The organism is Peteryoungia algae (assembly GCF_030369675.1).
Classification (GTDB): Bacteria; Pseudomonadota; Alphaproteobacteria; order Rhizobiales; family Rhizobiaceae; genus Allorhizobium; species Allorhizobium algae.
On the sequence record NZ_CP128477.1, the window covers coordinates 111,391 to 163,902 of the forward strand.

Sequence of the window (52,512 nt, forward strand, 5' to 3'; positions counted from 1 at the left end):
TTTTTTTGCGTCAGCCGCGTTGCGGAGGTACGGCTTGCTGGACACGGGGGAGGTGGCCAGAGGAGGATGCGGAAGTCTCCATGATTTCTGAGCCTTGCTCGGCCGTCAGCGCGTATCTGCCGCAGCAAAATGCGCCATCTGATCGGCATGGGCCTGGATGAAGGCGGGTCTTGCTGTGGCCCGGGCAACATAGGCCTGGCAGGCGGGATAATCTAAAAGGCCGCCGAGCCGCCCGACGAGCCGCAGCACATCCGCCATGGCGATATCGGCGACGGAAAACGAACCGGCAAGCCAGTCGCCGCTCGACAGCACCGCCTCCATGCGCGAGATCCGCGCGGACAGAAAGCCGACCAGGGCTTGCGGAATGCCGCCTTCCGGCTTGGAGAAGGTCAGGATCGACCAGGGCAGGCTGGCCGCCTCGACGGAATTGAGGGCTGCGAACAGCCATTCCGTCACTTTGGCCCGTCCAGCCGGGTCGCCCGGCATCAACAGCTCGCTCCGGCTGCCCAGATGCAGCAGGATCGCGCCGGTTTCGAAGATGGAGAGTTCGCCATCGGTCAACCAGGGAACCTGCGCGAAGGGCTGGTGCGCGAGATGGTCCGCCTCGCGCTGGCGAAAGGATGTGCTGGCCACCTGATAGGGCAGGCCGGCTTCTTCCAGTGCCCAGCGTATCCTGAGGTCGCGCACATAGCCGCGCGGCAATTCCGGCACCCAGTCATACGTCGTCAGCGTGATATTCGTCATGGCGTTCCTTCGTTGCCTCTTCCGTGCGGTGGAAAAAAGCCCGCGGGCGCGACCGGATGATGGCCAGCCGCCGGGTGTGGTGGAGCTGGATCAGCCGCTCACCTCCGTCAGCCCCTGGCGCAGCACATGCGCGTCGCTCGTCATCGTCGCTTCGATGGCGGCATGCACGTCTTTCCAGATCGGGACGGCGTCTGAAAGCGCCAGACTACCCTCGGGCGTCAGCCGCAACCGCTTGCCGCGCCGGTCCTTCGGGTCAGGCTCGATGGACACCCAGCCGCGCGCCGATAGCGGCTTCAGGGCGGCCGTCAGCGTGGTCCGGTCCATGGCCAGAAGTCTGGCAACAGGGCCCATCGGCGGCGGTTCCGGCCGGTTCAGCGCCATCATCAACGAGAACTGTTGGTTTGTCAGTCCGACAGGCTTCAGCGCCAGATCGAAGCGGCGTCCAAGCGCTCGGGCTGCGCGCTGGGCATGCAGGCAAAGGCAGGTGTCTTTGATGTGAATGGTGGTGGAATAGGGAATCAGTGGCCCGTTTGACATGGAATAAATATGTTGATATCAACCTATATGTCAAGAGGAGGACGGCAAGATGGACTGTCAGGTTGTTTCGCGGGAGGAATGGCTCGAAGCCCGCAAGGCCCTGCTCGCGAAGGAGAAGGAACTCACCCGCCATCGCGATCGCGTCAACGCGGAGCGCCGCGCCTTGCCCTGGGTGCGTATCGACGAGGACTACCGCTTCCAGACGCCGAAGGGGGAGGTGCTGCTCGCCGATCTCTTCGAGGGGCGCAGCCAGTTGATGATCTATCACTTCATGTTCGGCCCCGACTGGGAGGCCGGCTGCCCCGGTTGCTCCTTCTTCGGCGACCATATCGATGGCATGCTGCCGCACCTGAACAACCACGACGTCACCTTCGTCTGTGTCTCGCGCGCCCCGCTCGACAAGATCGAGGCCTACAAGCGCCGGATGAACTGGATCTTTCCCTGGGTGTCCTCCTTCGGCAGTCAGTTCAACTACGATTTCCACGTCTCCTTCACGCCCGAGCAGCTCGCCTCGGACACGGTCAGGTACAATTTTCGCGACACGCCGCGCGAGCAGGCGCATGATGAACTGCCCGGCCTCTCGGCCTTTTACAGGAACGAGAAGGGCGAGATCTTCCATACCTATTCGCAATATGCCCGTGGAGGCGAAGAGGCTCTCGGGACCTTGATGATCCTGGATCATGCACCGCTCGGTCGCAACGAGACCGGCACGCTGAGTTTCGTGAAGCGCAAGGACGAATATGCCGCAAAGCCGGTAGAAAAGGCCGGCTCCTGCCATTGAGGGAGACTGCATGATGGAATTCCCGAAGCCTACCGAACATCACCGTTTGCTCGAGCGCCTCGTTGGTGATTGGCTCTATGTCACCTCGACCGGCCACCCGGATTACGATCCCGATGATCCAGCCAAGTGCTGGACTGAAACCTTCCGCTCCGTCGGCGGCCTCTGGATGGTGGGCGAAGGTGAGGGCGGCATGCCGGATGGCAGTCGCGCCACGATGATCATCACCCTTGGCTACGACCCGCGGCTGGGTCACTATGTCGGCAGCTGGGTCGGGTCGATGATGGACAAGTTCTGGGTCTACAAGGGCTGGATCGAGGATGACGGCCAGACGCTCGTGCTCGAGGCGGAAGGCCCGAGCATGCAGGACCCCGAGCGCACCGAGCTTTATCGGGATGTCATCCACTTCATCGATGATGATACCAGAACCTTCTCCGGCAGCGTGCGTCAGCCGGACGGGACTTTCAAGACCTTCATGACCAGCCAGGCAAAACGCGCCGGCTGAAGGCCGGCCACAAGGAGAGAGGGACTGCGCATGCATGGCACATTCATCTGGCACGAACTGATGACACCTGACCCCGCCGCGGCGAAAGCCTTCTATGGTCCGCTGCTCGGCTGGGAGCCGACCGACATGCCAATGGAAGGCTTCACATACACATCGTTTGCCCTCCCCGGATTTCCCTCTGGTGTCGCCGGCATGATGGCGTTGACCGAGGAAATGAAAGGGCAGGGCATCCCGCCCAACTGGACCGGCTATATCGCCGTCGATGACGTCGATAAAACGGCTGCGGACTATCAAAGGGAAGGTGGCGTGATCTGCCGTCCCCCGGAAGATATCCCCGGCGTCGGCCGCTTCGCCGTCGTTGCTGATCCGCAAGGTGCCGTCGTCTGCATCATGACCCCGATGATGGAAGACAGGAGCACCGGCACCTGGCCCACCCCCGGCAGCACCGGCACCGTCGGCTGGAACGAGCTCATGGCTGGCGACTGGGAAAAGGTCTGGGACTTCTACGCCGCCCGATTCGGCTGGGAAAAAGACATGGCCGTCGACATGGATGCCATGGGCATCTACCAGACCTTCAAGCTCGGTGATCGCGGCATTGGCGGCATGATGACCAAGCGCCCCGAAATGCCCATGGCCTATTGGGGATACTATTTCATCGTGCCCGGGATCGATTCGGCGGTCGAGAAGGTCAAGTCGCTTGGCGGCAAGATCCTGATGGGTCCCCATCAGGTTCCCGGCGGCTCATGGATCGCCGCCTGTCAGGATCCGCAGGGCGCTTACTTCAACCTGACGTCAGCCACGAAATGACGCGCAAAGGCCGGAGTGGCATATTGCCCTCCGGCCTTTGTCGAATTCTGCTGTAAGGGTCCGCATGCGCTGGCCTCAGCCGCGCTTCACGGCCTTTTTCACCGCGCGCTTTTTCGGTGCGGGCGCGTTTTCGGCCTCGACGGCTTCGCGCTGCATGCGCAGCGCCTTCAACGCCTCGGTCTTGCGTTCGCGCGCAGTGGCTTCCGCTGCGATCAATGAACGCGCGACGCTGTCGGTGGTCGCGGCCTTGTCCTGCGGCGAAACCTTCTCAGGCTTGAAAAACGTATCTTTGGTAGCGTTCATCTCGGAGTCCTTCCTGCAGCCTGGCTGCCTGTCTCGGCATGGGGGTGAGGTCCGGCGGCCCTGGCCCGAGGAAATGGTCCGATGACCGTGGCCGGTCACCGAAGCCGGTGACCGAGGAAAGGCCGGTGGCCTTCCTCCTGGTCGGACATCCGCGCGCCCGAGGGCGCACGGAGGGGGTCGGATCAGCGTGCGCCGCGAACGGCAGCCTTCTTCGGAGCCGGAAGCAGGCCTTCGCGCTGCATCTTCTTGCGCGCCAGCTTGCGCTGGCGGCGAATGGCTTCAGCCTTTTCGCGCACGCGCTTTTCCGACGGCTTTTCGAAGGCGCTGCGAGCCTTCATTTCGCGAAACAGGCCTTCGCGCTGCATCTTCTTCTTCAGCACGCGGAGCGCCTGGTCGACATTGTTGTCACGAACGAGAACTTGCACGGTCGTTTCCTTTCCGGGCGTCGAGCCCGATTGATCTGGTGTTGCGAAAAAGGGGATACTGCAGGCTAACGCGCCACGCCCCGGCGAAGATCCCGAAAAATCGGGTTTGGCCCATCGCATACAGGAGTTGCGTCAGGCGAACAATAAAAAAGGCCGGGCGAAACCCGACCTTTTGTCGCCACTCAGCCCCGCTGCGGTACGTCCGTGGTCAGCGGGGCGAGCGACAAATCTTTAAGCGGCGCGCAGGTTGTCGGCCGAGCTCTTGCCCGAACGCTTGTCCTGAACGATGTCGTAGCCGATCTTCTGGCCTTCGACGAGATCGCGCATGCCGGCGCGCTGAACGGCAGAGATGTGGACAAACACGTCGGCAGAGCCTTCATCCGGCTGAATGAAGCCAAAACCCTTGGTGCTGTTGAACCACTTTACGGTACCTGTGTTCATAACGATTTCCTTTCAATCGTTGGGCGTGCCGCCGAGACATTCGACGGCTGGTATATCGACGTTGAAGGAAATCTGGCGTGCGCCGGGGCGCGTAGACAAAGTCGCTCGCAATCTTCGATGGCGGCAATATAGTGGGTGCGAGCCTCGCTGACAAGCAAAAATGGCCATTTGCGCCGGGGCTGTGGCAATTGCGACTGTATGGAGCCCCAAGTGCCCGACAAATCGGGATTCTGGCAAAGGGCGCTGTCAGCGTCGGCAAGGCGCCTTATCCGCACTCCTGCGCGAAAATCCTGAAACCCGGCTGCGGATCAGCCACGGGCGGGTCCACACAAAAACAGTACGACGATTCTCTCAGCGACCTTGCTGGGAGTTGCATCATCCGGTCACCCTTGCCGTCAGGGCAGACTGTCGGCGCAACGGATCTCTCTCATCAACGGGCATGTCCGATGAACACGGTTCTCGCCGCAACGGCCATTCTCCTGATCTCCGCCACGGCACCGCTTGCCGGCAGCTTCACCTTTCCGGCCGGTCAACCCGCCGCGACAGTGGAGATTCCGGATGACTGGCAGCCGACCGTGACCGACGACGGGATCGAGGGCAATTCGCCCGACGCCGGCACCTATATCTCCTTCGACATCGCAGGCAATGAGGACATGGAACAGGTCATGACCGATGTCTTCGCCTTCCTGGAGGAGAATGGGGTGACGGCGGATCCGGGCGCCCAGAAGGAAACCGAGGATGAACTGGACGGCATGCCCTTCCAGACCATCGAATGGAAAGGCATGGACAAGGACGGTCCCGTTTCGATCGGCGTCGGCATCGTCGCGCTCTCGGCAGACGGGGATCGCCATCATCTCCTACTGGGCCTCGACCGAGACCGAGGAGGAGAACCTGCTTGAAGTCGGCAAGATCCTCGCCACGCTCAAGCCGGCAAAATAAGGTCGGCCGACACCGATCGCGATGTGACGGAAAACTGCGCCCCGTGCCGGACCGGGCCGGGGCGGATCGTGACGGGCTCTGGGCCGGGTTGCGGCCCGGCGAAATGCCGCAGTCGGTTTCGTTTCCGAGTTCCATAGCGACAAGCCGGCGGCGATCTGCTAGGAGAGCGCACCCGTTCCTGGAGTGACGGGCGATCTCTAAGCCACGAAAGCCAGCCGACCATGACCATTGCTGCGGGCCTCTCCTTCGGATGCCCCGTGTCGCGCGCCCCGATTTTGGGCGCATCCAGCCCCTCCGCCGCCTTTCCCGATCATGCAAACCTTTCGGAGGCCGGCCTGTGAGCGCTGCATTCGATTACCGCGAAGATCAGACCCCCAAGGACGAGACGCCCGATGCCAAGGCCTGGCTGAAGATCGTCAATGCCTATCGCAAGCCGAACCTGACGCGTTCGAGCGTCGAGCTCGCCGTCACCCTCGTTCCTTTCCTGGCTCTCTGGGCCGGTGCCTGGGCGAGCTTCCAGTTTGCCTTCTGGCCGGGTCTCGTCCTGGTCGTTCCGGCCGCCGCATTCCTGCTGCGCCTTTTCATCATCCAGCATGACTGCGGCCACGGCGCCTTCTTCGCCCGCCGCTCGGTCGACGACTGGACCGGCCGTCTGCTGGGTGTGCTGACCTATACGCCGTACGACTACTGGCGCCGCGCGCATGCCGAACACCATGCGACCGCCGGCAATCTCGATGAACGCGGCGTCGGTGACATCACCACGCTGACCGTTGCCGAATACCGCGCGCTCTCGCCGCTCGGCCGCCTCGGCTATCGCCTCTACCGCAATCCGATCGTCCTCTTCGGCATCGGTCCGATCTGGGTTTTCCTGCTCAAGCAGCGTCTGCCTTTCGGCATGATGAAGGATGGCGCTCTGCCTTGGGTTTCGACCATGGCCACCAATGCCGGCATGGTCGCAATGGCCGCGCTGATGATCTGGATCGCTGGCCTCGATACCTTCCTCGTCGTGCATCTGCCGATCGTGCTGCTCGCCGGCGCACTCGGCATCTGGCTCTTCTATGTCCAGCACCAGTTTGAAGACACCCACTGGTCGAACTCGCCGGAATGGCAGTTCCAGCATGCGGCCCTTCACGGCGCCTCGCATTACGACCTGCCCTGGGGCCTGCGCTGGCTGACCGGCCATATCGGCGTGCACCATGTGCATCACCTGTCGAGCAAGATCCCCTTCTACCGTCTGCCCGAAGTCCTGCGCGACCATCCGGAGCTGAAGACCATCAGCCGCATCACGCTGAAGGAAAGCTTCGCCTGCGTGAAACTCGTTCTCTGGGACGAGGCCTGTGGCCGGCTGGTATCGTTTCGGGAAGCGCGACGGATGGCGGTGGCCTGAGGCCGCGCCTCTCCTTGCGGTCCACGATCAGTTGATGCCCGTCGCTCCGCAAGCGGCGGGCGTCTTGTTTTGTGGGGGCAGCGCCGCCGAATCAGCTCTTCGCACCCGTCTCCCACCCGGCGACCCAGAGCTTGCGCAGCCGGTCCCCTTCACGGCGGAAGTGGTTCCCCGTCGCCCGACAGGCGCTGATCCGGTCGGCACGGAAATTGCGGAGCGCGCCGCGCAACTCGCACCAGCCGACGATGACTTCAGCCTCGGCATAATGGATCACTGCGATCGGCCGGATGCGCCGCGTCGTCGCCTGTCGCTGTTCGTTGGTATAGTCGATCTCCAGCTTTTCCTCATCGCGGATGGCACGGCGGATCATCGAGAAATCAATCGCATCGGGCGCCTCGGCCACCCGTCCCCAGGCATAGAGCGAGCGCGACACGATCGCCTCCTTGAGCGGCCCGGGAACCGCCGCCGCGATCTTGTCGAGCACCCGGACTGACGCTTCGCGCAGTTCCTTGTCCGCCGTGCGTCGGGTCAAGGCCATGCCGAGCACGATCGCCTCGGTCTCTTCTGCGGTAAACATCAGCGGCGGCAGGTGGAAACCGGGCCTCAGAATGTAACCGACGCCGCGTTCACCCTCGATCGGAACGCGCATCGCCTGGAGTGCCGCGATGTCGCGGTAGATCGACCGCTGCGTCACCTCCAGCTTTTCTGCGATCTGTTGCGCCGTTATCGGGTGGGCAGCAAGCCTCAAGGTCTGGATGATCTCGAACAGCCGGGACGCCTTGCGCATGGGTCAGACCTCAACTCAACTGACACAGCTTTGTCAGTAGCCTTTGTCTAAAGCATCCCCAACACATTGAAAACAAGCGGTTCCGACCGGGCTGTCTGCGCAACTGAGGAGATCCTACTGACATGACCTATGCCGAAAACCTCTGGCTCTTCTCCCTCTTGCTCGCCGGCATCATCGTCGTCCCCGGCATGGACATGATCTTCGTCATCGCCAATGGACTGACGGGTGGTCGTCGCGCAGGCATTGCCGCGACGTCGGGCATCATGCTCGGCGGCGCCTTCCACACGCTCTTCGGCACGATCGCCGTTGCGGCGCTCTCGACGTTCGTGCCCCAGCTTGCCGGCCCCATGCTGGTGGCGGGCTCCGCCTACATGATCTGGATCGGCTACACGCTGGCGAAAAGCGCCATCGTCATCGACGGCATCGAGGCGTCGAGGCTGTACCGAACGGCGCGCATCTTCACCCAGGGCCTCATCACCTGCCTGCTCAATCCGAAAGCCTGGCTCTTCATTCTCGCCGTCTATCCGCAATTCATGCGCCCCGAATACGGCGCCTTCTGGCGCCAGGCGCTCGTCATGGGTGCGCTCACCCTGCTCTTGCAGGCGCTGGTCTATGGCGGGCTCGCCTTTGCTGCGGCGAGGGGCCGGGAGGCGCTGGTCTCGAAGCCCGCGATCACCATCTGGATTGGCCGCGCCGCCGGCTGGCTGCTGATGGCAGTGGCGGTGCTGGTGTTGATCGAGGGGTGGCGCAGCTGGTGAGATGAGGTGGAAAGGGGCGGGGCCTAAAGCCCCACGGCCTTCCGCAAAGCCTCGTTCATCCGTGACTGCCACCCGTCGCCACTCGCCTTGAACCGGTCGATGACCTCCTGGTCGAGCCGGATGCTGATCGCCTTTTTCGGCGTCTCGGCCTTGGGGCGCCCCAGCTTGCGGTCGATCGAGGCGGCAAGATCGGGAAAGACCTCGCGGAAGGGGCGGAGTTCTTTCAGTTCCTCGTCGGTCAGTTCCGGATTGTCCGGATCCGACGCAATCATTGCCTGGATCTCGGCCTCTTCCGCATCTGTCAGCGGACGGGCCGAGGAGAATTTGTTCTTCATGGCTCGCTCCTTTCCTTCCGGCTGGCTGGTCGCATGGAGATGATCGAGATCGCTTCATGTCCTATCGGCAGAAAGACGACCGCGATGATGATCCGGCCCTGAAGCTCACCGATTGCGATCGCCCGACCGGTCTTTGCCGTCCGGATCTATGCGTTCAGAAAGAACGACATGTCGAGATCCGCGAAGTCCAGCCGGTGCTTCGCCAGATTCTGCTGCCGCTTCGGTTCATCCCAGACGATCGCCATATTTTATGTATATACGGAAATTCCGCAAGCCGGCATCCTGCGTTTTTAGGGGAATCCGCTCAGCCCCTTGCTGGCAACAGGATCACCGCCGCCCCGGCGAGGCAGATCGCAGCGCCGGTCAGATCGAATCGATCAGGCCGCTGTCCTTCAATCACCCAGAGCCAGCTCAACGACGCCGCGATATAGACCCCGCCATAGGCAGCATAGGCCCGACCCGCCGCATCCGATGGCACCAGCGTCAAAAGCCAGGCAAAGAGGGCGAGCGAGGCAAGCCCCGGCACGAGCCAGAGGGGCGAGCGGTCGAGCTTGAGCCAGGCCCAGAAGGCAAAACATCCGGCAATTTCGGCAAGTGCGGCAAGGGAATAGATCAGCAGGGTCATGGCGCCGATCTTCTCATGTCACGCAGGGCGGCGAAAGGGCGGGGACGTCGTCAGCCCGATCGACCCTGCAGGTTCAGGACGTGACAGACCCGCGGCAAGAGGTCCGCCTCTTTCGGGAAACAGACGAAGAAGCCCTGCACGCTGTCGAAGCCGAGCTGTACGGCACTTTCCATCTGGTCCTCGTTTTCCACGCCGGCAGCCGTCACGATCATGCCGAGATCGTGGCAGAGGGCGATGACATGGCGCACGATCGCCTTGTCGACGGGACTGGTGAGCGCGCTGCGCATCAGCGAATGGTCGATCTTCAGGCGCTGGAAGCTGTGATTGCGCAGTGCCGAAAGCCCGGCATGGGTGGCGCCGAAATTGTCCATCGCAAGCGCAAAGCCGCAATAATGCAGCGCCTCGAGCGCCAGACTGACCGGCTTGGCAAGCGGGCCGTAAAAGGCAGGCTCGGCAACCTCGATCTCCAGCATGTCCGGCGTCAGGCCGAAGTCCTGCACCATGTCGGTCAGGCGCAGGGCAAAATCCCCCGCACACAGGTCGAAGGCCGTGGCATTGACGCTGATCCGACCGAAATCATGCCCCTCGGCCCTCCAGCGCGCCGCCTGGCGCAGCGTGGTCGAAAGCACGAAGTCGCGGATCGACAGCGACAGCATCGGATCGTGGAAGACGGAGCGGAAATCCTGCGCGGCCGCCAGCCGGTCAGGCCCCAGACGCCAACGCAGCAAGGTCTCGACGCTGTCCACTTCGCGCTGATCGACGGAATAGGTAGGTTGATAGGTGAGTTCGAAGCGACCGCGTTCAAGCGCGCGCTTTGCATTGTTGACCAGAACGATTTGATCCAGAGTGCTGTCCAAACTCGACCCCATGAACCCACAGGGCCATTGCCCGTGAATTGTATCAACACACATCATATATCAGGCTTAGTTGCTCGGAGGTGAACAAAAACGCGGCGGAAACGGCGAGCTTTTGTCACTCAGTTCTTGTCGCCTGCGGAAAAAAGCAAGCGTCGGCAGAGCGGTGAGGCATCTGGAAACGATAGATCTCGCGCGTCCTCTCAGGGCACCAGCGTTTGCGCGATCTTGAAGCGTTTCGTGGTCTCGCCCGCCTTGTCCCCCGGTTTTTCGAAATGAAACACGAAGGTTTGCACGGCCTCCAGCAGGCTGGTTGTTGCCATGAAACGTTGCCGGTGTGGTTTCTGATGCGGCTTGCCGATCTCGGCCAGCATGATGGCAATGTTGCGCTTCGGGTCCTTCAGTTCCGCTTCGGGAAAGCCGGTGCCCACCCCACCATTCTGGTTGAGCTGGAAGAGCCCGAAGCTGCGTTCGCCGTTCAGATTTTCCGCGGCGGGGTTCAGGCCCGATTCGGCGATTGCATTGGCAATGGCCGCGATCTGCTGGATCGCGCCGAAACCCGCCGCTGCGAATCCCTCCGCGATCAGGCTTGCGATCGCCCTGCGCGAGGCAGGGACATGGGGGGAGTTCAGGTTGATGCCTGTGGCGGGCAGGGCAGGGCCGAAGTGCTCATCGAGCTTGGCGATCATCTTGTCCACCTCCTCGCGAACCGGTCCGCGGCTCGCCGCGAGCGCGGCCTCGAGGTGGTCTCCGACCAGGCCCAGCGAAGTCTTGCCATCGCGCGACAGAAGCGGCTTGTCGCGGCCATCCAGATTGGCGGCATCGATCTTTTCGGAGGCTGCCTTGCGCCGCGCCACATCGAGGATATCTGCGAGACCGGTTGCCGGTGTCGCAATGGCAAGTGCAGCGGCCTCTGTTCCCAGAACCTGGGCCAGCAGAAGTTCCGCCATGCTGGGCTGCCGCGAGAGCGTGTCGGCCAGCGCCCGCTGTCGGGTCGAGGCCATCGCTGCGAAGACCATCATCTGCGCGCGCCAGCGCGTGATATGGTCTGACGAATATTCGATCTTCCATTCGGGCTGGACCGCATTGAGCGACCATTCCTGTCTGGAAAATCCGATAGGGCCGAAACGTGAGCCGTCATCGGTCGCCCAGCCGGTGACATTGCTCCGAAGCTGGGCCACGGCCATCAGATAGAAGGCGTTGATGTCGAAAACGCCGGCCAGATCGACGCATTCCCAGGCGACCTCCTCGCGGCTGAGGGGACCGAGAGAATCAGACGCCTTGTCGATGGCGCCGTCAGTGGTCCAGCCCTCCTGGCCGGTTTCCTTCACCCTGATCTTCGTCCAGGGCAATGTGCTGTCGTCCAGCACCTCGACCACCGTGCCATGTTTGAGCGCGGTTTCGGTCGGTGCACCGCCGGCCGTCTCCCGGAGTGTCCGATCTGCAATCATGATGGCCATGGCATGTCCTCCTGATGACATTTCTGCTGCGGATCGATCGTCGGTGCGGTCAGGTTCAGGGCCGGGGTGAAGGGTCTCGCAATTCCCCGGCCCGCTATCAGCGAGACTGTTCTCCCGCGTCGAAAGCATCCCTGACGCCACGTTGCGCGCAGGTTTTCCCGGCGGCGAGGTCCGCCTCCTCGGTCAGCATCTCGACTTCGGCACTGTTGATGCCAGTCGCCTCCGTATCTGGCCGCAAGACGTTGCGGCCCAATAGAAACTGCCGGATCGCCTGATCCGTGGCAGGTCCCGGCTGCCCGTCGCTCGGCACGCAGACAAGCGCCTGGATGCGCTTCAGTCTTTCGGTGGAAATCAGCGCGCTGAACCGGGGCACGTCGCGGCGCGGGCCCTGCGGCGGCAGGGGTGTCGTGGCGCTTGCCGGCTCCTGAAGGGCTGCGGCGACCTCGGGATCGCGCTCGCTTCCGACCTTGACGCCGACACTGCTGGCGCCCGGGGCGCTCACCGGCACGGCGGTTGCCGCTCCGACATGCTCCACGAGCGAGGCCTCGATGGTCGCCGGCAGGCAGAGGTCGAGATAGCCGCGAACATATCCATAGGCAGACGCCGGTCCGTTGATCCCCGACTTCTGCTGTGCCGCCCCTTCGCGATAGGCACGCGACAGCTTGGCCACGAAGGACTTCGTCGTCGCTGGCGGCAGTTGGTAGAGATAGGTGCCGCTGACAATGTCGGTGAGGCTGGAGGCGAGCCCGAAGGCCTGCGCAACCACCGCCATGGAAAGCTGGGAGGCCTTGGTTGCAAAGAGAATGGCATTTGTCGTCTGCCCGCCGACCGAAAGCGTCGACCGGATTGCGTCCTTGCGCCTGTTCAACTTGAAGAGACGATCGAAATAGGCCGAGCAGGCATCGTCGACATAGTTGAAGCCGGCGAGCGTCACGTCATACCATCCCGCCTCCACATTTCCGTACCCGGCATCCCGGCGAAGCCCGTCCAGCACGGTTGAGCGGTTGCTGCTGGCCGCCTCGACGCTCGGGCCCTGCAGGACAGGCGCGATCCCGTCAGCCAGATCCACAGCACCATTGCATCCGCCGAGACAGAGCGGAATCAGTGCAAAAGTGAAGCGTGCGCGCGGTCGCGTGACCGCTCGAGAATGAGCCATCATGTCCCCCAGACGCTGGCGTCAGCCCGCATCCATCTGCGTTTGTCTGAATGACAACCGCCACCGGAAGTGGAGGATACATGAAGTTACACGCAAGTAAATACTGCGTGCATTTGTTGCGATTATGTAATCAAGGGTTGCATGCGCTTGCGCGGCCACGCAAAGGCAAAAACGGGTGTTATCTTCAGAGCTTACCGCTTCAGGCTGCCGAGAATCCCGCGCACCAGCGCCCGCCCGACGGATGACGCGACGGAGCGGGCCGCGCTCTTCATCGCAGCCTCGATGACGCTCTCGCGCTGATAGCCGGAGCGGCGCTTGGTCGTCGTGCGGCCGGAGGATGTCTCCGTCGGCTCGTCGCCGAAACCGGGAAGCGTCCAGCGACCGGCAGCGCTGTCTCCGCCTGCTGCCTTCTCCTCCGCCGCCTGGCGCGCCGCCTCGGCATCGGCGGCCTTCTTCGCCCGCGCCATCAGGATCTCGTAAGCCGATTCCGAATCGAGATCGACGTCGTACTGCCCGGCGACCGGCGAGAGGTTCATCACCTTTTGACGTGTTGCATCGTCGATCGGCCCGACCTTGCCGGAAGGCGGACGGATCAGCGTGCGCTCGACCATGGAGGGAATGCCCTTGGCTTCGAGTGTGGAGACAAGCGCCTCGCCGATGCCGAGCTGGGAGATCGCATCGGCACAGTCGAAGGCCGGATTGGGCCGGAACGTGTCTGCCGCCGTCTTCACCGCCTTCTGCTCACGCGGCGTATAGGCACGCAGTGCATGCTGCACCCGGTTGCCAAGCTGGGCGAGCACGGTTTCGGGCACGTCGAGTGGGTTCTGCGTAACGAAGTAGACGCCGACGCCCTTCGAGCGGATCAGGCGCACAACCTGCTCGACCCGCTCGAGCAGCACTTTCGGCGCATCATTGAAGAGAAGATGAGCCTCGTCGAAGAAGAAGACCAGCTTCGGCTTGTCGAGATCGCCCACTTCGGGCAGTTCCTCGAACAGTTCCGAGAGCAGCCAGAGCAGGAAGGTCGCGTAAAGTCGCGGATTCATCATCAGCTTGTCGGCAGCCAGGATGGAAATCGCACCGCGCCCGTCATTCGTCGTGCGCATGATGTCGGTGACCTTGAGCGCCGGTTCACCGAAGAAATTCTCCGCCCCCTGCTGTTCGAGGATCAGCAAGCCCCGCTGCAGCGTGGCGATCGATGCCTTGGAGATGAGGCCGAACTGGCTGGACAATTCCGTCGCATGCTCGGCCATATAGGTCAGAAGCGCCTGCAGATCCTTGAGATCCATCAGCGGCAGCCCGCCTTCGTCGGCGATCTTGAAAGCGATGTTGAGCGCGCCTTCCTGGGCCTCCGAGGCATTCATCAGGCGCGACAGAAGCAGCGGCCCCATCTCGGCCACGGTGGTGCGCACCCGGTGGCCTTTCTCGCCGTAGAGATCCCAGAAGATGACGGGGAATTCGGCTGGCGCAAAATCAGTGAAACCGATCTGCTCCGCGCGCTGGGTGATCCAGTCCTTCGGTTCGCCCATGGCGGCAATGCCGGAGAGGTCGCCCTTGATGTCGGAGGCGAAGACCGGCACGCCGGCCTCGGAGAAGCTTTCCGCCAGCACCTGCAGCGTCACAGTCTTGCCGGTGCCGGTGGCCCCGGTCACGATCCCATGGCGGTTGCCGTATTTCAAAGCCAGATATTCGGCCTTGTTCAGGCTGTCGTCCGGATTGCGGCTGGTGCCGAGATAGAGCGAACCTTCTTGCAGCATGCGGACGTGTCTCCCATTCGTCATCAGGACTTCAGTTTTCTCTTATAGGTGCAGTATCGGACATCGACAACGGTCGGATGTCCCGCCATGATGCAGGGGACCCGCTTCCGGATGGTCAGGCGGTCGCCCCTTCGGTCCCGGCAAATTTCACCGGCCCGAGCCGACAGGCGCTTGAGTTCGGAAACGACTTCCGTTACGTTGACGTCAACGTCAAAAAAATGCCTCAGGAGGACTTCGAGAATGAGCGAAATCGTCACCCGCATCGCCGACAGCGTCGGCATTTCCCCGGACAAGGCCGAAACGGCGCTGGGCATGATGCTCGGTTTCCTGCAGCGCGAAGCCGCTGACGGCCCGGTCGCCAAGATGATCGAAGCGATCCCCGGCGCCGCTGAACTGGTTGCCAAGCACAATGGCGAAGGTTCCGGCGGCGGCGGTCTGCTCGGTGGCCTGATGAGCGCCATCGGCGGCGGCGGCGTCATGGGTCTCGGCCAGCAGCTGATGTCTCAAGGGCTCGGCATGGGCGAGATCTCCACCCTCGCCAAGGAAACCATGTCGGTTGCCCGCGAATATGCCGGTGCTGACGTGGTCGACGAGGTGGTCGCCTCCGTTCCGGGCCTCAGCCAGTTCGTCTGAGCCATCAGTCGTTGCAAAAGCAAATCAACCGTCGGATGCAGATCCGGCGGTTTTTTTATTGGCTCGCGGATCGGATTTATTGTTCCATTCCTGGAACATGAGAATGGGCTTGCATGGCATGGGCATCTGCACTGCCAGTCACCGGTCTGTACCATCCCAGAATTGGGGTGGCGCTGTATCGCAGGGCCTGTGAGCCATCGTGAATTCAATCAAATATTGTTTTCAGCGAAAAAAATTCGCGCATTGCGTTTGTTATTTGCGGCGAGACCATGCTGTCATTTAGCAGTCGTTAACATGAAGCGGGTTTGATTGATGCATGTATTCAAGGCGAGGGGCCAACATGCTGTCGAACTACCTGAACGCGAACAAGCTTGCCGATGACATGAGAGCCCTTTCCAAAGCGCAGGCGATGATCTCGTTCGCGCCGGACGGCACGATCCTCGAGGCAAACGAGAACTTCCTGAAGACCCTCGGCTACCGCCTTGAGGAGATCGTCGGAAAGCACCACCGCATCTTTTGCGACGAAGAACTCCGCCAGTCGCCAGATTATCAGCGGTTCTGGCCAGATCTCGCTGCGGGTCGTTTCCAGAGCGGCCAGTTCCGCCGCCAGAGCAAGGCCGGCGACGATGTCTGGATCGAGGCGACCTACAATCCGGTCTTTCATGGGGGCCGCGTGGTGCGAATCCTGAAGATCGCCTCCGACATCACCGCGAGCAAGATCGCCGCCTTGCATGACGGCAATCGCCTGCGGGCAATCGACCAGTCGCAGGCCATCATCGAGTTCGAGGTCGACGGTGCCGTCGTGCAGGCAAACGACAACTTCCTGAAGGCCATGGGCTATGACCAGGCCGAGATCATCGGCAAGCACCACCGCATGTTCTGCGATCCCGCCTATGTCGACACTCCAGATTACGCTCGTTTCTGGGAGCGCCTGCGCGCCGGCGAATTCATCGCCTCCAATTTCGTCCGTTACGGCAAGGGTGGCCGCGAGGTGTGGATCCAGGCTGCCTATACGCCGGTCTTCAATTCGCGCGGCAAGGTCTACAAGGTGATCAAGGTGGCCACCGACATCAGCCCGCGCATGCGCGCCGTCAAGATCATCGGCCAGGCCATCAAGCGCCTTGCCGATGGCGATCTCACCGTCCGCCTCACCGAATCGCTTGATCCGGTGCTGGAGAACACGCGCCATGACGTCAACACAGCCGCCGAAGCGCTTGATCAGACCATGACCGGCATCGTGCGGGCGGCCCAGACCCTGTCTGAAAATGCCGCCGTCATCAGTGAGGTCTCCAACAGCATCGCTTCCAACGGCGAACGTCAGGCAGCGACGGTCGAAGAGACGGCAGCCGCTCTCGAAGAGATCAACCGCACGGTCAAGGACACGACGACCCGCACACTCGATACCACCCGCCTTGTCGGCGAGACCCGCGCCAATGCCGAGGCCTCCGGCACGATCGTCACACAGGCGACCACGGCCATGGGCGAAATCGCCGGCTCATCGCGCGAGATTGAAAATATCATCGGCGTCATCGACGAGATCGCTTTCCAGACAAATCTGCTGGCGCTCAATGCAGGCGTCGAGGCGGCAAGGGCGGGAGAGGCGGGCAAGGGTTTTGCCGTTGTTGCCCAGGAGGTGCGTGAACTCGCCCAGCGCTCGGCCAGCGCCGCCAAGGATATCAAGGGTCTCATCGCCAAGTCCGCGGATGCTGTCCGCCATGGCGTCGCCCTCGTCGACAAGACGGGCCATGCGCTCGTGTCGATCGTCGATCAGGTTCAGGAAATCGACGGCAACGTCGATGCGATCTCGGTCGCGGCTCGCGATCAGGCTCAGGGTATCGGCGAAATCAACGGCTCGATCAGCATGCTCGACAAGGTGACGCAACAGAGTGCGGCGACCGTGGAAGAGGCGAGCGCTGCCGCCAACTCCCTCGCCGACGGCGCAAGAGACCTCTACGGCCTCGTCTCCCGTTTCCAGACCTCGGCACTGAAACCCGGTCAGATGCAGAACGCAGTGGGCCGGGCGGCCTGAGGGGGGCGAAAGGGATCGCCCTTTCACATCACCTCATGCGGCGTGGCGATAGCCACCCGTGACGGGGCGATGCGGAAATCCTTCGGCAGCATGCGGTGATGTGCCATCACCATCTGGCAGGCGCTGCGGGCATCCTGGCGCAGGTCGTGGTGGATGACGAAGGTCAGTTGTCCGCCTGCCAGCAGGGTGCGGTTTTCGGCATCGAGATCGTGGGCGGCAAAGACGTCGATCTTGCGATTCTCCTGCGCAAACGCTCTGAGGATCGCCCGGTTGCCGCCGCCGATCGAATAGACGGCGCGGATCTCGGGCTCGGCTGCGAGCGCCGCCTTCACCTGTTGCTCGGTCGTGCGATCGACGCCGAAGCCTTCCGAAACGGTGACGGCTCCCAGATGCGGTGCATCCCGCTGCAGTGCATCGCAAAAGCCGCGCTCCCGCTCCTCTTCTCCTGCAAACCGGGCACTCGACAGCGTCAGCAGCACCTTGCCCCCGGCTGGCCCCGCCATGCGCGCCAGCAGATAGGCGACCGTTGCCCCGGCCACCCGGTTGTCCATGCCGACATAGCCCAGGCGCACCGGCGCCGGCAGGTCGGTCACCAGCGTCACGACGGGAATGCCGCTTTGCATCAGCCCGCCCGCCATGTCGGCGACCGCCGGCGTCGAGGGCACTTTCAGCACCACGCCATGACTGCCGCGTCGGCGGATGCGCGCCAGGATCGCCAGAAGGTCGCGCTCCGCGAACGTATCGGCCACATGGAAGCGGGCCGACAGCGAGGCTGGCCGCAGGGCCGGCAGTTCCGCCTCGAAGGCGGCACGCACGGCATTGGAAAAGCGCTGCGGCGTTTCCATGACAACGTCGATGACGAGCCGCCGCCCGGCGATGCGCGCCTGCGCATATTGCCGCTCGAGCTCGGCAATCGCCGCCTCGATGCGAAGCCCCGTCGCCTTGGCCACATGCGAGCGCCCATGCAGCGCCCGATCGACGGTGGCGAGGCTGAGACCGGACTGCAGGGCGATCTCCTTGAGCGGGAAGGGTGGGCGCATGGTCAGAACCTTGAGGTGTTTTTGAGGTCTTTACCAGCTCATGTCTCGCGCGCGTCTTGTCTATGGTCAAGTCGGGAAAAGGATTTCGGGAGGAAGTCATGGATGTCAGGATTTTGAGCAGCCGCAGACGCCAGAAGGTCTGGCTCGACACCCAGGCCGGAGACATCGAGCCGTTTCGCGCGCTCGTCGCGCAGGAAACCAATCCGGCAGATTGGCCTTTCGCCATGGGGGTGGAAAAGAATGTCCTGATCTACGACTGGGACACGGTGAACAGGCTGGCCCGCAATCCCGACAGCCGCCGCGAGTTGATGGCGGAATGGGTCGAAGCCTTCTCGACCGGACCCGGGGTGATCGTCATCAGGGCGGCCATTGCCGATCATTCTGTGATCGATCGCGCCACCGAGGTCTTCAACGAGATCGTCCAGGCGGAGAAGGAAGCGGGCAAGGCCGCCGCAGACCATTTCGCCAAGCCCGGCGCCAATGACCGCATCTGGAACGCGCTGCAGAAACACGCGCTCGCCGACCCCGACAATTTCGCCCGTTACTATGCATCGGATGCGATCGCCATGGCATCGGAAGCCTGGCTCGGTCGCGGCTACCAGATGACGGCGCAGATGAACCGGGTCAATCCCGGCGGCAAGGCGCAGGTGCCGCATCGCGACTACCATCTCGGCTTCATGTCGCCGGAGCAGATGCAGGCCTATCCGGGCCACATCCACGCCATTTCGCCGGTGCTCACCCTGCAGGGTGCGGTCGCCCATTGCGACATGCCGGTCGAAAGCGGCCCGACGCTCTTTCTGCCCTATTCGCAGAGCTTCTTTGAAGGCTACCTCGCCTTCGGCCGGCCGGAATTCCAGGCCGTCTTTGCTGAACGGCATGTCCAGCTGCCGCTGTCCAAGGGCGACGCGGTCTTCTTCAATCCGGCGCTCATGCATGGCGCCGGCAACAATGTCTCCACCGATATCTGGCGCATGGCGAACCTCTTGCAGGTCTCCTCCGCCTTCGGTCGCGCCATGGAGACTGTCGATCGCGACGCCATGTGCAGGGCCGTCTATCCGGCGCTTCTGTCAGCCCGAAAATCAGGTTCGCTCAACCCGGACGAGATCACCAATGCCATTGCGGCGACGGCAGAGGGATATGCCTTTCCGACCAATCTCGACAGTGATCCCCCGGTGGGCGGGCTTGCCCCGAAGACGCAGAACACCATGATGACGGAAGCGCTGCAGGCGGGCATGGAACCGGATGCCTTCGCAGCGCTCGTCGAGACAGAGGCTGCCAAGCGCAGGGCATGAGGAAGACAATGGGAAGACTGGACAACAAGATCGCCGTCGTCACCGGCGGCACGCAGGGGCTCGGCGCGGAAGTCGCCCGCCTCTTCGCAGAGCGCGGCGCGAGTGGCCTCGTCATCTGCGGCCGCAGCCGCGACAAGGGCGAGGCAAAGGCGCGTGACATCACCGACCGCTATGGCATCCCGGTGCATTTCGTCGCCGCCGATCTGGGCAATGTCGCGGATTGCCGCCGGGTCATTGCCGCCGCCGACGAAACCTTCGGCCGCATCGATGCGCTGGTCAATGTCGCCGCCATCACCGATCGCGGCACCATTCTCGACACCGATGAGGCGCTGTTCGATCGCATGTTCGCCATCAACACCCGCGCGCCCTTCTTCCTCATCCAGGATGCGGTCAAGCTGATGCTGCGTGATGGCATCGAGGGCACGATCGTCAACATCTCCTCCATGTCTGCAATGGCCGGCCAGCCCTTCATCGCCGCCTATTGCGCCTCCAAGGGCGCGCTCGACACGCTGACCCGCAATGTCGCCTTCGGCCTGCTGAAGAACCGCATCCGCTGCAACGCGCTCAACATCGGCTGGATGGCGAGCGACGGCGAAGACCGCATCCAGCGCGAATTTCACGGCGCGTCCTCGGACTGGCTGGAAAAGGCCGCCGCCCGCCAGCCTTTCGGACGGCTGGTCGACCCGGCCGAAGTTGCCCGTGCCTGTGCCTATCTGTCGTCGCAGGAGAGCGGCCTGATGACCGGCGCCACGATCAATTTCGACCAGTCGGTCTGGGGCGCCTACGAGGACAGCCCGCATCCGAAGGAGAAGATGACGCTCTGAGGAGAGGCGAGGGAGGTCGGGGCACCCCCGACCCGGCCTCCCTCAAAGGCTGAAGCGGATTTCGTAGCGTGTCCCGTCACTCGTCTCGCGGGTCATCTCGCCGTCTATCTGGCGAACGAACGCATCGACCAGTCCGGTGCCGGAACGGCGCGTCGTCTCCGCTTCCATGCCGATCCCGTCATCTTCGACAGTCAGGCGCGCCGCACCATCGCCTGTCTCTTCGAGCACGAGGCGAATAATGCCTGTCTCCCGGCCGGCAAAGGCGTGTTTCACAGCATTTGTCACCAGTTCGAGCGCGGCAAGCGTCAGCGGCGATGCCCGGTCGGCAGACACCACGATGCCATCCGGCAGCACGGTCTGCAGCGTGATTGCCCGATCCTCCGGCACAAGCGTCGCCGGGTCGAGCGCCCGGCGCAACAGGTCGCCCAGATCGATCGTCTCGCCATGGTTCGAGCGGTAGAGCAAATCATGCACCTCCGCGAGCGCCCGTACCCGCAACTGCAGGTCCTGCGCATCGATGCTGCCGCGCCGTGCCTGAATATTGATGAGGCTCGTCACCAGGGCGAGATTGTTCTTCACCCGGTGGTTCATCTCGCGCACCAGTTCGGCCCGCTGCTGCGCCAGGTTCTCCGCCTCCGTCAGTTTCAGAGCCTGCCGGTCGGTCGCCCGTTGCGCCAGCATGCTGCGCCGCGCGAGAGACGTGGCGGCGAGTGTGAACGCCCCCATGGCGACCATCAGCAGCCAGACGGGCATGGCGCTCCACACCGTGGCAGTAAAGATGGATCGCGTGGGAACGCCGAAATTGGCGGTAAGCGGCATGTGCTCCAACCGGCTGTAGGCATAGATCCGGCGGATCCCGTCCGATACGGCGAGAGCCTCGTAGACCCCTTCAGGTGCGACGGCCATGTTCTGCCGGGCAGGCGTGTCGGGCGGAAGAAGGATCGGCTCGCCGGGAACCTGACGCACCATGAGCTTGCCGTCGTCGCGGATCAGCGAGGCCGCCTCATCGACATGGGCCGCCACCGAACGCAGGAAGCTGCGGCTGGTCTCGGTGGCCACCGATGAGACGATCATGCCGCGAAAATCATTGGTGATGAAGGGACTGGCCACGATCATGGCGTCTTCGCCGCCCGGCTCCAGCCGGATGCGGTCGATGAAGAGCCGGCTGCCATTCCGGATCGCCTGCACGTAGTCAAGCGTGACGACGACGCCAGAATCGACGGGGAACATGCGGCTGGAGGCGACCACCTGTCCCTCGTCGCTGATCACCACGAGGCCGAAATTGTCCTGCTGGCGAGCATCGATGCCGGCAAGGAAACTGTGAAAGGCCTGTGATCGGATGAAATCCGCCGGCTCGCCCGAAACCCGGCTGCGCGCCGCGCCATGTTTGACGATCTCCGTCCCGATCAGCCTCTGGGAATATTGCCGGACCAAAGCAACAGTGTCGACCGCATGGTCGATCGCGATGGCCTTCTGTTCCTGAAAGGCGATGCCGCCCCAGATCAGGCAGCCGACGGCCGGCAGAACGACACTGCCGAGCTGGATGGTCCGAAACCAGCGCAAGACCATGTCGGGCCCCCAGATCGTCACGCCAGACACCTCTCCTGCGAAAAGACTTCAATTCCTGTGTCGCTTTTAGAGCATGCGAGGTTCCGTGATGCAACCGGGGGAACGATCCATGCGCCGCACCGTTGAAAAGGTGAATGGCAATGGCAAGGAGACGCTTGATGACGGACGAAACGACCAACCACCGCGAGAACGGCCAGCGCAAGCTCGGCAATCCGGCAGAGGCTTCGGACCATCGCGAAGCCCGCGAACCCGGCGGTAATGCCGACCGGATGCACGAGACTACTGCCGGCGAGCCCGGCGGCAACGGCGGTGGAAGAGAACGGCTGGACGACAGGCTCGGCGCCGGCCCGGACGCGGCACGCCACGACGCCCTTCGCGAGGCAGGCCGCCTCGGTGCGCCGGATGCCTTTCTTGTCGAACAGGACATGGAAGACGCTGGGGAGCGTCAGGGTGACGACGGCCTGGATGGCCGACCGTCTCCGCTCGCCAATGCCGACAACCCGCAGCGCTGAGCGCGCAACCGGTCGGGCCGAAACGGAGCTGAAAGGATAATGGGATGGACTGGCAGAGCATGCTGTTCCAGGGTTGGCCTGGCATCATTCGCACACTTCTCGTCGGAACGCTTGCCTATGTGACGCTGGTTTTCTTCCTGCGCATTTCCGGCAAGCGCACCCTGTCCAAGCTCAATGCCTTTGACCTTGTCGTCACCGTCGCGCTCGGATCAACGCTCTCTGCGATCCTCTTGCAGGAATCGATTGCGCTTGCGGAAGGTGCCGCCGCCCTCGGACTGCTGATCCTGCTGCAATATCTCGTCACCTTTGCCTCGGTGCGCTCCGGCCGGCTCGCAAGGGCCGTCCGTTCCGAGCCAACGCTTCTTGCAAGGAGTGGCAGTTTCTGTGACGCCGCCATGATCAGCCAGCGCGTGACCGAGGATGAGGTCATGAGCGCCGTGCGCGCCAATGGCAGCGCGGAACTCAGTGGCGTTGCGGCCGTGATACTCGAAAGTGACGGCACGCTCAGCATCGTGAAGGGGTGAAATCCTGGCGGAGCGAAGGCACGCGCCGCGCGCATCAGTCCGCATCGTCTTTCTTGTCCGCCCTCTCGTTTGCCCGATGCAGTGATTGTGGACTGGGCACACCCTGCCACGGCCAGCGCCCCGAAATTTCCACCTCCAGGGAGAGGCTGAGGAAGGTGCGGATCACCACGATCACCGCCAGCACAAGCACCGAATCGAGGCTCGGCTCCACCGCAACCGTGTTGATGATGTCGCCGGCCACCATCAGCTCGAGGCCGAGCAGGATGGCCCGCCCCATGCCGGCCCGCAAGTTGCTATAGGCATCGAGCGTGCCGGGCGCCTTCAGATAGGCAATTCCAGCGATCGCGATCCCGATCACGATGACCGCCACGCCGACGGCTTCGATCGCGCGGGTGATCACATGCATGATGGTGACAAAGTCCATTGCGCCTCTTCCTCTTCAAAACTGGAACGTCCGGCACGGCATTCGGTTGCAGGTTCCGGTCCGCATGCCCGGCACCTTTCGGCCGCTCGCGCGTTGAATGCAAGAATACTGCCGACAATTCGAAAGGCCACCAGGCGACAGGGAGACCGACATGCAGAACTTCGATCTGAGCACCATGACCAAGGATGAGCTGGACCAGCTGATCGCCGACGCGACCAGCGAACGCGGGCGCCGCGAGGCCCCGGAGGAAGACACGACCGGCGCCGGCGGCGTGTCTGGACAGGACGTGAACGATCCTGATCATGGCGCCATCACCACGCCGACCCCGCATGCCGTTCGCGAACAGGGGCCGACCGGCCTCAAGCCGGGCGCACGCGTGGAAGGCACGACGGTGAAGGATGCCGATGAAGTCGACACGCCGTCTTCCGGCGGCATCGAGGATGCCGCACGCCGCGTCGTCTGACATCTCCTCTACCGATGCCGGCCCCAGGGGCCGTCCGGCCGCCATGCATCGAAACGGATGCATGGCGGCCTTTTTTTGATCTGGCAATCCGCAATGAGAGTGGCCGGGCATGCCCGTCTGGCCGACATGGTCAAGGGATGATTGCCAGACAGGTCGCGCCGGGATAGTGCTCGCCGGTGATCACCGCTCTTGCCACCTATCTCGCGCTTTTTCTCGCGGCCTTCCTGGCCGCGACCATCGTCCCGGCCCAGTCGGAAGCCGTGCTCGTCGGTCTGATCCTTGCCGACGACCGGCCGGTGCTTCCTTTGCTGCTTGTCGCGACGGCAGGCAATGTCCTGGGCTCCGTGGTCAACTGGCTGCTCGGCCGCTTCATCGAGCATTTCCGCGACCGCCCTTGGTTTCCGGTGTCCCGGCCAAGGCTCGCCCAAGCCGAGACCTGGTATCGCCGCTTCGGCATCTGGTCGCTGCTTTTGTCCTGGGTGCCGATCATCGGCGATCCGCTGACGGTCGTTGCCGGCATATTGCGCACGCCCTTCCTGATATTCCTCGCGCTCGTTACGCTCGCCAAGGCCGGGCGTTACATCGTGCTCGCGGCGGCTACATTGCAGGTTGCGGGATAATACAATCCTGGCCTGCGTATCTGCCGGATAGAATCCGCTAAAATTCTAATGGATGTGTTGACGGGATCATCAGGCGTGCCTGCGATGCTCCAAAATGACGTCCTGCTCTACAATGCTTGCCCGCCGAGTCCGGAGGAAAACCATGCAGATCTCCAATCTTGCCGCCCTGGCAACTCTCACCCTTGCACTGTCGACGGCACCCCTTGTGCCTTTCTCCGATAGTATCGGGGGCGCGACAACGGCCTTTGCCAAGGATAAGGGCGGTGGCGGAAATGGTGGTGGCAACGGCGGCGGGAACGGTGGTGGCAAGAGCGGCGACAGCGGCGCCGGCAAGGACCGTGGCTCCAATGGTCGAGAAGCCAAGTCTGCAGACCGCGGCCGCGCCAGTGCGGCTTCCAAAGACAAGGGCGTGAAGGGCAATTTTCTGACGGAGACTTTCGCTGCCATTACTGGAAAGGCACAGAAGCCTGGCAAGACGCAGCTATCCGAAAAGCGAGCTAAGGCTCCAAGCCGCAAATCGACCGTAGTTCAGCCGACCGAGCCCGTCACCACGCTCGCGTCTGTACCCAAGGTGAAGCCTGAAGTCCGACCCGCCAACGCCGACCTCGCCGGCCTGAATTCGCTCAACCGCAATTACCGCGCCTACCTGAACTCCGCAGACCCGCGCATGGCGGCGATCCGCGACTACGCGGTCGCTTATGCGACCTACGAGCTTGCAAGCGGCATCGACACGCTTCCCACGGATCAGACATTGGGAGACGACGCATTGCGCGCGGCGCTTGAGGCTGCAGCAAAGCCCGGCACGTCCATTGATGATAGCACGCTCGACTGGGCCAAGGATCTGCTCGGTGTCGGACCGGCGATTGGCAAGATCGATGAGATCAGGGAGGAACTCGCGGCTGCAGAGCCGGTCGAACCGCCCGTCGATCCCGTGACGGATCCAGTAACAGATCCGACGACAGAGGTAGTTGAAGAGCCGGCACCATCGGAACAACCTGTCGATGAAGCGACACTTCTGCCGCCTGACGCAACGGCGGCAGCTATAGCCACGCCATAAGGCAGATAAGATCCCGAGACGGTCAGCGGGAGGTCAGGCGGTGATCTTCACCCCGGCTGCCAGTGCTGCCGAAATCAGCGCCTTGCGGCCGTCTTCTTCCTTCGCCTTGCCCTGGGCCACGGCGCCGAGTACCAGCAGCGCCTTGTCCAGCGCCTCGCTCTCTTCCTCCGGCCAATCCTCGATCAGCGCCCAGGACGCGCCGAGCGAGCAGTCGACGACCACATCCTCGCCCTCTTCGCCGATCCCGTGCAGGATCACGGGTTTGCTCCAGGTCTGCGTCATGCTCTTGCGTCTTTCTCTCGTGCTCTACGGCGCATCGGCGCCTGTTCGTGGCAGCCTCTATAACGGCGAGATCCGCATTGCGCCATGGTCGGGGCGCCATTCGCAATGATCGGCAGATGGCGCTGCCATCGGATCTCAGTCCGCGTCCTCCACCAGGCCTGCCAGTGAGGAAAACACCAGGTCCGGCGGGTGATCCACGTACTCGTCCGGCGCGCCGGACCGGTTGATCCAGTGGCAGGCAAAGCCGAAGGCCTTGGCGCCGGCAATGTCCCAGCGGTTGGAGGACTGGAAGGCGATGTCGGGTGCGGCGATCCGGTAGGTGGAGGTGACCAGCGCATAGGCCGCCGGCGCTGTCTTGTAGATCTTCAGCGCATCCACCGAGAAAATGTTGTCGATCAGGCCGCCAATGCCGGCTGCGGCCACGGCCTCGTCGAGCATGCGGGGCGTGCCGTTGGAGAGGATCGCGATCTTCGCCCCTCGCTCACGAAGCGTGGTCAGGACACCGGGCACTTCAGGAAAGCAGTCGAGCCGCCTGTAGGCATCGAGGAGATCGTCCCTGAGACGACGATCCACCGCCGGATACCGGGCGAAACAGAAATCGAGCGCGTCTTGTGTGAGTGCGGAGAAATCCCGGTACTGCCCGATCAGACTTGTTACCCAGGTATATTCGAGCTGCTTCACCCGCCAGAGATCGGAAAAGGCTGCCGCATCCGGCCCGATCGCCGCCGCATGCCGGCGCACGGCGGCATGCACGTCGAACAGCGTGCCATAGGCGTCGAAGACATAGGCCTTGGGGCGGGCCTTGCTCACGCCGGCGTCGTTTGATGCGGTCACTGTCATGGATGCTCCTCCTTGCAGGAGGGTAGGGCGCCGGCCGAAGGTGATCAAGTCGCCCTGACTTGCCGGTTGGTCTCAGCTCCGCCGGGCCGCCAGGCGGCCCCGGTCATGCTCGACCATATCGAAGCCGCGTTGTGTCAACCGGAACTGGCGTTTCTGGAATTCGCCACGGATCTCGATCAGCCCCTGTTCCTCAGCCTCGCCCAGGGTCTTCAGGCTCGTGCCCTTCGGCGGTGTCTGCCAGTCCCGGCCTTGGGCCGCATGCAGCAATACCATGATCTTGATCATCGGGGTCTTTCTCCGGACAATGCCGATCTCAGCCTTGCCAGCCTCAGGCTCTGCCGCAGATCGGATGGCGCTGGCACAGTGGATGGCCACCGGCACGCCGAATATTGAACTGGATGCTGCTATGCCTGAGCTTTTGCCTAGCGTCGATCCAAAAATGGAAGATCAGGCACCGGCAAACGCCGGGAAAGCCAACCATAGCCTGTCGGGTTCCGGGTTGAGGCCCCCAGAGGGTTCTTCAGCGCCGCACTGATTCGCGACTGCCAGCCCGGCCCCTCCGCACGCAAGACGTCAATCACCGACCGACGGGCTGCGTCACTCGCCCAGATCCTGATCGATCTCAGTCAGCGCCCGGTCGACATGCCCCTCGAAGACCAGTGTCTCCTCCTCGGTGATGATCAGGATCTCCGGCGCGCCCCGCACCCGCACATGCTGCGATTGCGCCAGCCCCTCGTCGAGACCGCGGGTCAGAAGATCCATGAAGCGTGTGCCGGGTCCGGTGATCGCGATCGGCATGGTCTCCTCCGCGAGGCTCAGCATCCGCGCAAGTCCCTGGCCGAGCGCCAGACCCGCCTGGCGGAAGGCATATTCGGAGGCGCGATGCCCCTGACGGGCGCGACTGGCGATTTTTTCCATCTCCAGAAGCGGCACGAATTTCGCCGGGATCGTGTCCGGTGGCACTTCGAAGGCCATGCGCAGGATGCCGTAAAAGCCGGCCGAGGCCTCGATGCAGCCGATCGCGCCGCAGCGACAGAGCTTGCCGTCACTGGCATGCAGCATATGGCCGAAATTCGGGGCCCGGATCTCGAGATCGCCATGCTGGTCGCGATAGGCGATGCCGAGCCCGATCGAGTGGCCGAGCGACAGTGTGGCGAGCGAAGCGAGAGGCGTCCCGCGGGTCTTCTCCAGGCGCAGTGCCAGCGCATGGGTCACGAGCAGGCTCTCGTTGAAAAGCTGGATACGGCTGCCGCCGAACTCGGTGAGTGCCGTTTCGAAGTCGAGCTCTTCATAGCCGAAGACGGGCGACCAGAGCAGCTTTGCACCCTCGCGGTCGACCAGTCCCTTGCTGGAAATGGAGATCGTCGAGATGGCCGAAGAGGGCAGGCGCGAGCGCTGGATCAGCCGGGCGATCGCGGCGCGAAACCCCTCGAGAAAACGCCCCGGCGATTCCAGTCCCTGTTCACGGGCCTCCTCGATTCGGTCGATCATCGTGCCGCGATAATCGGCGAGTGAATATTGAACGGCATGCGAGGAAATGCGCACGGCGATCACATGGGCGGCGTCCCGTCGCCGGGCGAAAAGCGCGCGCGGTCGACCGCGCTGTCCGGCATTGGCGACCTCGCGCCGTTCCAGCAATCCGTTCTTTTCGAGATGGGTGGTAATGGCGGAAACCGTTGCCGACGAAAGCCCCGTCGCGGCCGAAAGATCGGTATGCGCAAGCGGCCCCTCGCGTCGGAGCACCTTCAGCACAAGCCCGTTGTTCTGGTGGCGCACGGCTTCCGTGCTCGCCCTCGGACTGGCTGTCATGATGGGCTTGCCGCGCGCTCTTGTCTGATCCACCGCATGCTCCTCCCAAGCATTTGGTCACTGTCTTTGCAAGCCTCCGCCAGGCCATGTTGACAGCGTGGGAATCTTCTGCCAGTTATTTTCTCGACTGTCGAGAAAAACCATTGGACGGGGGTCCATGGGGTAAGGGCAGTTTCGCAGCGGGTCGTAGGTTGGGAGGTCTTCCGACGGTCCGCTTTCACCTTGGGAGGTTTAAAATGAAATCCGTATTGAAGCTGATGGCAGCGACTGCCGTCATCGTGAGCCTGCATTCCGTTGCCAATGCAGAAGGCCTGACCGTAGGCGTCTCCTGGTCGAACTTCCAGGAAGAGCGTTGGAAGACGGATGAAGCCGCGATCAAGGCAGCGCTTGAAGCCGCCGGCAACAAGTACATCTCTGCCGACGCCCAGACGTCCGCCGCCAAGCAGCTGACCGATGTCGAAAGCCTGATCGCACAGGGCGCAAACGCTCTGATCGTTCTCGCCCAGGATTCGGAAGCCATCGGCCCGGCCATCGAAAAGGCCACCGCTGAAGGTATCCCGGTCGTCGGTTACGACCGCCTGATCGAGAACCCGGACGCCTACTACATCACCTTCGACAACAAGGAAGTGGGCCGCATGCAGGCTCGCGAAGTGTTCAAGGCGAAGCCGGAAGGCAATTACGTCTTCATCAAGGGCGCCTCGACCGACCCGAACTCCGACTTCCTCTATTCGGGCCAGATCGAAGTCCTGAAGGAAGCCATCGACTCCGGCAAGATCAAGAATGTCGGCGAAGCCTACACGGACGGCTGGAAGCCGGAAGCTGCTCAGAAGAACATGGAGCAGTTCCTGACCGCCAACAACAACGCGGTTGACGCCGTTGTTTCGTCCAACGACGGCATGGCCGGCGGTGTGGTTGCGGCTCTGGAAGCCCAGGGTCTCGCTGGCGCCGTACCGGTCTCCGGTCAGGACGGCGACAAGGCCGCTCTGAACCGCGTCGCACTCGGCACCCAGACCGTGTCTGTCTGGAAGGACAGCCGCGAACTCGGCAAGAAGGCTGCTGAAATCGCCAACGAACTTGCTGCCGGCAAGTCGATGGACGAAGTTGAAGGCACCGTGAAGTTCGCCGGCGGCCCGAAGGGCGTCGAAATGAACTCCTACTTCATCGCTCCGCTGCCGATCACCAAGGACAACCTCGCCACCGTCATCGACGCTGGCTGGATCTCCAAGGAAGAGGCCTGCCAGGGCGTTGCCGCCGGTTCTGTTGCAGCCTGCAACTGATCGACCGTGACTGACCACAGAGCTTGAGCCGGGACGCCGCAGCCATTGCGCTGCGGCGTTTCGACTGGTCGGACGCATCACGGCGAGGGCCGGCAACACGGCTTTAAGGGGCCGCCTGTCGCAGGCTTCACCACAGAATGAGATGTCCCGATCCGCAAGGCGGGTACGAATCCCGCAGGCCTGCGCAAGACGCGCGACCTTCGCAAGCCGACAAACGACTGGGGAGAATAATTCGTATGGCGGATAACAGCCTTGCCACACCCGCGCACGGAGCCCGGGCATCCAATGTTTCAGCGCTGAAGCGCTTCTTCCAGGCCACCGAGATCGACACGCGCCTGCTCGGCATGGTGATCGCGTTGGGGCTCATCTGGGTCGGCTTCGACATCCTGTCGAACGGCCTTTTCCTGACCTCGCGCAACCTGTGGAACCTCTCGGTTCAGGCCGCCTCGGTTTCGGTCATGGCAACGGGCATGGTGCTGGTCATCGTTACCCGCAACATCGACCTGTCCGTCGGCTCGATCCTCGGTTTTGTCGGCATGATCATGGCGGTGCTTCAGGCCCGCATCCTGCCGCCGATCATCGGCTTCGAACATCCGATGATGTGGATCATCGCCCTGTCGGCCGGCATTCTCGCCGGCGCCGCGATCGGCGCGCTGCATGGCGCCATCATTGCCTTCCTCGGCGTACCCGCCTTCATCGTCACGCTCGGCGGCCTGCTCGTCTGGCGCGGGGCTGCCTGGATGGTCACGTCAGGTGCAACGGTTGCCCCGATGGACACCACCTACCGCCTGATGGGCGGTGGTGCGGATGGTTCGATCGGCGTCACCGCAAGCTGGATCGTCGGCCTCGTCGCCTGCCTGCTGATCGTGCTGTCCATTCTCAACACCCGCCGGCAGCGTCGCCGCTTCGGTTTCCCTCTGCGCCCGGTCTGGGCGGAATATTTCCTCGCCATCTCCGGCTGCATTGCCGTGCTCGGCGCCGTCTGGGTGGCCAACAGCTACTACATGCCGGTCAATCTGGCCCGCAGATATGCCGAGGCCAATGGCATCGCCTGGCCCGAAGGTGGTCTGCAGATCGGCCTGGGCATTGCCGTGCCGGTCCTGATCGCCATCGGCATTGCCATGGTCATGGCCTTCATCACCAACCGCACGCGCTTCGGCCGCTACGTCTTCGCGATCGGTGGCAATCCGGAAGCCGCCGAACTCGCCGGCATCAAGGTCAAGTGGGTCATCGTCAAGATGTTCGCGCTGATGGGCGCCCTCTGCGCCATCGCCGCCGCCATCTCGACCGCCCGCCTCAATGCCGCGACCAATGCGCAGGGCACGCTCGACGAACTCTACACCATCGCGGCAGCCGTTATCGGCGGCACGTCGCTTGCCGGTGGCGTCGGCACCATCGCCGGCGCCATGCTTGGCGCCATCGTCATGCAATCACTGAATTCGGGCATGGTTCTGCTCGGTCTCGACACACCGCTCCAGAGCATCGTCATCGGTATCGTGCTCGTCGTTGCGGTCTGGCTCGACACCGTCTACCGCTCGCGTGCGAAGTAAGGGGAGCTGAACTCATGTCGGAAAAACGTACCCCCCTCGTGGAAATGCGTAACGTTTCCATCGCCTTCGGCGGCATCCATGCCGTTGATGACGCCTCCATCGACCTCTTCCCCGGCGAAGTCGTGGCCCTGCTCGGCCACAATGGTGCCGGCAAGTCGACCCTGATCAAGATACTCTCCGGCGCCTACAAGCGCGACAACGGCGATATCCTGGTCCGTGGCGATTTCGCCGACATCAACAATCCGCGCGACGCCAAGCGATACGGGATCGAGACGATCTACCAGACGCTTGCCGTCGCCGATAACGTCGATGCCGCCGCCAACCTCTATCTCGGCCGCGAGTTGCGCACCCCCTGGGGCACGCTTGATGACGTCGCGATGGAAGCGAAGGCCCGTGAAGTCATGGGGCGCTTGAACCCCAACTTCCAGCGCTTCAAGGAGCCGGTAAAGGCGCTTTCCGGTGGTCAGCGCCAGTCGGTGGCGATCGCGCGTGCGATCCTCTTCGATGCCCAGATCCTGATCATGGACGAACCGACGGCAGCACTGGGTCCGCAGGAAACCGCCCAGGTCGGTGACCTCATCACGCAGCTGAAGAAGGACGGCATCGGCATCTTCCTGATCAGCCACGACATCCACGATGTCTTCGACCTCGCAGACCGCGTCTTCGTCATGAAGAACGGTCGCGTTGTGGGCCATGCCCGCACCGAAGATGTCACCAAGGACGAAGTGCTCGGCATGATCATCCTCGGCAAGTGCCCTCCGGGAGCCGTGCCAGGACCGGGCGCCATGCAGACGGCGTGATGGTCGAAGCGAGATGAACGACAGGCGAGGGGGCGAAAGCCCCCTCGTTTGCGTTTGGGGCCCTGCAACGGCTCTGAGGTCAGGTTGCGCGTGACGCTGTTCACCGCCGTGATGCACGCCCCTTCGCGCGCCCATGGAACAATCCTCGCGCCTTGCGCCTTTCGCCATCATACGCCGCATCGGGGCCCGGCACGGGCCGCTCGCGGCCCGTCCTGATGCCCGGAGGCGCCTGATGTCCTACACCCGTTTCGCCGCTATGATCGCAACCTCCACTGTCGTGATGTTTGTGCTGATGTATCTCAACACCTATGCGCTGGATCATGTCACCTACAGCCAGACACGCACCTGGATGGCGCTGCTGATGGGCGCGGTCATGGCGATGGTCATGATGGGCTTCATGGCCTCTATGTATCCGAACGGCCGCACCAACGCCTTTATCATCGCCGCCAGCGTCGTCGTCTTCGCCGGCTCTCTCTGGCTGGTCCGCAGCCAGGAGACGGTCGGCGACGTCAGCTACATGAAGGCGATGATCCCGCATCACTCGATTGCCATCATGACCAGCGAACGCGCCCATATCCAGGATCCGCGCGTGCGCAAGCTGGCCGATGAAATCATTGAGGCACAGGTGCGGGAAATTGCGGAAATGAAGAGCCTGATCGCTGACCTTGAGGCCAATCCGCCACCGCAAGACGCTCCAGATCTCGCGCCGTCTGTCCCAGCCGTCCCGGAGCAGCCGTGAGCGAGCGTCCGATAACCTTCAGCCCGTTGTGATCAGCGCCCCGATCGTGCCACCGACAAGCAGCACGATCCCGATCAGAAACGTAAGCGCGGAACCCGGTCCACGCGTCTTTGCATCGGTATAATATTCTGCGGCATAAAGTGCCCGTGCCGCAGTCCAGCCGAGCCCAAGCAGCCCGGCCAGCATGTCGGAGACGTAAAAGCCGAAAATCCACAGCGAGGGCAGGAAGAGCACCATCTGCTCGACGGTGTTCTGCTGGACGCGAAAGACCCGCTCGAAATCGGTATTGCCCGTCGTCTTCGGCGCCTCGACGCCGAATTTCTTGCGGGCCTGTCCGACCTTCAGAAGGAACCAGCAATAGGTGAGGAGGGCGGCGAACGTGGCGAGGATGGTGAAGCGCATGATTGCCCCGGCTACAGGAATTCGGCGGTAACCATTGATTGGTAGGCGCCGTGTCATGATTAGGCAAGCAAGGAAGGTTACGGTTGCAGTGCGTTTGTGAAGAGCGGACCGCTTGTGAGAGCGGACCATTTCCGCCATCATCCCGGGCATTGCTTCAGAACCTGAAGCTGCCGCAATTGAGAAACGACGAAGAGACGAGATGAGTACCGAGCACTTCAAGTTTGGCCGCGCCTACGACCTTCCGGAACTGGTCGCCGACGGGATCATCCATGGCGTCGGGGTTGTCTTTGCGCTGGTCGGTGCCACAGCACTCATCTTCTACGCCACCGTCTATTCCGACTATGCCAATATTGCCGCGAGCTGGATCTACGGGCTTGGCCTGATCATCTCGCTCGGCGTTTCCTTCACCTATAATATGTGGCCGCATTCGCGCGTGAAGTGGATCCTGCGCCGCTTCGATCACTCGGCGATCTTCATCCTGATTGCCTCCACCTACACCCCCTTCCTCGTCCAGGGCGCCGACCGCCCGATGATCCTGGCGCTCCTGATCGGCATCTGGATCACGGCGTTTACCGGCATCTGGCTCAAATTCCGCTTCCCCGGCCGCTACGATCGCCTCGCCATCCTGCTTTATCTCGGCATGGGCTGGAGCGGCGCACTCGCCATGGGTCCGATCTCCGAGATCATCCCCGGTGTGACGCTGACCCTGATCATCGTCGGCGGCTGCATCTATTCCGCCGGCGTCGTCTTCCACGTCTGGGAACGCCTGCGCTTCCAGAACGCCATCTGGCACGCCTTCGTCGTCACCGCGGCAATCGTGCATTATTCGGCAGTGTTTACGGCGATCAGCCTGGGCTAGGCACGCTCATCGTTTTCCCGGTCGTCATGTCAGCCGTCATGTCAGGGCGCGTCCAGAGTGCCTTCCACGACCGGCGACAAGCCAGGTTTTCCCACTCTCGTGTCATCTCTGCATGCGCAGCGGATGCTCTCAACAGACCCGAGCCTGACGACAGCGTTCTCAGATCCCTGTCACCGAGTCCTGTTTTTCGATCTGCTTTGCCACTTGACTGGCGCCGAGGCGAAAGCCCGCCAGCGTCACCGGAAAACTGAGCGCCAGCGAAACACCCGCCAGCACCAGTGCCGCCGTGACAGGCGTCATGTCCATCTGGCCGGCAAGCATCTGCAGCTCTGCCCAGGAAAAACCGTTGACGAACACCACGCCAACAAGGATCAGCGAACCGAGCAGCACGGCGACGAGGCAGAGCAGCGCGGAAAGCCTGAGGCTCGATCCCCAGCTTGGTCGCGCCCTCAGTCTCTGTGCCACGAAGCTCCCGGCAGTCGAGCCGCCGGCCATCAGCACCGCCACATTGCCGGCCGACGACAGGCTGTCGCCCCAGCCATAGGCGTCAAGCACCAGAACCAGCAGATAAACGAGGATTTGCGCGCCGATCAGGACGAGAACATAGCGGGTGAGGAGGCCGGGAAGAAGAGAGGTCATGGCGCGAGATTTCCTGCGGTGATGGTCTTGCCTTTGCGCCCTTGATGCCCGATGTCTCGCCTCGGCGAAGTATCAGCCGTCACATCATCGTCTCGCGCGGCGCATAGTCCGCTGCAAACTGCAAAAGTCCCGAACATGACCCTGCTCCCCATTCTCCGCGAGGCGACCGAAGCCGATCTGCCCGCGATCCTCGCCATCTACAATCACGCGGTAGCCGAAACCACTGCGATCTGGAACGAGACCCTGGTCGATCTCGACAACCGTCGCGCCTGGTTCGAACTGCGCCGAACGCGCGGTTTCCCGATCCTGGTCGCGGAAATCGACGGTCGCATCGCCGGCTATGCCTCCTACGGCGACTGGCGGCCCTTTGACGGCTTCCGCCAGTCGGTCGAACATTCGGTGTATGTCGAGAAGGACCATTATGGACGCGGCCTCGGCAAGGCACTGATGGCGGCCCTGATCGAACGTGCGACACAGGGTGGCATCCACGTCATGGTCGCCGCCATCGAGGCCGGCAATACCGGCTCCATCGCCCTCCACAAAAGCCTCGGCTTCCGCCTCGTCGGCACCCACCACGAGGTTGGCCAGAAATTCGGCCGCTGGCTGGATCTGACGATGATGGAGCTGAAGCTGGGGGCGTGACGCCTGTTCCCCTCGCGGGCCGCCACCTCCCCTGCGAGGAGGTGGCTGCGATGTGCGGGTGAAACGTTTTGCCTTAGAGCAGCGCCAGCAAGGCCTTTGCCGCGTCTTCCGACGATGCCGGGTTCTGGCCGGTGACCAGCTTGCCGTCGGTCACCACATGCACGCTCCAGTCGGCGCCCTTTTCGTAAAGCCCGCCGCGTTCCTGCAGCATGTCCTCGACCAGGAAGGGCACGACATCCGTCAGGCCGACTGCCTCTTCTTCCGAATTGGTGAAGCCGGTCACCTTGCGGCCGGAAACGAGCGGCTTGCCGTCCTTGCCCTTCACATGGCGCAGAACGGCCGGCGCATGGCAGACCGTGGCGACCGGCCGGTCCTTGGCCGCGAAGGCCTCGATCAGGGCGATGCTGTCCTTGTCTTCCGCCAGATCCCAGAGCGGCCCGTGGCCACCGGGATAGAAGACGGCGTCGAAATCGGCGGGATCGATGTGCGAGAGCGGCGTGGTCGAGGCAAGCAGCTGCTGTGCCGTCTGGTCCGACTTGAACCGGCCGGTCGCCTCTGTCTGCGCATCCGGCTCGTCGCTCTTCGGATCGAGCGGCGGCTGGCCACCCTTTGGCGAAGCGAGCGTGACATCAGCGCCTGCGTCCTTCAGGACGTAATAGGGAGCTGCAAATTCCTCCAGCCAGAAGCCGGTTTTCTTGCCGGTATCGCCAAGCTGGTCGTGGGAGGTAAGAACCATCAGGATTTTCATAGCTGTCATTCCTTGTCGTTTGAAATTCTCGGGGAAACCAAGTGTGGGCCATGTTGCGACCACGCCCCATCCTGAGGCGTCGTCGCCAGGCGAGTGGCTCGAAGCCTCAGCCTCGCGCCAGATCAGTCGTCAGGCCCGACGCGGATGACCCGCTTGCCGAAAGCCTCGCCGCGCAGCAGTCCGATGAAGGCGCGCGGTGCCTCTTCCAGCCCGTCGATCATCTCTTCGCGATACTGGATCTTGCCGGCTTCCACCCAGCCGCCCATCTCCTTGGCGAAATCGGGATAGAGATGGCCGAAATCGTCGAAGACGATGAAGCCGCGCACGGTGATACGCTTCTTGAGGAACATGCCCATCAGCCAACCGAGCCGGTCCGGGCCTTCAGGCAGGCCGGTCGCGTTGTACTGCGCAATCAGTCCACAAAGGGGAATGCGCGCGCCGGTGTTGAGAAGCGGGGCGACCGCGTCGAACACGGCACCGCCGACATTCTCGAAATAGATGTCGATACCCTTGGGCGTCGCGCGTTTGAGGTCTTCGGCGAAGCCGTCGGCCTTGTAGTCAATGCAGGCGTCGAAACCGAGCGTGTCGACCGCATGGGCGCATTTCTCGCGCCCGCCGGCAATGCCCACGACCCTGAGACCGAGGATCTTGCCGATCTGGCCGACGGTCGCGCCCACGGGACCCGTTGCGCCGGCGACCACAAGCGTCTCGCCGGCCTTCGGTTTGCCGATCTCGTTCAGGCCCGACCAGGCAGTAAAGCCCGGCATGCCGGTCACCCCGAGCGCCCAGGACGGATGGCTTGGATTGGCGCCGAGCGAGGTGATGCCCTTGCCGTCCGACAGCGCATAATCCTGCCAGCCGGTAAAGCCGACCACCCAGTCGCCTTTGCTGAAGCCGTCGAGCTTTGAGTCCACCACACGCGAAACAGTGCCGCCGACCATGGTCTGGCCGATCTCGACGGGTGCGGCATAGGACGGCGCATCGCTCATGCGCCCGCGCATATAGGGATCCAGCGAGAGGAAGACCGTGCGCAACAGCATCTGCCCCTCGGACGGCTCGGGAAGCGCCCCGGTCTCCAGCCGCAGCGTCCGTTCGTCGGGCTCGCCCCGGGGGCGCTCGGCCAGCACGAAGCGGCGATTGGTCGTGGTCGATTGCGGCATGGAAATGTCTCCTGAAATTGTCGGCTGTCGTCTGCAGCGTGCAAGCCGCCCATAAGGGCGGCCCTTGACGTTCGGGCCGCCTCGCTGGCGCGGCGGATGCCGGGCAACGGCACGCATACCGGTTGCTCTGTCCCGATACGCCCATTCCCCGACAACTGATCAAGCCGCCAGAAGTTCCATCGGGGAATTGGCATATGACGATTCGATCAGCGCACGGCGCTGCGCGGGGATCGTCTCCCCCTTGAGGGAGGGAAGGGCCGGCGTGCGCCGCGATCCCCATGCGCTCCGTTACCGGATCGTCGCATGCACCATCTCGCCCCGGATGGTGATATCAGGTCTTGCGCCCGGCGTGTTGGGCAACGCGCTATCGACATAGGATGCGACGGCCTCGACGGCGTAAGAGATCGTCGTCGGCACGAGAAACCGCAGCGTCGCATCGAGCATCTTGCCGGACAGGAGCACCATCTCGTCCTGCACTACCCGGTCGAAGGTCAGCTTTGCCCGCAACGCCGCACCCTCGACTGCGACCTGCGTCGCATGGCCGGCAAGGGCAAAGTCGCCCGCATCGCTTCGAACGTCGACCTGAGAGAAGTCGCCGTCGAGCCGCATGCGCGCTGCGTTCTGGGTGATCGAGACTGACGCGTCCGGCGCAAGCGTCGCTTCAAGTGTCAGCGTGCAATCGTCCCAGTCGTTCCAGCCGAAGAAACCACTCCTGTCGCCCATGTCGACCGTCAGCCTATCGCCGTCCCGCGTCATCCGGGCCCGTCCGGCACAATCCCCGGCAAACCAGCCCGAGCGCCAGATCGCGCCCCAGCCGCGGCGCGTTCCGGATAGCGTGGCCTGACGCGCGCCGTCGCCCCGGGTCGAAATCGTGATGTCGCTGGCCGCCCCCGTCACCGAAAGCTGCGTCACGCCGGAAAGATCGACCGGGCCGGAGATCGCGTCGCTCGCCCGGATCATCTGCACGCCGCCGTCGAGGATTGCGAGCCCGACGAGACCGCCGAGAATGGAGAGAAAGATCGTTCTTTTGCGCATGGTGAAGTGACCTCTTGGCTTGGCCGTGCCGCATGTCGGCTGGCCGGTTTCGATGCCTCCATCTGCAACTCCGAGCGCCGCATCTGCGACCTCGATCACGATCCGGGTCGACCGCGATCGCGCTTTGGGTCATGGTCGCGGCATCACCCTTAAGTCTCCAGCCATCGAAACCGGTCGCATGCTTTTCGTCCCGCTCTCCTTCCTCGTCGCCCTGTTCCTCGCCATCTTCCTCGTGCGCCTGCTGCGCGATGGTCGCGAGGCCTGGGGCACGCATGGCCTCTTCCTCGCGCTGATCGTCATGTATATCGTACAGAGCCTGCTCGTCGGGCTGCGCTGGGGTTACGGCATGACGCAGGTCCTCGGCGTCCTGCCGGTGATGGCGAGCCTCATTCCGGCGCTCTCCTTTCTCGCCTTCCGCGATCTCGCCCGCGAGCGGCAGGGTATTGAACGCACCGACTGGCCGCATCTCCTCCCGACAGGCCTGATTGTCGCGATCCTGCTGACGGCACGCCTGCCGGTCGGGCTCGGTGTTCCACAGGGTCTGCGCATTCCCGTCGATCTCGTCCTGATCGCCACCTTTCTGAGTTATGGCCTGGCGCTGCTCTGGCTCGCCCGCTTCGGCCCCGACGGCCTCGTTGCCGCCCGCCTCGACGGGGCCTTGCGCTCCTATCGCGCACTTCAGCTGACAGGCCTTGCCCTCATCGCCTCGGCCCTCACCGATGTCGCGATCAGCCTCGACATGGTCTGGTCCGGTGGCCGCTATTCGCCAATGGTCGTCTCCGCCGCAACCACCCTCATCCTGCTTCTGCTCGGCATTGGCGCCGTCACTGCCGGCCAGGAGGAAACGGGAGAGGGAGAGGGAGAGGGAGAGGACAGCGATTTGCCGGACCGGCCGGCATTCGGTTCGGATCCGGTCATGTCGGCATCCAGCATGTCATCGGGCGACCGCGCCAAGGCCGCCGCCTTACCCTCTGCCCTGGCAACGAGAGCCGCAACCGAAGACCATCAGCGCCTCGCCGCGGATCTCGACCGTCTGATGACGGAAAAGCGCCTCTGGGCAAATCCGGACCTCAACCTTGCCCGTCTCGCCCGCCGGCTTGGCACCCCCGCCCGCGCAGTGTCGGAAGCCGTCAACCGCGTCCACGGCATCAGCGTCTCGCATTACGTCAACAACCACCGCATTGCCGAGGCCTGCCGGCTGCTGACCGACACCGACATGCCAATCACCCGGATCCTCTTCGAGGCCGGCTTCATGACCAAATCCAATTTCAACCGTGAATTCTTGCGCGTGACGGGAGAAAGCCCCACCGACTGGCGCCGGCGGTTATGCCTTCTCCCCGGTGCGGAGACGGTGGCACGCAGCGCCGTTTGAGGGGGAGCGACGCGCCCAGACGTCGAGACCTGTACGCGCTGTCAGCCGCCCCCTCACTCTGGCTCCCCGGCACGGCTGAACCTTGGCGATTGCCTCCGCTACGCCTGCGCCTCTGCCTGAGGCGCGACGGTTGCCTGCAGGAGCCGCCTCCATCCCCCGAAAGGGCAGGGCAAGAACCTCACCGCGAATAGGCCGTGATCACTTCGAGGAACGCATCGCCATACCGTTCCAGCTTCGACTGCCCGATGCCGGAAATGCCGAGCATTTCGTCCTCGTCCATCGGCCGCTCGGTCGCGAGCGCAATCAGCGTCGTGTCGGGAAAGACCACATAGGGCGGCACGGCCTGTTCGCGGGCAAGCTCCATGCGCCTGGCCCTCAGGGCCTCGAACAATTCCTGATCCGCCTGGTCGAGGCCCGCCTTGGCCTGGGCAGAGCGCGAGGATTGACCACGCGCCGCCTTGCCCGAGGTCGGCCGGTCCTTGCGGAAGCGCACCTCGACCTCGCGCTTGAACACGTCCCGCGCCGTCTCCTCGAGCTTCAACGCCCCGAACGCCGTGTGGTCGACCCTGATGTAGCCGGCCGCCAGCAGCTGGCGGAACACCGATTGCCAGGTTTTCGACGGCAAGTCCTTGCCCGCCCCGAAGACTGGCATGTCGCAGTGGCCGAAGCGTGTCGTCTTGTCGTTCTCGGTGCCCACGAGCACGTCGATCAGATGCCCGGTGCCGAAGCGCTCGCCGGTGCGATAGATCGCAGCCAGCGCCTTGATCGCAGCCTCCAGCCCGTCCCAGGTCTCGACGGGTTTCAAACAGGTATCGCAGTTTCCGCAGCCCCCCGCGTGGCGCTCGCCGAAATGCTTGAGGATCGCCTGGCGTCGGCAGCCCGGCGTCTCGCAGATGGCGAGCAGCGCATTGAGCTTGGCCCGTTCCACCCGCTTGATCTCGTCAGCCGCCTGACCTTCGTCGATCATGCGCCCGCGCTGGATGACATCGGCCATGCCATAGGCCATCCACACATCCGATGGCAGCCCGTCGCGCCCCGCACGCCCGGTCTCCTGATAATAGGCCTCGACGGAACCCGGCAGATCGAGATGCGCGACATAGCGCACATTGGGTTTGTCGATGCCCATGCCGAAGGCGACGGTGGCGACGAGGCAGAGTTCTTCTTCCTTCAGGAAGGCATCCTGATTGGCGTCGCGCAGCGCCCGGTCCATGCCGGCGTGATAGGGCAGCGCCCGGATTCCCTGATCGTCGAGCCAGGTCGCGATCTCCTCCACCTTGGCGCGGGAGAGACAATAGACGATGCCGCTCGATCCCTTGTGGCGCGACAGAAACCTCAGCAGCTGCTGGCGCGGCTGATCGCGCTCGACGATCTCATAGGCAATGTTCGGCCGGTCGAAGGAGGTGGTGAAGACTTCCGCATCGTGCAGGCCCAGCCGCTCGATGATGTCTTCGCGTGTGTGGGGATCGGCCGTGGCGGTGAGTGCCATGCGCGGCACGCCGGGATAGAGGTCGGTCAGCTTGCCGAGTTCGCGATATTCCGGCCGGAAATCATGCCCCCATTGCGAGACGCAATGCGCCTCGTCGATGGCAAACAGCGCAATTTCCACGCCTTGCATCATCTCGCGGAAGCCCGGCGTGACGGTCCGTTCCGGCGTCACATAGAGAAAGTCGAGCGCGCCGCGATCGAGCGCCCGGCGGATCTCTACATATTCCTCGCGGGAAAGCGTCGAATTGAGCGCCGCGGCCCGGACGCCAAGCCCCTTCAGCGCCTGCACCTGGTCGCGCATCAGGGCGATCAGCGGCGAGACGACCACACCGACGCCCGGCCGGCAAAGCGCCGGCACCTGGAAACACAGGGATTTGCCCGCTCCGGTCGGAAACAGCACCACGGCGTCCCCACCGGAAACGACATGGGACACCACCTCCGCCTGCCGCCCGCGAAAGGCCGGATAGCCATAAACGCGTTTCAGCACGGACAGCGGCGTTTCCGGCTCAGGGGCGGAAAACAGCGGATCGGTAAGAGAGTGAGTCGGCATGGCGCCAGATGTAGCCGACGGGGGAGGGGATGACCACCGCTCGGCAAGGTTTCCCGGTGGAGAAGGCTCCGGCTCCGTCTCGCCAGACCGCATCCTGCTGCTCTTGGGCATCTGGACCCGCGTTTCGCCAAGGGCGCTGGCAGCGTTCCACGCGGAGTGAGGGAGCCTCCACCTCCTCTTCAATCGAGGAGGTGGCAGCAAACCGCCGGGTGCGGGGGGGCAGGCTTCATTGTGCCCGGATCTCACACCGCCCCGGAGGTTCGCGTCGCCCCTTCCTGAGAGGAAGAGGTTCGTTCGCTCAGTCGATCGGCGTGAACACCATCGAATGGCCGTTGATGCAGTAGCGCAGGCCGGTCGGTTTCGGGCCGTCGGGAAAGACATGACCCAGATGGCCGCCGCAATTGGCGCAGCGGATTTCCGTGCGCACCATGCCGAAGGCCGTGTCGCGGTGTTCGGTCACGGCATCAGGCTTCACCGGCTCGAAATAGCTCGGCCAGCCGCAGCCGGCGTCGAACTTCGTATCGGAGACGAAGAGTGGTTCGTCGCAGGCGGCACAGTGATAGAGACCCTTCTGGAAATTGTCCCAGTAGGGTCCGGAAAAGGCGCGCTCCGTGCCGTGTTCGCGCAGGATCCGGTATTGCTCCGGCGTCAGTTGTTCGCGCCATTCGGCGTCGGACTTGACGATCTTCGGGGCAGGGGTGGAAGCGGTCATGATCTACTCCTTGGCAAGGACCGGGCGTCTAGCGAGCGGCGTGGCAAGCATGGCCCGGCTGGGTTGCACTATAGATAGGGTGCGGGATGTCGACCGGCAATCGCCCCTCGCATGGCTTTGGTCGCCGAAAGCAGCCTGCGCTTTCACGTCAAACTGATAGACATGCACTGTTTTTGACCGAAACCTGGGTTGACGCGTCCGTGAACCGATAAGGTTCCGTTTTTGCTTGAGACGAAGGATGGCTTGTCCTAACACACTCGCACCTTGTATCGACTGATGATCGAGACCCGATCCGATACCCACGGGGAGATGGAATGCCTGAGATGACGAGCGACCTGACCTGGGTCGCCATGCTGTTGCCCTTCGCCGCCGCTCTTCTGGCGCCATGGCTCACGGGCCGCCTGGGGGCGAATGCCGCCTGGTTGCTGGCTCTGGCACCGGCGCTCGCCTTTGCCCATTTCGCAGGCTTCCTGCCCGAGATTGCAGCCGGCGAACGGGTGACCGGCGGTTTCGCCTGGGTCCCCAGCCTCAATCTCTCCTTTTCCTGGTTTCTCGACGGCCTGTCGCTCACCTTCGCACTGCTGATCACCGGCATCGGCGTGCTGATCGTGCTGTATGCCGGCGGCTACATGAAGGGCCATCCGCAGCAGGGCCGCTTCATCGGCTTCATCCTGCTTTTCATGGGCGCCATGCTCGGGCTCGTCGTCTCCGACAGCTTCCTCATGCTCTTCGTCTTCTGGGAGCTCACCTCGATCACGTCCTTCCTGCTGATCGGCTTCGACCACACGCGGGAGGCCTCGCGTCGGGCCGCCCTGCAGGCGCTGGTCGTCACCGGTGGCGGTGGTCTCATCCTGCTTGCCGGCATGATCTTCATCTGGAACATCACCGGCGTCAGCCAGCTCTCGCTGCTGCTCTCGACCGGCGACACCTTGCGCGAAAGCCCCTTCTATCTCGCAGCCCTTCTCCTGGTGCTCGGCGGGGCCTTCACCAAGTCGGCCCAGTTCCCCTTCCACTTCTGGCTGCCCAACGCCATGGAAGCGCCGACCCCGGTCTCGGCCTATCTGCACTCGGCGACCATGGTGAAGGCCGGCGTCTATCTCCTGATGCGTCTCAACCCGGTCATGGGCGAAACGCCCGCCTGGGAAATCCTGTTGCCCTTCTTCGGCGGGCTCACCCTGCTGGTCGGCTCGGTTCTGGCCGTGCGCCAGACCGATCTGAAGCTGATGCTGGCCTATACGACGGTGGCCTCGCTCGGCCTGCTGGTCATGCTGACCGGCTTCGGTACCGAACACGCGGTCGAGGCCGCGGTGCTCTATCTGGTTGCCCATTCGCTGTTCAAGGGCGCGCTCTTCATGGTCGCCGGCGCAATCGACCATGAGGCCGGCACGCGCGACATCACCCGCCTCGGCGGCTTGCGCAAGCTGATGCCGATCACCTTTGCCGCCGCCATTCTCGCCGGCGTCTCCATGGCCGGCCTGCCGCCGCTCTTCGGCTTCCTCGCCAAGGAAGAGATCTATTACGCGCTCGCCGGCGCAAGCCCGCGCGCCATTCTCTTCACCGCAGTCGCCGTGATCGGCAATGCCCTGATGTTCGTCATCGCCTTTGCTGTCGGCCTGAAACCCTTCATCGGCCGGGAAGGTGACACGCCGAAACACGCCCATGAGGGGCCTGTCCTGCTCTGGCTCGGACCGCTGACGCTCGCCGTCCTGTCGCTCGCAGGCGCACTTTTCTCCGGCCTTGCGCACCGCTTCATCTCCTCGCCCATGGCAAGCGCCGTGGATGGCGAGGCGCAGGCCGTCACAATCGGCCTCATACCCTCCATCGGTGCGGCTCTGGCGCTCTCGGTGCTGACCGTCGTCCTCGGCGTCGTCCTTTATCTCGGCCTCGACCGCCTCCGCGCCACGGTCGATCGCCTCGTCACCGGCCTCGGCGTGAGCCCGGACCGCGGCTTCGACCATTTCATCAGCGGTCTCGTGCGGCTGTCCACCGGGATCACCCGTTTCGTCCAGAACGGCCGCCTTGAAACCTACATCACGCTCACCTTCGTCTTCGTCGCGATCGTGCTTCTGGTCACGCCCGTCGTCTATGGCGAGCTGCCGACGGGTCTCAGCCTGCCATCGGAATTCGACTTCCACCAAATGGCGATCCTTGCCATTGCCGTCATCGGTGTCATTGCCGTGCTTTCGGCCCAGGACCGCCTGACCGCGATCGTCTGCCTCGGCATCCAGGGCTTCGCCGTCGCCGTCATCTTCCTGCTCTATGGTGCGCCGGATCTCTCCTTCACCCAGTTCATGGTCGAGACGCTTTCGGTCGTCATCCTGGCGCTGGTCATGACGCGGCTCAGGCTCTCGCCCTCGGATCACCGCCCGATCACTGCCCGTCTGCTCGACGGCTCGCTTGCCATTGCCTGTGGCCTCGGCTTCGGCCTGATGCTCGCCGCCTCGACCGCCGGCCCCTTCGATGCCTCGCTCTCGGCCTTCTTCGCCGAGCATTCCAAGATCATCGCCCACGGCGCCAATGTGGTGAATGTCATCATCGTCGACTTCCGCGGTGTCGATACGCTGGGTGAGATCGGCGTCGTCATGATCACCGGCCTCTCCATCCTGGCGCTGATCCGCATTCGGGTCGGTGCGCCGATCATTCCGACACCGGCTCCCTCCGAGGTCGCGCCCGCGCCGGCGCCGCCCCCTGCATCGTCCAAGACAAAAGGTGCAAAACGCCGATGAACACCCTGATCTTCCGCACCTTTGCGCCGTTCCTGACCGTGCTGATGCTGGTCTTCTCGATCTTCGTGCTGTTGCGCGGCCACAATGAACCGGGAGGCGGCTTCATCGGCGGCCTGATCGGGGCCGCCGCCTTCGCCATGTATGGCATCGCCTTCGGCGTCCAGGCCGTGCGCCGCGCCATGGTCTTTCATCCGATGTCGGTGGCGGGCTGCGGCCTTCTGGTCTCGACCTTGTCGGGCGTGATATCGGCCCCCCTCGGCTATCCCTTCATGACCGGCGTCTGGGTCTATCCAAGCCTTGGCGGCGTCGAAGTTCCGCTCGCGACCGTGATCTCCTTCGACATCGGCGTCTATCTCGTGGTTGTCGGCACATTCGCCTCGATCGCGCTTGCACTCGAAGAAAGGGATGACGGCTGATGGAAGTCATCTTCGCTCTCGTCGTCGGCATTTTCTTCGCTGCCGCCGTTTATCTCATGCTGTCGAAGAAGGTCATCCGCATCCTCTTGGGCGTCGTGCTGCTCGGCAATGCCGTCAACATGCTGCTCTTCACCGCTGGCCGCCTGACGCCCGCCATCCCGCCGATCATTCCCGGCGGCGTGGACGTGCTTCCGCCAGGCACGGCCAATCCGCTGCCGCAGGCCCTCATCCTGACGGCGATTGTCATCTCCTTCTCCTTCTTCTGCTTCCTGCTGGTGCTGACCTACCGCGCCTACCAGGACCTCGGCACCGACGACACGGATGAGATGCGCGTCGCCGAGCCGAAGGACGAGCCGCTGCCGCCGAGCGGCTACTGAGCAGGAGACACGAGGACCTTATGGCTGCCCCCACAACGACACCTGCCGACTACGCCGCCGCCTATGTGATGGAGCCGATGACGGCTGCCCACTGGCTCGCGGTCACACCCATGGCGCTCTGCATCGCCTTCGGCGCGATCCTGATGATGATCCGCCACCGCACCCACTGGCATCCGCACGTGGCGCTGACGGGACTGGCGCTGCTTGTGCTCAATGACGTCATGCTCCTGATGAAGGTCGTGGCCGACGGACCCTTGACCATGATGATGGGCCGCTGGCTGCCGCCCTTCGGCATCGCCATCACCGTCGATCTGACCGGCGCATTGCTCGCCCTGGCCGCAGCCATCGTCGCCCTGTGCGGTGCGCTCTATGCCCATGTCGAGATCAACAACAGCGGTCGCCGCTACGGCTTCTATCCGTTGCTGATGCTGCTGATGGCGGGCGTCTCCGGTGCCTTCCTGACCGGCGATATCTTCAACCTCTATGTCTGGTTCGAGGTCCTGCTGATCTCCTCCTTCGGTCTCTTGATCCTCGGCTCCGAGCGCGAGCAGATCGATGGTGCGCTGAAATATGCGGTTCTGAACCTGATGGCGACGACACTCTTCCTCATCGGCGTTGCCTATCTCTACGGCATCTTCGGCACGCTCAACATGGCCGACATTGCGATGAAGGTGCCGAATTATGCCGGCACAGCACCGCTGATGACGCTGTCGGCGCTCTTTGTCCTCGCCTTCGCGATGAAGGCGGCGGCCTTCCCGGTTAATTTCTGGCTGCCGGCCTCCTACCATACCCCGCGCGTCGTGGTGTCGGCGCTCTTTGCTGGCCTGCTCACCAAGGTCGGTGTCTATGCGCTGTTGCGTGTCATGGTCATGCTCTTTCCCGTCGAGCGCGAGGCCTTGAGCCTCGTCATCGCCATCGTCGCGGCCCTCACCATGGTCCTCGGCGCCATGGGCGCGCTTGCCCAGAACGACATCCGTCGTTTCCTCGGCTTCGTCGTCATCGCCGGGATCGGCAACATGATGGCGGGTATCGCGATCGGCAGCAATCTCGCCGTCGGGGCTGCGATCTTCTACGCGCTGCATTCGATCCTGCTGATGACTGCACTCTATCTCGTTGCCGGCGAGATCGCCCGGATCGGCGGCCACTATCGCCTCGACCGTGTCGCCGGTCTCTGGGCCGTCGCCCCGCTCTTCGGCGCCTTGACGCTGGCGCTCTTCTTCGCCGCAAGCGGCCTGCCGCCGTTTTCCGGTTTCTGGCCGAAGGCACTTCTGGTCAAGGCCTCGATCGACATCGGCGCCTGGTGGCTTGCAGCCTCCGTGCTTTTCTCGGGCTTCCTGACCACGATCGCCTTCGGGCGTGTCTTCCTCTTCTCCTTCTGGCGCCCTGTCGCCGTGGCGGGAGAGCCGGAACTGACGGCCGCACCCGCCATCCAGGTGGGCGCACAGCGCTGGCGCATGGCGCCGATCATCATCCTCACCGGCTTCGTCGTCTGGTTCGGCCTGTTCCCCGACAGCCTGATCGTCATCAGCCAGGATGCAGCCTCCGGCCTGCTCGACCCGACGAGCTATATTCGCTCCGTCTTCCCTGAAGGAGGTGCTCGATGAGCCTTTATGCGATCAGTATCCTGATGGCGGTGATCTGGGCCACCGTATCGGGAAGCTTCACGCTCCTGAACTTCCTCTTCGGCTTCGTTCTCTCGATCCTCACGCTCTATCTCCTGCGCGAGCGCTTCGTCGGGCCCGATTATACCAGCCGCTCACGCCGCATCCTGTCGCTCGTCATGCTCTTCCTGGTCGAACTGGCAAAGTCCGCCTGGCGCGTGGCGACGCTTGTCCTGCAGCCGAAGATGGATCTGAAGCCCGGCATCTTTGCCTATCCGCTGTCGGTCAAAAGCGACTGGGAGATTTCGCTGCTTGCCAATCTCATCACGCTGACGCCGGGTACGCTGTCGGTCGATGTCTCCGAGGATCGCCAGACCCTCTATGTGCATGCGCTCGATTGCTCGGATGTCGAAGCGGCCCGCCGTGACATTGCCGAAGGCTTCGAGAAGAAGATCATGGAGGCCTTTGCCTGATGACCCCCGAACTGATCGTCGAATACGCATCGATCGTGGCCATCGCCATCCTCGTCGTCGCGCTGCTGCTCACCGTCTATCGCGCCGTCGTCGGCCCGACCTTGCCGGATCGCATCGTCGCGCTCGACATGCTGGTCGGCATCGTCATCGGTTTCATCGCCGTCATCGCTCTCAGAACCGGCTATACGCTGTACATCGACATCGCCATCGCGCTCGGCCTCGTCGGCTTCCTGGCAACCGTTGCCTTTGCCCGCTTCGTGCTCGCCCGCGGCTGTGTCGGGGAGGGGGAAGAGATCGAGCCCGGTCCAGCACCTGGCCCGGCGCCGCCCAAACCGGTGGCCACATCTGCAGCCGGGGCCGCTGCGCCGAAGACGGCCAAACCCCGCAAGACCAGCAAGCCGGCCGCACCGTCCGGCAAGGAGGCCAAATGATATCGCTCCTCGCAACGCTCGCAGTTGCCTTCTTGATGATCGCCGGGGCGCTGTTCTCCCTGCTCGCTGCGATCGGTCTCAACCGCCTGCCGGATTTCTACACCCGCATGCATGCGGCCTCGAAGGCCGGTACGGTGGGCTCGGGCTTGCTTCTGCTCGCCGTCGGTCTGCATGCCGCCGATGGCGCGACCTTTGGGCGATCCCTTGCGGGTATCGTCTTCTTCATCCTGACGGCCCCGATTTCCGCCCATCTTCTCGCCCGGGCGGCCCACAAGGTCGGCTACAAGCTGTCATCCGTATCGGTACGTGACGATATGGTTGGCTAATCGAACTTTTGGTATTGCTGGTTGAGTTGGGATTTCTATTGAAATCCCTGCGTTCGATTGTGACGCGATTGAGCAAATCGCCAATAAATAAGTTTTATACCTGTCATATCTAGTAGAAATATCTTGTGGACATTTGCAGCCGGAGTGCTAATTCACAATCAAGAGCGCTGATATGTTGCGTTCGCGGTCTGTAAGCGAAGTTGAGTTCCGGGTATTGGCATTTGCACAGGCCTTATCTTCGTCAAAGTCGGCGTTGCACAGGGTCGGGCGGTTTTGGGGACCGTTTCGGCAAATTTGGTGATCTTTGTCGGGTGTTTTCATCTTCCGTGTCCACTGTCGTCGGCCGGAAGCGCTATAAACTATTGTCTGCGGGGATGGGGCATCCGCGCAGAAATTGAACAGGAGATGTGAATGAGTGAAGTCCAACAGGGTCCCAGCCAGCAATTGCTGGTGGAGCTGACAGCCGACATCGTTTCGGCCTATGTCAGCAACCACATGGTTCAGGTCAGCGACCTGACAACCCTGATCGCCGATGTCCACCAGGCTCTGAACAGCACAGCCACGCCGACCCCGGTGCAGGCTGTCGTCGAGAAGCCGAAGCCCCCGGTTCCGATCCGCAAGTCGATCGAGGACGACTATCTGATCTGCCTTGAGGATGGTCAGAAATTCAAGTCGCTGAAGCGCCACCTGATGACCCATTACAACATGACCCCGGAAGAATATCGCGAGAAGTGGGGCCTGCCGTCCGACTATCCGATGGTGGCACCCGCCTATGCCGAAGCGCGCTCGCGCCTCGCCAAGGAAATGGGTCTGGGCCAGCGCCGCAAGCGCGCCAAGTAATCCGGGCTTTGCCGCGCAAGCGGCATGCAGAACACGAGGCCGGTCACGCGACCGGCCTTTTTCATGTGGAAATATAGGAAGATATTCCCGATCTTCGACTGAGGTGCTGGCGAGGGCACGGACCTCAAGGCGAAAATTCAGGTACCCCCAGATTTTTGGGGTTCTAAGTCCTGAAGAGTCTGCTAACTTCAATAGGAAGAAAATCCTATTGCAAGGTGAGCCATGACCCTCGATCCTTCCTCTCGTCCCGAACCGCCCCCGCCTGCAGCCCTGTCTCCTGCCCCGTCTGTGAATTGGGACCCGGAGCAGACGAATGCCCCCGTGAATGGCGACGGCCCGCGTTCACTCACCCCGGAACGGCGCCTGCTCTGCATGATCGTGCGTCAGTTGACGGAGGAACTGCTGCGCGCGACCGGCCTCGAAAGTGACCAGGATCCCGGCCGCCGGGCGACGGGCCATGTGCGTCAGGTCGCCATGTATGTCTGCCACGTCGCCTATTCCATGCCGATGGGCGAGGTGGCGGAGGCCTTCGGCCGTGATCGCTCCACCGTCGGCCATGCCTGCCGCATGGTCGAGGACCGCCGCGACGACCGCGCCTACGATACCTTTGTTGCGATTGTCGAGCGCATGGCGAGCGCCGTGCATCTTCTGGCCGGCTGGCGCATCTGAGGGGAGGCGGCATCATGACGACGAGGAAGAGCTCCAGACAAACGACCGGCGCCGGTCAGGCCGGATTGCCGCCAGACCCGGCGACGAGCGCTGCCGTGACAGCAGCACCGTTCCATGCGTCCGGCCGCGGCACATTCCGCGCGACTGGGGCCGATGGAGCACTGGCCAATACCTCCCGCGCCGAGCGCAAGCAGGTCCGACAGATCCTCCGCCGCGCACTCACCGGTCCGATCATCCTTCCAGCCGAGGGCGCAGCGAGCAATCCGGCAGATAGGCACTGCCCGCCCGGCGCCATGGCCGAGCTCGCCCCGGAACGCCTCGCCCGACTGGTCGCCGACGGTCTGCTCGCACGGTCCCCCGAAGGCTTCGTCGCCACCACAGAAACGGCCGCATGGCTCCGCCGGGATCTCTGCGAGCTGCCGGACGAGGCCCATGCCAGCCAGCACCGGACGATGGAGGTTGAAACACTGGTGACCCCCGAGGGTCGCCGGACCGTGCGCCGAAATCTGCAGGAATCCCCGCTTTTTCCGCTCCTGCGCCTGAAGGAGAAGGATGGTCGCGCCTTTCTGTCGCCAGACGCCGTCGCCGCCGGAGAACGCCTTGCCGCAGACTTCGACTTCGCCGGCCTTCAGCCCCGGATCACGGCAAGTTGGCAGCCTCGGCTGTCCGCCCGCGCCAGGGGGGGCGCCCCGCCCTCGGTGGACCTGCCAGACAGCAGGCTCGCCGCCCGAACCCGCATCGCCCGCGCCATCGAGGCGATGGGCCCGGAACTGTCGGGTGTCGCCCTCGATGTCTGTTGCTTCGGCAAGGGCCTGGAAACCGTCGAGCGCGAACGGCAATGGCCGGCCCGCTCTGCCAAGCTTATGTTGCGTGCCGCTCTTCTCTCACTTGCGCGCCATTACGTCCCGACGTCCGTGCGATCCCGTCCGCGCCACTGGGGCCAGGAGGATTTCCGGCCGAAGATGGGGTGAGGCGAGTTGTGCCCGTTCACACCAGTCGCCGCGCTGCCTCTTCGCGGATGCGCTGGATCATCGAGCGCAGACCGTTGGCTCGCTGCGCGGTCAGGTGTTCGAGCAGGCCGATCTGGCTGAAGAGGTCGAGCGCATCGAAATCGACCACGTCTGTCGCCTTTTTGCCGGAATAGGCGGCAAGCACGATGGCCACGAGACCGCGCACGATGAAGGCGTCACTGTCGCCGCGAAAGGTCATCACCGGATCGGCACCGTCACCGGCCGAAACCGAGAGCCAGACCTGGCTCGCGCATCCCTGCACCTTGTTGGCTGCGGTCTTCTCGTCGTCCGGCAGGTCGGGCAACGCCTTGCCGAGCTCGATCACATAGCGCATCCGGTCCTCCCAGTCGTCGAGGAAACCGAAGTCGTCGATCATTGCGTTCAAGCTCGTCATGCTACCCACCCGATGTTCAAGTCGGACCGATATAGGCCAGACCTCAGCGCATTTGAACCGCCTGCGGCAAGGAAACATGGTGTGCATGTCGATGGACCGCAAAATGCTGAGTGTTCTCAGGTTTGCTAGGGATCGTCATCCGCATCGGGGACCGGGATATGCATGCGGCCGTGCCGGATGTTTGCGATCTCGATGAGGTCACCCAGGCGCCGATAGTCGATCAGGTAGTCGCCGACCACGAGCGTGCGAAACCCCGCGATCTGCAGTCCATGCGTCTGATTGCCGATATCGGGAAATTCTCGCAGCAGCGCGCGTGCCCTGTTCATCGATTGGACAAACGTGCGCGCCGCCGATGGATGGCGGCCAAGAAGATAGGCACTCTCTCGGCGCATATAGTCGGAGGCTCTGCGGGAGAGCCGGATGGATATCATGCGACCTTGCCGGCAATGATGCGATTCATTTCGGCCAGAACGACATCGAAGTCCTCGTGCTCGCCAGCGTCCAGTTGCATCCGACCTTCGATGGCGCCCAAGATATCGGCGCCCTCCTGCACGAGGTAAGCCTTTAGAGCTCTCAGGATGATGTAACTCCGTGATCGCTCCGTGCCTCCGGCAATCCGATCGACGTCCGCAAGGATGTCTGACGGAACCCGCAGAGTGACGGATTCGCTTTGTTTCGCTTCGGGCATGGGCGCTCCTCGAATTCGGTAAGACACTATAAGACACATCGTCATCTGGCTCAACGCCATCCCCCTCTTCGGGTGCGCCGA

The 52,512-nt window shown here is 63.2% G+C and carries 63 protein-coding genes and 1 pseudogene; 34 read left to right on the forward strand and 30 right to left on the reverse strand.

What is annotated here, in order from left to right:
- Positions 1–105: 105 nt before the first annotated feature.
- A complete protein-coding gene (locus QTL56_RS00580) occupies positions 106–744 on the reverse strand; it encodes a glutathione S-transferase family protein (RefSeq protein WP_245137741.1) in 639 nt (212 codons plus the stop codon).
- A 90-nt stretch (positions 745–834) separates the two neighbouring features.
- The gene (locus QTL56_RS00585) at positions 835–1,281 is read right to left on the reverse strand and encodes a MarR family winged helix-turn-helix transcriptional regulator (RefSeq protein WP_229576698.1); all 447 of its coding nucleotides are present in this window, start codon (positions 1,279–1,281) and stop codon (positions 835–837) included.
- A 49-nt stretch (positions 1,282–1,330) separates the two neighbouring features.
- On the opposite strand from QTL56_RS00585, the gene QTL56_RS00590 reads away from it, so the two are divergent.
- From QTL56_RS00590 to QTL56_RS00600, 3 genes are read left to right on the forward strand one after another with little or no spacing between them, the layout of a single operon-like run.
- Positions 1,331–2,062 carry a DUF899 domain-containing protein gene (locus tag QTL56_RS00590; protein WP_245137739.1) on the forward strand — a complete coding sequence of 244 codons (732 nt, stop codon included), beginning with the start codon at positions 1,331–1,333 and terminating at the stop codon, positions 2,060–2,062.
- Positions 2,063–2,075: 13 nt separating this feature from the next.
- The gene (locus QTL56_RS00595; RefSeq protein ID WP_245137793.1) at positions 2,076–2,564 is read left to right on the forward strand and encodes a DUF1579 domain-containing protein; all 489 of its coding nucleotides are present in this window, start codon (positions 2,076–2,078) and stop codon (positions 2,562–2,564) included.
- A 30-nt stretch (positions 2,565–2,594) separates the two neighbouring features.
- A complete protein-coding gene (locus tag QTL56_RS00600) occupies positions 2,595–3,371 on the forward strand; it encodes a VOC family protein (protein WP_245137737.1) in 777 nt (258 codons plus the stop codon).
- A gap of 75 nt (positions 3,372–3,446) precedes the next feature.
- Here the strand turns inward: QTL56_RS00600 and QTL56_RS00605 are convergent, their stop codons facing one another.
- The 3 genes from QTL56_RS00605 to QTL56_RS00615 form a co-directional block, all read right to left on the reverse strand.
- Positions 3,447–3,674 (reverse strand): hypothetical protein, encoded by a 228-nt coding sequence (locus tag QTL56_RS00605; RefSeq protein WP_229576695.1) that lies wholly within the window; start codon positions 3,672–3,674, stop codon positions 3,447–3,449.
- Between the two features lie 182 nt (positions 3,675–3,856).
- Complete coding sequence (rpsU, locus tag QTL56_RS00610) at positions 3,857–4,099, reverse strand: 30S ribosomal protein S21 (protein WP_102021643.1); 243 nt, start codon at positions 4,097–4,099, stop codon at positions 3,857–3,859.
- A 231-nt stretch (positions 4,100–4,330) separates the two neighbouring features.
- Positions 4,331–4,540: a cold-shock protein gene (locus QTL56_RS00615; RefSeq protein WP_006727165.1), complete on the reverse strand. Its 210-nt coding sequence runs from the start codon at positions 4,538–4,540 to the stop codon at positions 4,331–4,333.
- A 446-nt stretch (positions 4,541–4,986) separates the two neighbouring features.
- Between QTL56_RS00615 and QTL56_RS00620 the strand changes: the two genes are divergently transcribed.
- On the forward strand, positions 4,987–5,439 hold the full coding sequence (locus QTL56_RS00620) for a histidine kinase (protein WP_245137736.1): 453 nt from the start codon (positions 4,987–4,989) through the stop codon (positions 5,437–5,439).
- A 377-nt stretch (positions 5,440–5,816) separates the two neighbouring features.
- Positions 5,817–6,866 carry a fatty acid desaturase gene (locus QTL56_RS00625; RefSeq protein ID WP_229576693.1) on the forward strand — a complete coding sequence of 350 codons (1,050 nt, stop codon included), beginning with the start codon at positions 5,817–5,819 and terminating at the stop codon, positions 6,864–6,866.
- Between the two features lie 91 nt (positions 6,867–6,957).
- Here QTL56_RS00625 and QTL56_RS00630 read toward each other — a convergent pair whose 3' ends face one another.
- Positions 6,958–7,650, reverse strand: coding sequence for a helix-turn-helix transcriptional regulator (locus tag QTL56_RS00630; protein WP_245137734.1), 693 nt, complete (start codon positions 7,648–7,650; stop codon positions 6,958–6,960).
- A 122-nt stretch (positions 7,651–7,772) separates the two neighbouring features.
- On the opposite strand from QTL56_RS00630, the gene QTL56_RS00635 reads away from it, so the two are divergent.
- Entirely contained in the window at positions 7,773–8,408 is a 636-nt protein-coding gene (locus tag QTL56_RS00635) for a LysE family translocator (protein WP_245137732.1), read from the forward strand.
- A 23-nt stretch (positions 8,409–8,431) separates the two neighbouring features.
- On the opposite strand, the gene QTL56_RS00640 is transcribed toward QTL56_RS00635, so the two are convergent.
- The 7 genes and pseudogenes from QTL56_RS00640 to QTL56_RS00670 all read right to left on the reverse strand — a co-directional run bounded on the left by QTL56_RS00640 (position 8,432) and on the right by QTL56_RS00670 (position 14,592).
- Positions 8,432–8,743: a BrnA antitoxin family protein gene (locus QTL56_RS00640; RefSeq protein ID WP_245137729.1), complete on the reverse strand. Its 312-nt coding sequence runs from the start codon at positions 8,741–8,743 to the stop codon at positions 8,432–8,434.
- A pseudogene (locus tag QTL56_RS00645) lies at positions 8,740–8,988 on the reverse strand (BrnT family toxin). Before QTL56_RS00645 ends, QTL56_RS00640 begins: the two are co-directional and overlap by 4 nt.
- A gap of 59 nt (positions 8,989–9,047) precedes the next feature.
- Positions 9,048–9,368, reverse strand: a complete 321-nt coding sequence (locus QTL56_RS00650; RefSeq protein WP_245137728.1) for a YnfA family protein — start codon at positions 9,366–9,368, stop codon at positions 9,048–9,050.
- A gap of 50 nt (positions 9,369–9,418) precedes the next feature.
- Complete coding sequence (locus tag QTL56_RS00655) at positions 9,419–10,225, reverse strand: EAL domain-containing protein (RefSeq protein WP_229576688.1); 807 nt, start codon at positions 10,223–10,225, stop codon at positions 9,419–9,421.
- A gap of 200 nt (positions 10,226–10,425) precedes the next feature.
- Positions 10,426–11,682, reverse strand: a complete 1,257-nt coding sequence (locus tag QTL56_RS00660) for a phage tail tip lysozyme (protein WP_245137726.1) — start codon at positions 11,680–11,682, stop codon at positions 10,426–10,428.
- Between the two features lie 97 nt (positions 11,683–11,779).
- The gene (locus QTL56_RS00665) at positions 11,780–12,838 is read right to left on the reverse strand and encodes a hypothetical protein (RefSeq protein WP_245137724.1); all 1,059 of its coding nucleotides are present in this window, start codon (positions 12,836–12,838) and stop codon (positions 11,780–11,782) included.
- Positions 12,839–13,029: 191 nt separating this feature from the next.
- On the reverse strand, positions 13,030–14,592 hold the full coding sequence (locus QTL56_RS00670; protein WP_245137723.1) for a helicase HerA-like C-terminal domain-containing protein: 1,563 nt from the start codon (positions 14,590–14,592) through the stop codon (positions 13,030–13,032).
- A 240-nt stretch (positions 14,593–14,832) separates the two neighbouring features.
- Here QTL56_RS00670 and QTL56_RS00675 point away from each other — a divergent pair, with 240 nt between their 5' ends.
- Positions 14,833–15,225 carry a hypothetical protein gene (locus QTL56_RS00675; protein ID WP_229576684.1) on the forward strand — a complete coding sequence of 131 codons (393 nt, stop codon included), beginning with the start codon at positions 14,833–14,835 and terminating at the stop codon, positions 15,223–15,225.
- 340 nt (positions 15,226–15,565) lie between these two features.
- Entirely contained in the window at positions 15,566–17,254 is a 1,689-nt protein-coding gene (locus QTL56_RS00680) for a methyl-accepting chemotaxis protein (RefSeq protein WP_245137719.1), read from the forward strand.
- Positions 17,255–17,277: 23 nt separating this feature from the next.
- Here the strand turns inward: QTL56_RS00680 and QTL56_RS00685 are convergent, their stop codons facing one another.
- On the reverse strand, positions 17,278–18,294 hold the full coding sequence (locus QTL56_RS00685) for a LacI family DNA-binding transcriptional regulator (protein ID WP_245137717.1): 1,017 nt from the start codon (positions 18,292–18,294) through the stop codon (positions 17,278–17,280).
- A gap of 98 nt (positions 18,295–18,392) precedes the next feature.
- Between QTL56_RS00685 and QTL56_RS00690 the strand changes: the two genes are divergently transcribed.
- Together QTL56_RS00690 and QTL56_RS00695 are read left to right on the forward strand one after the other, a co-directional pair.
- Entirely contained in the window at positions 18,393–19,586 is a 1,194-nt protein-coding gene (locus QTL56_RS00690; protein WP_245137715.1) for a phytanoyl-CoA dioxygenase family protein, read from the forward strand.
- A gap of 8 nt (positions 19,587–19,594) precedes the next feature.
- On the forward strand, positions 19,595–20,410 hold the full coding sequence (locus QTL56_RS00695; RefSeq protein ID WP_245137713.1) for an SDR family oxidoreductase: 816 nt from the start codon (positions 19,595–19,597) through the stop codon (positions 20,408–20,410).
- A gap of 42 nt (positions 20,411–20,452) precedes the next feature.
- Here QTL56_RS00695 and QTL56_RS00700 read toward each other — a convergent pair whose 3' ends face one another.
- A complete protein-coding gene (locus QTL56_RS00700; protein ID WP_245137712.1) occupies positions 20,453–22,000 on the reverse strand; it encodes a sensor histidine kinase in 1,548 nt (515 codons plus the stop codon).
- Positions 22,001–22,137: 137 nt separating this feature from the next.
- Between QTL56_RS00700 and QTL56_RS00705 the strand changes: the two genes are divergently transcribed.
- Positions 22,138–22,491 (forward strand): hypothetical protein, encoded by a 354-nt coding sequence (locus QTL56_RS00705; protein WP_245137711.1) that lies wholly within the window; start codon positions 22,138–22,140, stop codon positions 22,489–22,491.
- A gap of 44 nt (positions 22,492–22,535) precedes the next feature.
- The gene (locus QTL56_RS00710) at positions 22,536–23,015 is read left to right on the forward strand and encodes a DUF421 domain-containing protein (protein WP_229576677.1); all 480 of its coding nucleotides are present in this window, start codon (positions 22,536–22,538) and stop codon (positions 23,013–23,015) included.
- 34 nt (positions 23,016–23,049) lie between these two features.
- Here QTL56_RS00710 and QTL56_RS00715 read toward each other — a convergent pair whose 3' ends face one another.
- Positions 23,050–23,439 carry a DUF1622 domain-containing protein gene (locus QTL56_RS00715; RefSeq protein ID WP_245137710.1) on the reverse strand — a complete coding sequence of 130 codons (390 nt, stop codon included), beginning with the start codon at positions 23,437–23,439 and terminating at the stop codon, positions 23,050–23,052.
- A 151-nt stretch (positions 23,440–23,590) separates the two neighbouring features.
- Here QTL56_RS00715 and QTL56_RS00720 point away from each other — a divergent pair, with 151 nt between their 5' ends.
- From QTL56_RS00720 to QTL56_RS00730, 3 genes are all read left to right on the forward strand, one after another.
- Positions 23,591–23,902, forward strand: a complete 312-nt coding sequence (locus tag QTL56_RS00720) for a hypothetical protein (protein WP_245137709.1) — start codon at positions 23,591–23,593, stop codon at positions 23,900–23,902.
- Between the two features lie 179 nt (positions 23,903–24,081).
- The gene (locus QTL56_RS00725; protein ID WP_245137792.1) at positions 24,082–24,522 is read left to right on the forward strand and encodes a YqaA family protein; all 441 of its coding nucleotides are present in this window, start codon (positions 24,082–24,084) and stop codon (positions 24,520–24,522) included.
- A gap of 142 nt (positions 24,523–24,664) precedes the next feature.
- Positions 24,665–25,579, forward strand: a complete 915-nt coding sequence (locus QTL56_RS00730) for a hypothetical protein (protein ID WP_245137708.1) — start codon at positions 24,665–24,667, stop codon at positions 25,577–25,579.
- 33 nt (positions 25,580–25,612) lie between these two features.
- On the opposite strand, the gene QTL56_RS00735 is transcribed toward QTL56_RS00730, so the two are convergent.
- The 3 genes from QTL56_RS00735 to QTL56_RS00745 all read right to left on the reverse strand — a co-directional run bounded on the left by QTL56_RS00735 (position 25,613) and on the right by QTL56_RS00745 (position 26,986).
- Complete coding sequence (locus tag QTL56_RS00735; protein ID WP_229576673.1) at positions 25,613–25,861, reverse strand: DUF982 domain-containing protein; 249 nt, start codon at positions 25,859–25,861, stop codon at positions 25,613–25,615.
- A 135-nt stretch (positions 25,862–25,996) separates the two neighbouring features.
- Positions 25,997–26,701, reverse strand: coding sequence for a haloacid dehalogenase type II (locus QTL56_RS00740; protein ID WP_245137706.1), 705 nt, complete (start codon positions 26,699–26,701; stop codon positions 25,997–25,999).
- Positions 26,702–26,773: 72 nt separating this feature from the next.
- Positions 26,774–26,986, reverse strand: a complete 213-nt coding sequence (locus QTL56_RS00745) for a hypothetical protein (protein WP_229576671.1) — start codon at positions 26,984–26,986, stop codon at positions 26,774–26,776.
- Between QTL56_RS00745 and QTL56_RS00750 the strand changes: the two genes are divergently transcribed.
- Positions 26,973–27,236 carry a hypothetical protein gene (locus tag QTL56_RS00750; protein WP_245137704.1) on the forward strand — a complete coding sequence of 88 codons (264 nt, stop codon included), beginning with the start codon at positions 26,973–26,975 and terminating at the stop codon, positions 27,234–27,236. The two genes, QTL56_RS00745 and QTL56_RS00750, sit on opposite strands and share 14 nt — an antisense overlap.
- Before the next feature lie 62 nt (positions 27,237–27,298).
- Here the strand turns inward: QTL56_RS00750 and QTL56_RS00755 are convergent, their stop codons facing one another.
- Positions 27,299–28,510, reverse strand: a complete 1,212-nt coding sequence (locus QTL56_RS00755) for an ROK family transcriptional regulator (protein ID WP_245137791.1) — start codon at positions 28,508–28,510, stop codon at positions 27,299–27,301.
- Between the two features lie 236 nt (positions 28,511–28,746).
- On the opposite strand from QTL56_RS00755, the gene xylF reads away from it, so the two are divergent.
- The 4 genes from xylF to QTL56_RS00775 all read left to right on the forward strand — a co-directional run bounded on the left by xylF (position 28,747) and on the right by QTL56_RS00775 (position 32,876).
- The gene (gene xylF / locus QTL56_RS00760) at positions 28,747–29,787 is read left to right on the forward strand and encodes a D-xylose ABC transporter substrate-binding protein (protein ID WP_229576670.1); all 1,041 of its coding nucleotides are present in this window, start codon (positions 28,747–28,749) and stop codon (positions 29,785–29,787) included.
- A 236-nt stretch (positions 29,788–30,023) separates the two neighbouring features.
- Positions 30,024–31,337, forward strand: a complete 1,314-nt coding sequence (locus tag QTL56_RS00765; protein ID WP_229576669.1) for a sugar ABC transporter permease — start codon at positions 30,024–30,026, stop codon at positions 31,335–31,337.
- Positions 31,338–31,351: 14 nt separating this feature from the next.
- On the forward strand, positions 31,352–32,137 hold the full coding sequence (locus QTL56_RS00770) for an ATP-binding cassette domain-containing protein (RefSeq protein WP_245137702.1): 786 nt from the start codon (positions 31,352–31,354) through the stop codon (positions 32,135–32,137).
- A 232-nt stretch (positions 32,138–32,369) separates the two neighbouring features.
- On the forward strand, positions 32,370–32,876 hold the full coding sequence (locus tag QTL56_RS00775) for a DUF305 domain-containing protein (RefSeq protein ID WP_229576667.1): 507 nt from the start codon (positions 32,370–32,372) through the stop codon (positions 32,874–32,876).
- An 18-nt stretch (positions 32,877–32,894) separates the two neighbouring features.
- Here QTL56_RS00775 and QTL56_RS00780 read toward each other — a convergent pair whose 3' ends face one another.
- Complete coding sequence (locus QTL56_RS00780) at positions 32,895–33,278, reverse strand: MAPEG family protein (protein ID WP_229576666.1); 384 nt, start codon at positions 33,276–33,278, stop codon at positions 32,895–32,897.
- Between the two features lie 199 nt (positions 33,279–33,477).
- On the opposite strand from QTL56_RS00780, the gene trhA reads away from it, so the two are divergent.
- Positions 33,478–34,137: a PAQR family membrane homeostasis protein TrhA gene (gene trhA, locus QTL56_RS00785; RefSeq protein ID WP_229576665.1), complete on the forward strand. Its 660-nt coding sequence runs from the start codon at positions 33,478–33,480 to the stop codon at positions 34,135–34,137.
- A gap of 159 nt (positions 34,138–34,296) precedes the next feature.
- On the opposite strand, the gene QTL56_RS00790 is transcribed toward trhA, so the two are convergent.
- The gene (locus QTL56_RS00790) at positions 34,297–34,776 is read right to left on the reverse strand and encodes an ABZJ_00895 family protein (protein ID WP_245137699.1); all 480 of its coding nucleotides are present in this window, start codon (positions 34,774–34,776) and stop codon (positions 34,297–34,299) included.
- Between the two features lie 135 nt (positions 34,777–34,911).
- On the opposite strand from QTL56_RS00790, the gene QTL56_RS00795 reads away from it, so the two are divergent.
- Positions 34,912–35,418 carry a GNAT family N-acetyltransferase gene (locus tag QTL56_RS00795; protein WP_280640742.1) on the forward strand — a complete coding sequence of 169 codons (507 nt, stop codon included), beginning with the start codon at positions 34,912–34,914 and terminating at the stop codon, positions 35,416–35,418.
- Positions 35,419–35,491: 73 nt separating this feature from the next.
- On the opposite strand, the gene QTL56_RS00800 is transcribed toward QTL56_RS00795, so the two are convergent.
- The 3 genes from QTL56_RS00800 to QTL56_RS00810 all read right to left on the reverse strand — a co-directional run bounded on the left by QTL56_RS00800 (position 35,492) and on the right by QTL56_RS00810 (position 38,460).
- Positions 35,492–36,166 carry a type 1 glutamine amidotransferase domain-containing protein gene (locus QTL56_RS00800; RefSeq protein ID WP_245137789.1) on the reverse strand — a complete coding sequence of 225 codons (675 nt, stop codon included), beginning with the start codon at positions 36,164–36,166 and terminating at the stop codon, positions 35,492–35,494.
- Positions 36,167–36,288: 122 nt separating this feature from the next.
- Complete coding sequence (gene curA, locus QTL56_RS00805; RefSeq protein WP_245137698.1) at positions 36,289–37,326, reverse strand: NADPH-dependent curcumin/dihydrocurcumin reductase; 1,038 nt, start codon at positions 37,324–37,326, stop codon at positions 36,289–36,291.
- A 288-nt stretch (positions 37,327–37,614) separates the two neighbouring features.
- On the reverse strand, positions 37,615–38,460 hold the full coding sequence (locus tag QTL56_RS00810) for a hypothetical protein (protein ID WP_245137696.1): 846 nt from the start codon (positions 38,458–38,460) through the stop codon (positions 37,615–37,617).
- A 79-nt stretch (positions 38,461–38,539) separates the two neighbouring features.
- On the opposite strand from QTL56_RS00810, the gene QTL56_RS00815 reads away from it, so the two are divergent.
- Positions 38,540–39,733, forward strand: coding sequence for a helix-turn-helix domain-containing protein (locus QTL56_RS00815; protein ID WP_245137694.1), 1,194 nt, complete (start codon positions 38,540–38,542; stop codon positions 39,731–39,733).
- 178 nt (positions 39,734–39,911) lie between these two features.
- On the opposite strand, the gene recQ is transcribed toward QTL56_RS00815, so the two are convergent.
- Positions 39,912–41,768, reverse strand: a complete 1,857-nt coding sequence (recQ, locus tag QTL56_RS00820) for a DNA helicase RecQ (protein ID WP_245137693.1) — start codon at positions 41,766–41,768, stop codon at positions 39,912–39,914.
- Here recQ and QTL56_RS00825 point away from each other — a divergent pair.
- On the forward strand, positions 41,767–41,928 hold the full coding sequence (locus QTL56_RS00825) for a hypothetical protein (protein WP_245137691.1): 162 nt from the start codon (positions 41,767–41,769) through the stop codon (positions 41,926–41,928). The genes recQ and QTL56_RS00825 overlap by 2 nt on opposite strands.
- Positions 41,929–42,066: 138 nt before the next feature.
- Here QTL56_RS00825 and msrB read toward each other — a convergent pair whose 3' ends face one another.
- Positions 42,067–42,480: a peptide-methionine (R)-S-oxide reductase MsrB gene (gene msrB / locus QTL56_RS00830; RefSeq protein WP_245137689.1), complete on the reverse strand. Its 414-nt coding sequence runs from the start codon at positions 42,478–42,480 to the stop codon at positions 42,067–42,069.
- Positions 42,481–42,803: 323 nt separating this feature from the next.
- Here msrB and QTL56_RS00835 point away from each other — a divergent pair, with 323 nt between their 5' ends.
- From QTL56_RS00835 to QTL56_RS00880, 10 genes are all read left to right on the forward strand, one after another.
- A complete protein-coding gene (locus tag QTL56_RS00835; protein WP_245137788.1) occupies positions 42,804–45,206 on the forward strand; it encodes a putative monovalent cation/H+ antiporter subunit A in 2,403 nt (800 codons plus the stop codon).
- Positions 45,203–45,622 (forward strand): Na+/H+ antiporter subunit B, encoded by a 420-nt coding sequence (locus tag QTL56_RS00840; RefSeq protein WP_245137688.1) that lies wholly within the window; start codon positions 45,203–45,205, stop codon positions 45,620–45,622. The genes QTL56_RS00835 and QTL56_RS00840 overlap by 4 nt, the downstream gene beginning before the upstream one ends.
- Positions 45,622–45,999 carry a Na+/H+ antiporter subunit C gene (locus QTL56_RS00845; RefSeq protein WP_229576652.1) on the forward strand — a complete coding sequence of 126 codons (378 nt, stop codon included), beginning with the start codon at positions 45,622–45,624 and terminating at the stop codon, positions 45,997–45,999. Before QTL56_RS00840 ends, QTL56_RS00845 begins: the two co-directional genes overlap by 1 nt.
- A gap of 20 nt (positions 46,000–46,019) precedes the next feature.
- The gene (locus QTL56_RS00850) at positions 46,020–47,603 is read left to right on the forward strand and encodes a Na+/H+ antiporter subunit D (protein ID WP_245137686.1); all 1,584 of its coding nucleotides are present in this window, start codon (positions 46,020–46,022) and stop codon (positions 47,601–47,603) included.
- Positions 47,600–48,073 (forward strand): Na+/H+ antiporter subunit E, encoded by a 474-nt coding sequence (locus QTL56_RS00855; RefSeq protein ID WP_245137684.1) that lies wholly within the window; start codon positions 47,600–47,602, stop codon positions 48,071–48,073. Before QTL56_RS00850 ends, QTL56_RS00855 begins: the two co-directional genes overlap by 4 nt.
- Positions 48,073–48,504, forward strand: a complete 432-nt coding sequence (locus QTL56_RS00860; protein WP_245137683.1) for a cation:proton antiporter — start codon at positions 48,073–48,075, stop codon at positions 48,502–48,504. Before QTL56_RS00855 ends, QTL56_RS00860 begins: the two co-directional genes overlap by 1 nt.
- A complete protein-coding gene (gene mnhG / locus QTL56_RS00865; RefSeq protein ID WP_245137681.1) occupies positions 48,501–48,830 on the forward strand; it encodes a monovalent cation/H(+) antiporter subunit G in 330 nt (109 codons plus the stop codon). Before QTL56_RS00860 ends, mnhG begins: the two co-directional genes overlap by 4 nt.
- A 411-nt stretch (positions 48,831–49,241) precedes the next feature.
- Positions 49,242–49,670 carry a Ros/MucR family transcriptional regulator gene (locus QTL56_RS00870; protein WP_229576643.1) on the forward strand — a complete coding sequence of 143 codons (429 nt, stop codon included), beginning with the start codon at positions 49,242–49,244 and terminating at the stop codon, positions 49,668–49,670.
- Positions 49,671–49,892: 222 nt separating this feature from the next.
- Positions 49,893–50,339, forward strand: a complete 447-nt coding sequence (locus tag QTL56_RS00875; protein ID WP_245137679.1) for a helix-turn-helix domain-containing protein — start codon at positions 49,893–49,895, stop codon at positions 50,337–50,339.
- Between the two features lie 14 nt (positions 50,340–50,353).
- The gene (locus QTL56_RS00880; RefSeq protein WP_245137677.1) at positions 50,354–51,310 is read left to right on the forward strand and encodes a DUF6456 domain-containing protein; all 957 of its coding nucleotides are present in this window, start codon (positions 50,354–50,356) and stop codon (positions 51,308–51,310) included.
- Between the two features lie 16 nt (positions 51,311–51,326).
- Here QTL56_RS00880 and QTL56_RS00885 read toward each other — a convergent pair whose 3' ends face one another.
- The 3 genes from QTL56_RS00885 to QTL56_RS00895 form a co-directional block, all read right to left on the reverse strand.
- The gene (locus QTL56_RS00885) at positions 51,327–51,743 is read right to left on the reverse strand and encodes a SufE family protein (RefSeq protein WP_245137676.1); all 417 of its coding nucleotides are present in this window, start codon (positions 51,741–51,743) and stop codon (positions 51,327–51,329) included.
- Positions 51,744–51,868: 125 nt separating this feature from the next.
- Complete coding sequence (locus tag QTL56_RS00890) at positions 51,869–52,174, reverse strand: type II toxin-antitoxin system RelE/ParE family toxin (protein WP_245137674.1); 306 nt, start codon at positions 52,172–52,174, stop codon at positions 51,869–51,871.
- Complete coding sequence (locus tag QTL56_RS00895) at positions 52,171–52,431, reverse strand: CopG family ribbon-helix-helix protein (protein WP_245137672.1); 261 nt, start codon at positions 52,429–52,431, stop codon at positions 52,171–52,173. The genes QTL56_RS00890 and QTL56_RS00895 overlap by 4 nt, the downstream gene beginning before the upstream one ends.
- Between the last annotated feature and the right edge of the window lie 81 nt (positions 52,432–52,512).

Excerpts from the sequence above, each read along its gene's own strand:
- QTL56_RS00580 (WP_245137741.1), bottom strand. The coding sequence starts at position 744 with ATGACGAATATCACGCTGACGACGTATGACTGGGTGCCGGAATTGCCG.
- QTL56_RS00585 (WP_229576698.1), bottom strand. The coding sequence starts at position 1,281 with ATGTCAAACGGGCCACTGATTCCCTATTCCACCACCATTCACATCAAA.
- QTL56_RS00590 (WP_245137739.1), top strand. The coding sequence starts at position 1,331 with ATGGACTGTCAGGTTGTTTCGCGGGAGGAATGGCTCGAAGCCCGCAAG.
- QTL56_RS00595 (WP_245137793.1), top strand. The coding sequence starts at position 2,076 with ATGGAATTCCCGAAGCCTACCGAACATCACCGTTTGCTCGAGCGCCTC.
- QTL56_RS00600 (WP_245137737.1), top strand. The coding sequence starts at position 2,595 with ATGCATGGCACATTCATCTGGCACGAACTGATGACACCTGACCCCGCC.
- QTL56_RS00605 (WP_229576695.1), bottom strand. The coding sequence starts at position 3,674 with ATGAACGCTACCAAAGATACGTTTTTCAAGCCTGAGAAGGTTTCGCCG.
- QTL56_RS00615 (WP_006727165.1), bottom strand. The coding sequence starts at position 4,540 with ATGAACACAGGTACCGTAAAGTGGTTCAACAGCACCAAGGGTTTTGGC.
- QTL56_RS00620 (WP_245137736.1), top strand. The coding sequence starts at position 4,987 with ATGAACACGGTTCTCGCCGCAACGGCCATTCTCCTGATCTCCGCCACG.
- QTL56_RS00630 (WP_245137734.1), bottom strand. The coding sequence starts at position 7,650 with ATGCGCAAGGCGTCCCGGCTGTTCGAGATCATCCAGACCTTGAGGCTT.
- QTL56_RS00635 (WP_245137732.1), top strand. The coding sequence starts at position 7,773 with ATGACCTATGCCGAAAACCTCTGGCTCTTCTCCCTCTTGCTCGCCGGC.
- QTL56_RS00640 (WP_245137729.1), bottom strand. The coding sequence starts at position 8,743 with ATGAAGAACAAATTCTCCTCGGCCCGTCCGCTGACAGATGCGGAAGAG.
- QTL56_RS00650 (WP_245137728.1), bottom strand. The coding sequence starts at position 9,368 with ATGACCCTGCTGATCTATTCCCTTGCCGCACTTGCCGAAATTGCCGGA.
- QTL56_RS00660 (WP_245137726.1), bottom strand. The coding sequence starts at position 11,682 with ATGGCCATCATGATTGCAGATCGGACACTCCGGGAGACGGCCGGCGGT.
- QTL56_RS00665 (WP_245137724.1), bottom strand. The coding sequence starts at position 12,838 with ATGGCTCATTCTCGAGCGGTCACGCGACCGCGCGCACGCTTCACTTTT.
- QTL56_RS00670 (WP_245137723.1), bottom strand. The coding sequence starts at position 14,592 with ATGCTGCAAGAAGGTTCGCTCTATCTCGGCACCAGCCGCAATCCGGAC.
- QTL56_RS00675 (WP_229576684.1), top strand. The coding sequence starts at position 14,833 with ATGAGCGAAATCGTCACCCGCATCGCCGACAGCGTCGGCATTTCCCCG.
- QTL56_RS00680 (WP_245137719.1), top strand. The coding sequence starts at position 15,566 with ATGCTGTCGAACTACCTGAACGCGAACAAGCTTGCCGATGACATGAGA.
- QTL56_RS00685 (WP_245137717.1), bottom strand. The coding sequence starts at position 18,294 with ATGCGCCCACCCTTCCCGCTCAAGGAGATCGCCCTGCAGTCCGGTCTC.
- QTL56_RS00690 (WP_245137715.1), top strand. The coding sequence starts at position 18,393 with ATGGATGTCAGGATTTTGAGCAGCCGCAGACGCCAGAAGGTCTGGCTC.
- QTL56_RS00695 (WP_245137713.1), top strand. The coding sequence starts at position 19,595 with ATGGGAAGACTGGACAACAAGATCGCCGTCGTCACCGGCGGCACGCAG.
- QTL56_RS00705 (WP_245137711.1), top strand. The coding sequence starts at position 22,138 with ATGACGGACGAAACGACCAACCACCGCGAGAACGGCCAGCGCAAGCTC.
- QTL56_RS00710 (WP_229576677.1), top strand. The coding sequence starts at position 22,536 with ATGGACTGGCAGAGCATGCTGTTCCAGGGTTGGCCTGGCATCATTCGC.
- QTL56_RS00715 (WP_245137710.1), bottom strand. The coding sequence starts at position 23,439 with ATGGACTTTGTCACCATCATGCATGTGATCACCCGCGCGATCGAAGCC.
- QTL56_RS00720 (WP_245137709.1), top strand. The coding sequence starts at position 23,591 with ATGCAGAACTTCGATCTGAGCACCATGACCAAGGATGAGCTGGACCAG.
- QTL56_RS00730 (WP_245137708.1), top strand. The coding sequence starts at position 24,665 with ATGCAGATCTCCAATCTTGCCGCCCTGGCAACTCTCACCCTTGCACTG.
- QTL56_RS00735 (WP_229576673.1), bottom strand. The coding sequence starts at position 25,861 with ATGACGCAGACCTGGAGCAAACCCGTGATCCTGCACGGGATCGGCGAA.
- QTL56_RS00740 (WP_245137706.1), bottom strand. The coding sequence starts at position 26,701 with ATGACAGTGACCGCATCAAACGACGCCGGCGTGAGCAAGGCCCGCCCC.
- QTL56_RS00750 (WP_245137704.1), top strand. The coding sequence starts at position 26,973 with ATGATCTTGATCATCGGGGTCTTTCTCCGGACAATGCCGATCTCAGCC.
- QTL56_RS00745 (WP_229576671.1), bottom strand. The coding sequence starts at position 26,986 with ATGATCAAGATCATGGTATTGCTGCATGCGGCCCAAGGCCGGGACTGG.
- QTL56_RS00755 (WP_245137791.1), bottom strand. The coding sequence starts at position 28,510 with ATGACAGCCAGTCCGAGGGCGAGCACGGAAGCCGTGCGCCACCAGAAC.
- xylF (WP_229576670.1), top strand. The coding sequence starts at position 28,747 with ATGAAATCCGTATTGAAGCTGATGGCAGCGACTGCCGTCATCGTGAGC.
- QTL56_RS00765 (WP_229576669.1), top strand. The coding sequence starts at position 30,024 with ATGGCGGATAACAGCCTTGCCACACCCGCGCACGGAGCCCGGGCATCC.
- QTL56_RS00770 (WP_245137702.1), top strand. The coding sequence starts at position 31,352 with ATGTCGGAAAAACGTACCCCCCTCGTGGAAATGCGTAACGTTTCCATC.
- QTL56_RS00775 (WP_229576667.1), top strand. The coding sequence starts at position 32,370 with ATGTCCTACACCCGTTTCGCCGCTATGATCGCAACCTCCACTGTCGTG.
- QTL56_RS00780 (WP_229576666.1), bottom strand. The coding sequence starts at position 33,278 with ATGCGCTTCACCATCCTCGCCACGTTCGCCGCCCTCCTCACCTATTGC.
- trhA (WP_229576665.1), top strand. The coding sequence starts at position 33,478 with ATGAGTACCGAGCACTTCAAGTTTGGCCGCGCCTACGACCTTCCGGAA.
- QTL56_RS00790 (WP_245137699.1), bottom strand. The coding sequence starts at position 34,776 with ATGACCTCTCTTCTTCCCGGCCTCCTCACCCGCTATGTTCTCGTCCTG.
- QTL56_RS00795 (WP_280640742.1), top strand. The coding sequence starts at position 34,912 with ATGACCCTGCTCCCCATTCTCCGCGAGGCGACCGAAGCCGATCTGCCC.
- QTL56_RS00800 (WP_245137789.1), bottom strand. The coding sequence starts at position 36,166 with ATGAAAATCCTGATGGTTCTTACCTCCCACGACCAGCTTGGCGATACC.
- curA (WP_245137698.1), bottom strand. The coding sequence starts at position 37,326 with ATGCCGCAATCGACCACGACCAATCGCCGCTTCGTGCTGGCCGAGCGC.
- QTL56_RS00815 (WP_245137694.1), top strand. The coding sequence starts at position 38,540 with ATGCTTTTCGTCCCGCTCTCCTTCCTCGTCGCCCTGTTCCTCGCCATC.
- QTL56_RS00825 (WP_245137691.1), top strand. The coding sequence starts at position 41,767 with ATGGCGCCAGATGTAGCCGACGGGGGAGGGGATGACCACCGCTCGGCA.
- recQ (WP_245137693.1), bottom strand. The coding sequence starts at position 41,768 with ATGCCGACTCACTCTCTTACCGATCCGCTGTTTTCCGCCCCTGAGCCG.
- msrB (WP_245137689.1), bottom strand. The coding sequence starts at position 42,480 with ATGACCGCTTCCACCCCTGCCCCGAAGATCGTCAAGTCCGACGCCGAA.
- QTL56_RS00835 (WP_245137788.1), top strand. The coding sequence starts at position 42,804 with ATGACGAGCGACCTGACCTGGGTCGCCATGCTGTTGCCCTTCGCCGCC.
- QTL56_RS00840 (WP_245137688.1), top strand. The coding sequence starts at position 45,203 with ATGAACACCCTGATCTTCCGCACCTTTGCGCCGTTCCTGACCGTGCTG.
- QTL56_RS00845 (WP_229576652.1), top strand. The coding sequence starts at position 45,622 with ATGGAAGTCATCTTCGCTCTCGTCGTCGGCATTTTCTTCGCTGCCGCC.
- QTL56_RS00850 (WP_245137686.1), top strand. The coding sequence starts at position 46,020 with ATGGCTGCCCCCACAACGACACCTGCCGACTACGCCGCCGCCTATGTG.
- QTL56_RS00855 (WP_245137684.1), top strand. The coding sequence starts at position 47,600 with ATGAGCCTTTATGCGATCAGTATCCTGATGGCGGTGATCTGGGCCACC.
- QTL56_RS00860 (WP_245137683.1), top strand. The coding sequence starts at position 48,073 with ATGACCCCCGAACTGATCGTCGAATACGCATCGATCGTGGCCATCGCC.
- mnhG (WP_245137681.1), top strand. The coding sequence starts at position 48,501 with ATGATATCGCTCCTCGCAACGCTCGCAGTTGCCTTCTTGATGATCGCC.
- QTL56_RS00870 (WP_229576643.1), top strand. The coding sequence starts at position 49,242 with ATGAGTGAAGTCCAACAGGGTCCCAGCCAGCAATTGCTGGTGGAGCTG.
- QTL56_RS00875 (WP_245137679.1), top strand. The coding sequence starts at position 49,893 with ATGACCCTCGATCCTTCCTCTCGTCCCGAACCGCCCCCGCCTGCAGCC.
- QTL56_RS00880 (WP_245137677.1), top strand. The coding sequence starts at position 50,354 with ATGACGACGAGGAAGAGCTCCAGACAAACGACCGGCGCCGGTCAGGCC.
- QTL56_RS00885 (WP_245137676.1), bottom strand. The coding sequence starts at position 51,743 with ATGACGAGCTTGAACGCAATGATCGACGACTTCGGTTTCCTCGACGAC.
- QTL56_RS00890 (WP_245137674.1), bottom strand. The coding sequence starts at position 52,174 with ATGATATCCATCCGGCTCTCCCGCAGAGCCTCCGACTATATGCGCCGA.
- QTL56_RS00895 (WP_245137672.1), bottom strand. The coding sequence starts at position 52,431 with ATGCCCGAAGCGAAACAAAGCGAATCCGTCACTCTGCGGGTTCCGTCA.